This window comes from Aneurinibacillus aneurinilyticus ATCC 12856 (assembly GCF_000466385.1).
In the GTDB taxonomy this organism is placed as follows: domain Bacteria; phylum Bacillota; class Bacilli; order Aneurinibacillales; family Aneurinibacillaceae; genus Aneurinibacillus; species Aneurinibacillus aneurinilyticus.
This window is the reverse complement of the sequence record NZ_KE952759.1, coordinates 1-50100: the sequence shown is the minus strand read 5'-3', so window position 1 is coordinate 50100 and position 50100 is coordinate 1. Positions and strand designations below refer to the sequence as shown.

At 43.1% G+C, this 50100-nt stretch carries 52 protein-coding genes, 1 CRISPR repeat array and 2 riboswitches; of the genes, 22 read left to right on the top strand and 30 right to left on the bottom strand.

Annotated elements, in window-relative coordinates; genetic code table 11:
* Nucleotides 1–42: 42 nt before the first annotated feature.
* Nucleotides 43–996: a CRISPR direct-repeat array (repeat unit 29 nt; unit sequence CTTTATATCCCACTACGTTCAGATAAAAC).
* Between the two features lie 485 nt (nucleotides 997–1481).
* The 4 genes from HMPREF0083_RS09750 to HMPREF0083_RS09740 form a co-directional block, all read right to left on the bottom strand.
* Complete coding sequence (locus tag HMPREF0083_RS09750; RefSeq protein ID WP_021621112.1) at nucleotides 1482–1904, bottom strand: hypothetical protein; 423 nt, start codon at nucleotides 1902–1904, stop codon at nucleotides 1482–1484.
* A 139-nt stretch (nucleotides 1905–2043) separates the two neighbouring features.
* Nucleotides 2044–2184: a sporulation histidine kinase inhibitor Sda gene (gene sda, locus HMPREF0083_RS27115; protein ID WP_021621111.1), complete on the bottom strand. Its 141-nt coding sequence runs from the start codon at nucleotides 2182–2184 to the stop codon at nucleotides 2044–2046.
* Between the two features lie 346 nt (nucleotides 2185–2530).
* Nucleotides 2531–3019: a DUF456 domain-containing protein gene (locus tag HMPREF0083_RS09745; protein ID WP_021621110.1), complete on the bottom strand. Its 489-nt coding sequence runs from the start codon at nucleotides 3017–3019 to the stop codon at nucleotides 2531–2533.
* A gap of 83 nt (nucleotides 3020–3102) precedes the next feature.
* Nucleotides 3103–4236 (bottom strand): conserved virulence factor C family protein, encoded by a 1134-nt coding sequence (locus HMPREF0083_RS09740; protein ID WP_040302268.1) that lies wholly within the window; start codon nucleotides 4234–4236, stop codon nucleotides 3103–3105.
* A gap of 159 nt (nucleotides 4237–4395) precedes the next feature.
* Nucleotides 4396–4502: riboswitch (SAM riboswitch) on the top strand.
* A 68-nt stretch (nucleotides 4503–4570) separates the two neighbouring features.
* Between HMPREF0083_RS09740 and HMPREF0083_RS09735 the strand changes: the two genes are divergently transcribed.
* The 3 genes from HMPREF0083_RS09735 to HMPREF0083_RS09725 all read left to right on the top strand — a co-directional run bounded on the left by HMPREF0083_RS09735 (nucleotide 4571) and on the right by HMPREF0083_RS09725 (nucleotide 7095).
* Nucleotides 4571–5395: an alpha/beta hydrolase gene (locus HMPREF0083_RS09735; RefSeq protein WP_021621108.1), complete on the top strand. Its 825-nt coding sequence runs from the start codon at nucleotides 4571–4573 to the stop codon at nucleotides 5393–5395.
* 258 nt (nucleotides 5396–5653) lie between these two features.
* Nucleotides 5654–6298, top strand: a complete 645-nt coding sequence (gene phoU, locus HMPREF0083_RS09730) for a phosphate signaling complex protein PhoU (RefSeq protein ID WP_040302267.1) — start codon at nucleotides 5654–5656, stop codon at nucleotides 6296–6298.
* A 254-nt stretch (nucleotides 6299–6552) separates the two neighbouring features.
* Entirely contained in the window at nucleotides 6553–7095 is a 543-nt protein-coding gene (locus HMPREF0083_RS09725) for a copper resistance CopC family protein (RefSeq protein WP_040302266.1), read from the top strand.
* 51 nt (nucleotides 7096–7146) lie between these two features.
* Here HMPREF0083_RS09725 and hutG read toward each other — a convergent pair whose 3' ends face one another.
* Complete coding sequence (hutG, locus tag HMPREF0083_RS09720; protein WP_040302265.1) at nucleotides 7147–8127, bottom strand: formimidoylglutamase; 981 nt, start codon at nucleotides 8125–8127, stop codon at nucleotides 7147–7149.
* 536 nt (nucleotides 8128–8663) lie between these two features.
* Between hutG and HMPREF0083_RS09715 the strand changes: the two genes are divergently transcribed.
* Nucleotides 8664–8903 (top strand): DUF1450 domain-containing protein, encoded by a 240-nt coding sequence (locus HMPREF0083_RS09715; protein ID WP_021621101.1) that lies wholly within the window; start codon nucleotides 8664–8666, stop codon nucleotides 8901–8903.
* 223 nt (nucleotides 8904–9126) lie between these two features.
* Here the strand turns inward: HMPREF0083_RS09715 and HMPREF0083_RS09710 are convergent, their stop codons facing one another.
* The gene (locus tag HMPREF0083_RS09710; protein WP_021621099.1) at nucleotides 9127–9813 is read right to left on the bottom strand and encodes a GntR family transcriptional regulator; all 687 of its coding nucleotides are present in this window, start codon (nucleotides 9811–9813) and stop codon (nucleotides 9127–9129) included.
* Nucleotides 9814–10088: 275 nt separating this feature from the next.
* On the opposite strand from HMPREF0083_RS09710, the gene HMPREF0083_RS09705 reads away from it, so the two are divergent.
* Entirely contained in the window at nucleotides 10089–10694 is a 606-nt protein-coding gene (locus HMPREF0083_RS09705; RefSeq protein WP_021621098.1) for a YpmS family protein, read from the top strand.
* 92 nt (nucleotides 10695–10786) lie between these two features.
* Here HMPREF0083_RS09705 and HMPREF0083_RS09700 read toward each other — a convergent pair whose 3' ends face one another.
* Nucleotides 10787–11965: a MalY/PatB family protein gene (locus HMPREF0083_RS09700; RefSeq protein WP_021621097.1), complete on the bottom strand. Its 1179-nt coding sequence runs from the start codon at nucleotides 11963–11965 to the stop codon at nucleotides 10787–10789.
* Between the two features lie 424 nt (nucleotides 11966–12389).
* Here HMPREF0083_RS09700 and HMPREF0083_RS09695 point away from each other — a divergent pair, with 424 nt between their 5' ends.
* Together HMPREF0083_RS09695 and HMPREF0083_RS09690 are read left to right on the top strand one after the other, a co-directional pair.
* Nucleotides 12390–12701: an ArsR/SmtB family transcription factor gene (locus HMPREF0083_RS09695; RefSeq protein ID WP_040302279.1), complete on the top strand. Its 312-nt coding sequence runs from the start codon at nucleotides 12390–12392 to the stop codon at nucleotides 12699–12701.
* 72 nt (nucleotides 12702–12773) lie between these two features.
* Nucleotides 12774–13919 (top strand): MFS transporter, encoded by a 1146-nt coding sequence (locus HMPREF0083_RS09690; protein WP_040302263.1) that lies wholly within the window; start codon nucleotides 12774–12776, stop codon nucleotides 13917–13919.
* A gap of 293 nt (nucleotides 13920–14212) precedes the next feature.
* On the opposite strand, the gene gdh is transcribed toward HMPREF0083_RS09690, so the two are convergent.
* The 3 genes from gdh to wrbA form a co-directional block, all read right to left on the bottom strand.
* Entirely contained in the window at nucleotides 14213–14998 is a 786-nt protein-coding gene (gdh, locus tag HMPREF0083_RS09685) for a glucose 1-dehydrogenase (protein WP_021621092.1), read from the bottom strand.
* A gap of 16 nt (nucleotides 14999–15014) precedes the next feature.
* On the bottom strand, nucleotides 15015–15872 hold the full coding sequence (locus HMPREF0083_RS09680) for a RhaT/GlcU family sugar-proton symporter (RefSeq protein WP_021621091.1): 858 nt from the start codon (nucleotides 15870–15872) through the stop codon (nucleotides 15015–15017).
* A gap of 156 nt (nucleotides 15873–16028) precedes the next feature.
* A complete protein-coding gene (wrbA, locus tag HMPREF0083_RS09675) occupies nucleotides 16029–16658 on the bottom strand; it encodes an NAD(P)H:quinone oxidoreductase type IV (RefSeq protein WP_040302262.1) in 630 nt (209 codons plus the stop codon).
* A 362-nt stretch (nucleotides 16659–17020) separates the two neighbouring features.
* Here wrbA and HMPREF0083_RS26335 point away from each other — a divergent pair, with 362 nt between their 5' ends.
* Nucleotides 17021–17608: a TetR/AcrR family transcriptional regulator gene (locus HMPREF0083_RS26335; protein ID WP_148315940.1), complete on the top strand. Its 588-nt coding sequence runs from the start codon at nucleotides 17021–17023 to the stop codon at nucleotides 17606–17608.
* Between the two features lie 26 nt (nucleotides 17609–17634).
* Nucleotides 17635–18384: a type I methionyl aminopeptidase gene (map, locus tag HMPREF0083_RS09665; protein ID WP_021621088.1), complete on the top strand. Its 750-nt coding sequence runs from the start codon at nucleotides 17635–17637 to the stop codon at nucleotides 18382–18384.
* Nucleotides 18385–18464: 80 nt separating this feature from the next.
* Here map and HMPREF0083_RS09660 read toward each other — a convergent pair whose 3' ends face one another.
* Nucleotides 18465–19631, bottom strand: a complete 1167-nt coding sequence (locus HMPREF0083_RS09660) for a CapA family protein (protein ID WP_051354605.1) — start codon at nucleotides 19629–19631, stop codon at nucleotides 18465–18467.
* A 320-nt stretch (nucleotides 19632–19951) separates the two neighbouring features.
* Here HMPREF0083_RS09660 and HMPREF0083_RS09655 point away from each other — a divergent pair, with 320 nt between their 5' ends.
* From HMPREF0083_RS09655 to HMPREF0083_RS09645, 3 genes are all read left to right on the top strand, one after another.
* A complete protein-coding gene (locus HMPREF0083_RS09655; RefSeq protein WP_021621085.1) occupies nucleotides 19952–20986 on the top strand; it encodes an anthranilate phosphoribosyltransferase in 1035 nt (344 codons plus the stop codon).
* Nucleotides 20987–21161: 175 nt separating this feature from the next.
* Nucleotides 21162–22760, top strand: coding sequence for a vanadium-dependent haloperoxidase (locus tag HMPREF0083_RS09650; protein ID WP_021621084.1), 1599 nt, complete (start codon nucleotides 21162–21164; stop codon nucleotides 22758–22760).
* A gap of 315 nt (nucleotides 22761–23075) precedes the next feature.
* Nucleotides 23076–23258, top strand: a complete 183-nt coding sequence (locus HMPREF0083_RS09645; protein WP_021621082.1) for a hypothetical protein — start codon at nucleotides 23076–23078, stop codon at nucleotides 23256–23258.
* 52 nt (nucleotides 23259–23310) lie between these two features.
* Here the strand turns inward: HMPREF0083_RS09645 and HMPREF0083_RS09640 are convergent, their stop codons facing one another.
* The 5 genes from HMPREF0083_RS09640 to HMPREF0083_RS09620 are packed head-to-tail and all read right to left on the bottom strand — an operon-like array spanning nucleotide 23311 to nucleotide 27568.
* Nucleotides 23311–24564: an ABC transporter permease gene (locus tag HMPREF0083_RS09640; protein ID WP_021621081.1), complete on the bottom strand. Its 1254-nt coding sequence runs from the start codon at nucleotides 24562–24564 to the stop codon at nucleotides 23311–23313.
* On the bottom strand, nucleotides 24557–25462 hold the full coding sequence (locus HMPREF0083_RS09635; protein WP_021621080.1) for an ABC transporter ATP-binding protein: 906 nt from the start codon (nucleotides 25460–25462) through the stop codon (nucleotides 24557–24559). The genes HMPREF0083_RS09640 and HMPREF0083_RS09635 overlap by 8 nt, the downstream gene beginning before the upstream one ends.
* Nucleotides 25459–26364 carry an ATP-binding cassette domain-containing protein gene (locus HMPREF0083_RS09630; protein WP_040302261.1) on the bottom strand — a complete coding sequence of 302 codons (906 nt, stop codon included), beginning with the start codon at nucleotides 26362–26364 and terminating at the stop codon, nucleotides 25459–25461. The genes HMPREF0083_RS09635 and HMPREF0083_RS09630 overlap by 4 nt, the downstream gene beginning before the upstream one ends.
* Nucleotides 26365–26380: 16 nt before the next feature.
* A complete protein-coding gene (locus tag HMPREF0083_RS09625; RefSeq protein ID WP_040302260.1) occupies nucleotides 26381–26788 on the bottom strand; it encodes a GntR family transcriptional regulator in 408 nt (135 codons plus the stop codon).
* Nucleotides 26789–26839: 51 nt separating this feature from the next.
* Nucleotides 26840–27568, bottom strand: a complete 729-nt coding sequence (locus tag HMPREF0083_RS09620; protein WP_021621077.1) for a hypothetical protein — start codon at nucleotides 27566–27568, stop codon at nucleotides 26840–26842.
* 765 nt (nucleotides 27569–28333) lie between these two features.
* On the opposite strand from HMPREF0083_RS09620, the gene HMPREF0083_RS09615 reads away from it, so the two are divergent.
* Together HMPREF0083_RS09615 and HMPREF0083_RS09610 are read left to right on the top strand one after the other, a co-directional pair.
* Nucleotides 28334–29146, top strand: coding sequence for a DUF2935 domain-containing protein (locus tag HMPREF0083_RS09615; protein WP_040302259.1), 813 nt, complete (start codon nucleotides 28334–28336; stop codon nucleotides 29144–29146).
* Between the two features lie 147 nt (nucleotides 29147–29293).
* Nucleotides 29294–30289, top strand: coding sequence for an MBL fold metallo-hydrolase (locus HMPREF0083_RS09610; protein WP_081696039.1), 996 nt, complete (start codon nucleotides 29294–29296; stop codon nucleotides 30287–30289).
* A 37-nt stretch (nucleotides 30290–30326) separates the two neighbouring features.
* On the opposite strand, the gene HMPREF0083_RS29735 is transcribed toward HMPREF0083_RS09610, so the two are convergent.
* Together HMPREF0083_RS29735 and HMPREF0083_RS09605 are read right to left on the bottom strand one after the other, a co-directional pair.
* Nucleotides 30327–30452, bottom strand: a complete 126-nt coding sequence (locus HMPREF0083_RS29735) for a hypothetical protein (protein WP_021621072.1) — start codon at nucleotides 30450–30452, stop codon at nucleotides 30327–30329.
* 10 nt (nucleotides 30453–30462) lie between these two features.
* Entirely contained in the window at nucleotides 30463–30993 is a 531-nt protein-coding gene (locus tag HMPREF0083_RS09605; RefSeq protein ID WP_021621071.1) for a helix-turn-helix domain-containing protein, read from the bottom strand.
* Nucleotides 30994–31320: 327 nt separating this feature from the next.
* On the opposite strand from HMPREF0083_RS09605, the gene HMPREF0083_RS09600 reads away from it, so the two are divergent.
* Nucleotides 31321–32694: a DUF4910 domain-containing protein gene (locus HMPREF0083_RS09600; protein WP_021621069.1), complete on the top strand. Its 1374-nt coding sequence runs from the start codon at nucleotides 31321–31323 to the stop codon at nucleotides 32692–32694.
* A 55-nt stretch (nucleotides 32695–32749) separates the two neighbouring features.
* Here the strand turns inward: HMPREF0083_RS09600 and HMPREF0083_RS26330 are convergent, their stop codons facing one another.
* Nucleotides 32750–33355, bottom strand: a complete 606-nt coding sequence (locus HMPREF0083_RS26330; protein ID WP_021621068.1) for a hypothetical protein — start codon at nucleotides 33353–33355, stop codon at nucleotides 32750–32752.
* A gap of 293 nt (nucleotides 33356–33648) precedes the next feature.
* Nucleotides 33649–33751, top strand: a riboswitch (TPP riboswitch).
* A 141-nt stretch (nucleotides 33752–33892) separates the two neighbouring features.
* On the opposite strand from HMPREF0083_RS26330, the gene tenA reads away from it, so the two are divergent.
* The 4 genes from tenA to HMPREF0083_RS09575 are packed head-to-tail and all read left to right on the top strand — an operon-like array spanning nucleotide 33893 to nucleotide 37502.
* Entirely contained in the window at nucleotides 33893–34585 is a 693-nt protein-coding gene (tenA, locus tag HMPREF0083_RS09590; RefSeq protein ID WP_040302273.1) for a thiaminase II, read from the top strand.
* Complete coding sequence (locus HMPREF0083_RS09585) at nucleotides 34582–35181, top strand: ECF transporter S component (protein ID WP_021621066.1); 600 nt, start codon at nucleotides 34582–34584, stop codon at nucleotides 35179–35181. Before tenA ends, HMPREF0083_RS09585 begins: the two co-directional genes overlap by 4 nt.
* Nucleotides 35159–36757 (top strand): ABC transporter ATP-binding protein, encoded by a 1599-nt coding sequence (locus HMPREF0083_RS09580; protein WP_021621065.1) that lies wholly within the window; start codon nucleotides 35159–35161, stop codon nucleotides 36755–36757. The genes HMPREF0083_RS09585 and HMPREF0083_RS09580 overlap by 23 nt, the downstream gene beginning before the upstream one ends.
* Nucleotides 36723–37502, top strand: a complete 780-nt coding sequence (locus tag HMPREF0083_RS09575) for an energy-coupling factor transporter transmembrane component T family protein (RefSeq protein ID WP_051354604.1) — start codon at nucleotides 36723–36725, stop codon at nucleotides 37500–37502. Before HMPREF0083_RS09580 ends, HMPREF0083_RS09575 begins: the two co-directional genes overlap by 35 nt.
* 194 nt (nucleotides 37503–37696) lie before the next feature.
* On the opposite strand, the gene HMPREF0083_RS09570 is transcribed toward HMPREF0083_RS09575, so the two are convergent.
* Nucleotides 37697–38341: a hypothetical protein gene (locus HMPREF0083_RS09570; protein WP_040302258.1), complete on the bottom strand. Its 645-nt coding sequence runs from the start codon at nucleotides 38339–38341 to the stop codon at nucleotides 37697–37699.
* A 316-nt stretch (nucleotides 38342–38657) separates the two neighbouring features.
* Between HMPREF0083_RS09570 and HMPREF0083_RS09565 the strand changes: the two genes are divergently transcribed.
* Together HMPREF0083_RS09565 and HMPREF0083_RS09560 are read left to right on the top strand one after the other, a co-directional pair.
* The gene (locus HMPREF0083_RS09565; protein WP_040302257.1) at nucleotides 38658–39218 is read left to right on the top strand and encodes a sigma-70 family RNA polymerase sigma factor; all 561 of its coding nucleotides are present in this window, start codon (nucleotides 38658–38660) and stop codon (nucleotides 39216–39218) included.
* Nucleotides 39196–40536 (top strand): hypothetical protein, encoded by a 1341-nt coding sequence (locus HMPREF0083_RS09560; RefSeq protein ID WP_040302256.1) that lies wholly within the window; start codon nucleotides 39196–39198, stop codon nucleotides 40534–40536. The genes HMPREF0083_RS09565 and HMPREF0083_RS09560 overlap by 23 nt, the downstream gene beginning before the upstream one ends.
* 465 nt (nucleotides 40537–41001) lie before the next feature.
* Here HMPREF0083_RS09560 and HMPREF0083_RS09555 read toward each other — a convergent pair whose 3' ends face one another.
* The 10 genes from HMPREF0083_RS09555 to HMPREF0083_RS09510 all read right to left on the bottom strand — a co-directional run bounded on the left by HMPREF0083_RS09555 (nucleotide 41002) and on the right by HMPREF0083_RS09510 (nucleotide 49582).
* Complete coding sequence (locus HMPREF0083_RS09555) at nucleotides 41002–41874, bottom strand: AraC family transcriptional regulator (protein WP_021621058.1); 873 nt, start codon at nucleotides 41872–41874, stop codon at nucleotides 41002–41004.
* A gap of 392 nt (nucleotides 41875–42266) precedes the next feature.
* The gene (locus HMPREF0083_RS09550) at nucleotides 42267–42632 is read right to left on the bottom strand and encodes a GNAT family N-acetyltransferase (RefSeq protein WP_240961435.1); all 366 of its coding nucleotides are present in this window, start codon (nucleotides 42630–42632) and stop codon (nucleotides 42267–42269) included.
* A gap of 713 nt (nucleotides 42633–43345) precedes the next feature.
* Nucleotides 43346–44257 (bottom strand): sensor histidine kinase, encoded by a 912-nt coding sequence (locus HMPREF0083_RS09545; protein ID WP_021621056.1) that lies wholly within the window; start codon nucleotides 44255–44257, stop codon nucleotides 43346–43348.
* Nucleotides 44258–44262: 5 nt separating this feature from the next.
* Nucleotides 44263–44976 carry a response regulator transcription factor gene (locus HMPREF0083_RS09540; protein ID WP_021621055.1) on the bottom strand — a complete coding sequence of 238 codons (714 nt, stop codon included), beginning with the start codon at nucleotides 44974–44976 and terminating at the stop codon, nucleotides 44263–44265.
* Nucleotides 44976–45740: an ABC transporter permease gene (locus HMPREF0083_RS09535; RefSeq protein WP_021621054.1), complete on the bottom strand. Its 765-nt coding sequence runs from the start codon at nucleotides 45738–45740 to the stop codon at nucleotides 44976–44978. Before HMPREF0083_RS09535 ends, HMPREF0083_RS09540 begins: the two co-directional genes overlap by 1 nt.
* Entirely contained in the window at nucleotides 45734–46651 is a 918-nt protein-coding gene (locus tag HMPREF0083_RS09530; RefSeq protein WP_021621053.1) for an ATP-binding cassette domain-containing protein, read from the bottom strand. Before HMPREF0083_RS09530 ends, HMPREF0083_RS09535 begins: the two co-directional genes overlap by 7 nt.
* Nucleotides 46648–47331: an ABC transporter permease gene (locus tag HMPREF0083_RS09525; protein WP_021621052.1), complete on the bottom strand. Its 684-nt coding sequence runs from the start codon at nucleotides 47329–47331 to the stop codon at nucleotides 46648–46650. The genes HMPREF0083_RS09530 and HMPREF0083_RS09525 overlap by 4 nt, the downstream gene beginning before the upstream one ends.
* On the bottom strand, nucleotides 47332–48090 hold the full coding sequence (locus HMPREF0083_RS09520) for a lantibiotic immunity ABC transporter MutE/EpiE family permease subunit (protein ID WP_021621051.1): 759 nt from the start codon (nucleotides 48088–48090) through the stop codon (nucleotides 47332–47334).
* 2 nt (nucleotides 48091–48092) lie between these two features.
* Complete coding sequence (locus tag HMPREF0083_RS09515) at nucleotides 48093–48854, bottom strand: lantibiotic immunity ABC transporter MutE/EpiE family permease subunit (protein ID WP_021621050.1); 762 nt, start codon at nucleotides 48852–48854, stop codon at nucleotides 48093–48095.
* On the bottom strand, nucleotides 48851–49582 hold the full coding sequence (locus tag HMPREF0083_RS09510) for a lantibiotic protection ABC transporter ATP-binding subunit (RefSeq protein ID WP_021621049.1): 732 nt from the start codon (nucleotides 49580–49582) through the stop codon (nucleotides 48851–48853). Before HMPREF0083_RS09510 ends, HMPREF0083_RS09515 begins: the two co-directional genes overlap by 4 nt.
* 236 nt (nucleotides 49583–49818) lie before the next feature.
* Here HMPREF0083_RS09510 and HMPREF0083_RS27110 point away from each other — a divergent pair, with 236 nt between their 5' ends.
* On the top strand, nucleotides 49819–50088 hold the full coding sequence (locus HMPREF0083_RS27110; protein WP_081696037.1) for a GNAT family N-acetyltransferase: 270 nt from the start codon (nucleotides 49819–49821) through the stop codon (nucleotides 50086–50088).
* Nucleotides 50089–50100 lie beyond the last annotated feature (12 nt).

Below are 50100 nucleotides of genomic sequence, written 5' to 3'. Positions count from 1 at the left end.
TAAAACATGATATTAAAGCGTTGGTCAATGACCAGATTAACACTTTATATCCCACTACGTTCAGATAAAACTCTGGAAGGTTCGCTCTAACCAAGTGCTCTGCAAACGGCTTTATATCCCACTACGTTCATATAAAACAAGAGAAATACGTGTGAGTCGGTCGATATCCATATGTTTCTTTATATCCCACTACGTTCAGATAAAACAAGACCGTCAAAAGGAAGGAATGAAGTTGAATTCTCACTTTATATCCCACTACGTTCAGATAAAACTTTAAAATCAGAGTCAACCATAATTCCGCGATATAGCTTTATATCCCACTACGTTCAGATAAAACCAGAGATACAGATTCTGATGATGCCTATAAGATTCAACTTTATATCCCACTACGTTCAGATAAAACAAGGCGGGCGGAAGAGTATCGCATACAACGAATTCCCTTTATATCCCACTACGTTCAGATAAAACAAATGCACCATCTAAAGCAAATGAAGCTACTGAGAACTCTTTATATCCCACTACGTTCAGATAAAACTAAACAGCAAGCCCACTCGGGCTGCTGCCAGAGCTACTTTATATCCCACTACGTTCAGATAAAACACTATGCAAACTCGGAGTTGGAATTCGCACAAGCTGCTTTATATCCCACTACGTTCAGATAAAACCAAAAAATATCTATTAACAAAAATGACCGTATGATACCGCTTTATATCCCACTACGTTCAGATAAAACTAACCCAATCCGCATTTTTTACTAATGCAAATATAAATGCTTTATATCCCACTACGTTCAGATAAAACCAATGACAGATGGGCCAAGATTGTTGAGCGTTCGTTTCTTTATATCCCACTACGTTCAGATAAAACCTTATTCAACGTAGTGCCCCATCCATCCCTCATGTCTTTATATCCCACTACGTTCAGATAAAACTGCTATCAGATGGCCGTTTTAAAGGGTTTCAAAAAACTTTATATCCCACTACGTTCAGATAAAACCCCTAAACACAAAATGGACAAAAGCCTTCATGTATCAAGGGTTTCACCGATTGAAAAAAAAATCAAAAATCAGCTTTTTGCAGTAAACCAGGAGTTCTATTTTTAACACGGAAGAAAAAATGCCTGAAGTCCTTGTTATATAAGGGCTCATGTCCAGTATACCTAAAATTAGGTTTACTGCAAATTTCATCGAAACCTCCCTATATGAATAAAGCTACTTATATACATCTGATTGGATAAATTGACACATTTTTGTGGTAAGAGGCAAGAAAAGAAGGAAGGGCGGTGGACGAGAGCGGTCGGAAAAAGACACGTTAGCCTTTCTTCTGCCGGAGCGCAGGGCGCATCTATCCCCTTCTTTCGTTAATCTGCTTGTTGACTTACAACATCGTACTATAATAGAGCTATTAAACGTCATTTTGGAAAGTACTTCCGCATAGAACGAACAAAAGCACTTCCCAAAGGAAGTGCTCAGAAGTGGATGCTTACGATTTTTTGATCGCTAAAGCACTGAAAGAAATAGGTCCAACCACGCTAACAGCGGTACCGCTTGTTCGATTTTCCGCAGTCAGCGTATAAGTGTGGGAACCAGAAGGAACATTTTGATCGATGGCCTGAAAAGCTACTGTGTAATTTTGCTCAGAACCAGCGGATTCAATACCCTGTTGTGTGTTAAAGATTTCTTTTCCATCGCGAAAGATGCGGAAGCGAACTTGTGAGATGCCTGTTATTCCCCTGACCCCCACTGTCGCCACCAATTCCACCGTATTTCTTGAAGAATTTCTTGGTATCATTATACGTACACTAGCCAGACGAACCCGACCCGGAGCTAGCGGGATCATGGTCGGCTGTGCAACATTAAAGCTACGTCTAGGTTCTGTTGCCTTATAGTCGAGGATACGTTTCATATACCTCACCTCCTTGTCCTTTGCTACATTATGTTATGCAGATAGGACAAGGATAGCTTGGACATTTTTGTCCTATGTTTTGCCTTATTTTATTATTTATCGCTAATATACGACATAAAAGCCCAAGATCGAGAATAGCTTAAAAACGAATGCCTCTTCTGATTAATTCAGCTTTAATCAGCTTTATAAAATCACCATCTAGGTCAAGGGATATTGCTTCAGTATATATTTTTAATAATTCTTCATTACTTAGTAAGGATAAAGCACTTTTTCTTTTCATTTACCCTCTCCCTTTCTAAAAATCCATAATAAAATAAATATAATTCATTCATTTTAATCTAAATAGTAAGTTTTTTTAACTATTTGTATCAAAATCATACAATAAAACCAATGAACTGATAAAGTCCCATATCTTCAAAATCGTATTCCTTCTCTTACTTTATGTATATCTATATACATCTGATTTGATAAATGGACACATGTTTGTGGTAAGAGGCAAGAAAAAAGGAAGGGCGGTAGACGATGTCTTTAGCTTATCGGTCTGTTTTCCTTGTAAAAAATCCAATAAAAAAGGCACATCACTTTATTTGTGACATACCTTCAAATAATAAAACGTGTAATGGAATTTATATGGCAAAGAAAAACCAAATCACCATAATTAACTGGATAACAATTTTTGCAGCCGCACTGCTCAAAAAGGCAAGCACAGTACCAAAGGCGATGCGTAATGACCTCTCCGCACCGTTGCTTCGCACAAGCTCCACCAGAAAAACACTAAGAAACGGGCCAACTATAATCGCAAGCGGTCCAAGGAATGCACCAAGCACAAGCGGTCCAAGAATAATGCCCGCCACTGCTGCGAGCATCGACCACTTATCTCCGCCATACTTTTTTACGAAATATATGTTCGAGAGCAGATCAGCCCCGATAAGCAACAAAGTAAGAAGGGTCATCGGTACCCAAAAAGTCCAACCAAGCGATGTTGTAGCGAGCGCAAATTGATAAAGTAAAAATCCGATCCATAAAAGTAATGCATCCGGGATTACCGGTACGATTACTCCAATAAAGCTGCCGATAAAAAGCAGACTAATCACAATCCAAATGAAAACTTCCATTTATTACCTTATTCCTCCTTATATTTTGAATCCTTTCTATCCTTCTTATACGTATTCCAAGAGAAAAAGAAGCAGATTTTCTCTTACTTTTCTTTCCGGCTGCGCGTCATCTGTTGCCAGACCGTGCCACTGGCCTGTTCCCCGGCTTCGATACGTTCTAGCGCCATTTTTACTTGAAGACTCACTTCGAACTCCGGGTCATCCTGTGCTTCACGAAGTGCAGGAAGTGCCGTCTCATCTCCTACTTCATACAAGAAACGCGCCGCTCGCCAGCGGACTAGCTTATTTGGATCTTCAAGCGCCTCTGTCATCGGTACGATAGCTGACGGATCGCCTAAATCGGACAATGTGTCTCCCGCTGTACGGCGAACGACTGGCGATTTATCTTTCAAGGCTTCAAACAGTAACGGGAGAACATCCTTATTCTCAATCATTCCTAAATAAACTACCGCCAGCCGACGAATGGATGTTTTCGTATCATGCAACGCTTTATGAAGCACAGGTACATCCTGCTCCGTCGGATTCATTCGTTCCAAAGCTGCGAACCGTTTCTCCCAATCCGGATTATCTAACATACCTTCCACTGCTTCACCTGATAATGATGCCTCCTTCGAATGTCCCCCTTTTTCCTGTGAAAATGCCTGTTCTACAAGCTGTTGCAGACGCTCGTCATCATAAGCGGCCGAAATTTCCTGCACTACTTCTTCTCCGATTTCCTCCATGGTGCCATAGCGTACGCCTCTGTCCTCCCATTTCCGTTCCATAACCAGGTTTGCAGAGGATTTTTGTGCTTCTAATGCTGCCTTCATGAAGCGCTCCGGCAATCCGACACGTTTTTGTTCGCCGCCCGCCTCCAGTTTAACCTGCATCGGTAGTCCGCGGAACATTTGGACAAATACCTGGACTTCACCGTACGCATCATTTGCTGGCGAGGCGATATCTTCTTCGGTGTATTCTTCAGTTGTACCGAGTACGGCCCGTGCCTGTGTTAGAATATCTCGCCAATCCGCTTTTGGATGCCGTTCCAGCGCGATAAAGTCAAGCACCTGGAAAACGCCTGTAACACCCGGAATCTCTAATAATTTTCGGACGTGTTCTGGAGCATTTTCTAATGAGTTACGTGTATAATTATGACTAATGCCCGTTGAAAGCTGCTCATCAAGATTTAGCTTCATAGAATTCGGACTGGGCGTAGGTTCAATCGATACGATTTTCAAAGCAATTCCTCCTTGGTGATGTATACTGCAATTATTGTAACGCAAAATAAACAAAGAACCAAAACCCGACTAAACAAATTAGGATTTATGTATTTGTAATTGACGCTTGTATGCTTACACGCTATACTAAACATTAATAATATCATACTGAATGCAATTTTCTTATCAAGAGCGGCGGAGGGAATAGGCCCGATGAAGCCCGGCAACCGGCGGTATGTCCGCAAGGTGCTACATCCTACAGAACACATGGTTCTGAAAGATAAGGAAGGATATGTACTGAGCCTCCTTTCTTCTCTTCAGAAGAAAGCTTTTTTATTTTAAAGGAGGATGTCTCATGGAACGATCCGTGACTATTCGTTATCAACAACTCAATCTGGCTGCTACGGTGCATTATCCATGCGCCTCAGCCCGCAAGCAAGAAGAAAAACGCTGGCCTGCTGTAATTTTTTGTCACGGCTTTATTGGCAATCGTATTGGAGTAAATCGGCTTTTTGTAAAAGCCGCACGCAGGTTGGCGGAAGAAGGCTATTTCGTGCTTCGTTTCGACTATGCTGGCTGCGGAGAAAGCGAAGGAGAATATGGGACATATGGCATGGATAGCTTCATTGAGCAGACAAGGCGTGCACTTGATTATACATTGAGTATAGACTGCATTGATAATTCCCGCGTTTTCCTGCTCGGCCATAGTTTAGGTGGTGCAGTAGCCCGTCTAACCGCTGAAGAGGACAGCCGTGTCTCATCGCTTATTTTATGGGCTCCAGTCGCCCATCCTCTGACGGATATTACACGTATTGTAAGCCGTCCAGCTTATGAGCAAGCCATGCGTGAAGGCCGCACTGAGTATAGCGGCTATCATTTATCTAATACGTTCTTCTCCTCGCTTGCAGAGACACAGCCGCTTGCGCCGGGTTCTTCCTTACTAAGCGATGTATTGATTTTGCATGGAACACGGGACGAAGATATTCCGGTAGATGCTTGCTATTTATATGAAGGAATGCTGCGCCAGCGGACGACCGGTCAGTGTGAAGCATTTGCACTGGAAGGTGCGGACCATACGTTTTCGTCTGTTCCAGCTTCAGAGGAGCTATTTGATTATACGTCTAACTGGTTGAAAAAATTGGAAAATCGTACGGCGAATTGGAGCGATTGGGTGATATAGCTCCGGCTGCTTCATGCGGCTTTTATCAGAGCTGCCGTATCCTATATTACTTTGCATAACATTCATGCTCGTGTTTTGGCTAGCTTATTTACGACACTAACATAAAATAACAGATATGATAAGCTTATCTTGCTTTTACAGGATAAGCTTTTTCTTTTGTAAAGATACGGTAAACTTTCAGTAAATACTATAGGCTTTTCTTCATTGTTTTCTTATAGTTTTATACGAAAGATGTTAAACGAAAGGTTGGGTTTACAAGTGCAGGATACGATCATCGAAGAATTAAAGGCAGAAATTACTGAATTGGCTCATATGGTACGCGACAATTTTTTGCTGGCCGTCAAGGCATTCGAAGAAAAAGATACGACTGCCGCAGAAAACATCATCATAAAAGATGACAAAGTAAATATACTTACAGAAAAAATCTCTAAGCACAACTTTTCAGCTATCGCGCTGCAAGCGCCAGTCGCAACTGACCTTCGCACACTGGGTGCCTACCTAAAAATCGTTACAGATCTGGAACGTATCGGGGACTTAGCTGTAAATATTGCAAAAGCCGTCATTCGTTTAGAAAAAACAAAGCAAACACTGCCTCTTTTTGATATTATCCATATGTCCAATGAAGTAAACAACATGATGGAGCTTGTCATTCATTCATTCCTATCCGAAGACATCAGTGAACTACGTTCATTGAATGAAAGGGATGATATAATCGACTCCTTGCACCGACAAAATGTAGAAAAAATCGAAGAAGCGCTTGAGGCACAACCGCATAATTTTAAAGAAGCCATTCAATACATTAAAGTACTGCATGCTTTGGAACGTATCGGGGATCATGTTACCAATATCGGAGAATGGACCATATATATGAAAGTGGGCAATATCGTTGAACTGAATCATTAATTCATTAAATTAAAGCAAAGCAGTTCTTCTGAATCATCAGAGGAATTGCTTTTTATTTATCTCGCAAATTCTCGATATCCTGCTTGTCATTGCCGCTGTAGCAAGTGTACAAAAGCCAGAACGAAAAAAAGCCTGAAAGTGTGTAGTGAACATTCGCCCAAAACATTTTCACAATTTCAACACAACCTGTTAGTATAATGAGGATGTACAATCATCAGAACACATCAGATTATAGGAGGAAAGAAGCTATAACTATGAAAAAAATAGTCATCTTTCTAATAGCTGCACTTATGATGATGACCACACAAGTGTCTGCCCATTCCCGCCTGGTAGACAGTTCGCCTAAAAGCGGAGAAATCATCACAAAGCCTGTGCAGGAAATCGCAATAACATTCAGTGCGAACATCGAGAAAGTAGGCAAAATAGAAATTAAAGATGAACAGGGAACCAATATTCCGGTAAGCAAGGTTGATGCTGGCGGCACTACATTAAAAGCGATACTGGATAAACCACTTCCAAATGGAGCCTATACGGTAAACTGGATGAATATCGGGGAAGATGGGCATAGCCTACGAGGTGATTTCTCCTTCCAGGTAAATGCACCGAAGGAAGAACCAAAGGCGGAGAATCCGGGGCAACCGAAAGCTGGCGAACAGTCTGCAACGCAGCCAACCGATTCACAAGCAACAAGCCCAGCGGCTGATGGACAATCAAACACCCCTCTGTTCATCGGCATTATTATCGCTGTCATTCTGCTTGCGGTAATTGTTACTTTCATTATTCGTAAAAAGCGCTGATAAATACACAAAACCCGGAATTCGGCTTTCAGCCGCTCTTCCGGGTTTCTTCTATTCTTCTTCCCTTTGGCACAGGCTCTCGATAACCTCATACAAAAGCGATGCGGCAAGCTTTACTGTACGCCCGTCTTCGTCCAGCTCTGGATTAATTTCAGCAATATCAAAGCTGGTCACTTTCCGATTTTGGATAGCCGCTTTCATTAGGCGTCTCAGTATCTTCGGTTCCAGACCAAATGGCTGCGGTGCACTGACACCAGGTGCCCAGCTCGCATCCAGTACATCACTGCATAGTGTAAGCATAACCGCCTCATTTGCATCCATAAACGCTTGAATTCGCTCTATTATATGTTCCGGACCAAATGAATAAATTTCATCTTCACGAATATATTCGCATCCATACTGTTCCGCCGTTGCAAACAGATGCTTTGTATTGCCGCTTTTTTGAATTCCGACACACATATAGCGGAGCGGTTTATTCTCTGCAGCAAGCTCGTCTCCAATCTGCCGAAACATCGTACCTGAGCTTACGGTTTGGTCATACGGACGCATATCAAAATGCGCATCAAAATTAAGGATTCCGATTGATTTTTGATTTTTCAGGTGTCGCTTCTCACCCACATAATGTCCGTATGCCACCTCGTGTCCACCACCAATAATGATAGGAAATATATTCGCATCCAGCATTTTTTTAACTGCCTCTCCCAATTCATCCTGTGCTGCTTCCAATTCTTTATCATCGCAGCTTACATTTCCAAAATCATACAAAACCACTGAATCGTCAAAATGCCAAGGAAAAGAGGCCAATGCTTCGCGAATCGCATCAGGGGCCTTATACGCACCCACCCTTCCCTTATTTCTGCGCACGCCTTCATCACATCTGAAACCAATAAGTCCAATGGCCATACCTTTGTGCTTTACATTAAATGACAATACATCCTCTATTCTAACAATCTGATGCAGCCTGAACATATTTACTTCCGTCTCACTGTCTATTCTTCCCGTCCAGCATTTTTCGTCTGTTACTGTATACATTCGTATCTCCTCTTTCTTTTGTATATACATCTGATTTGATAAATCAACACATGTTTTTGGTGGAGGCAAGAAAAGAAGGAAGGGCGATGGGCGGTTGGAAAAAGGCACGCTGGTCTTCCTTCTGCTGGAGCGCAGGGCGCATCCATCCCCTTCTTTTTTCCGAATCTTCTCCTTCCAACCACATTCCCCTGTCAAAATATCAAGTGTAATTTATATAGAAGAATATCTTGTTTCTTTTACTGCTGTAAAGCGGTTTTACATTTGCGCACTTTCTTGCGAAGCCCCTTGTATTCACTTTACAATATAAACAATATTCACTCTATCTATAAAGTGAAAATATTATGATTATGTAGGATTTTTCCCTGTCTTGAAGAGGATATCTTGTACGGGTAAGGCAGATAAATCACCTGCCTCACTTTTCTTCATTACTGGCTTATTACCGTGAAAGCAGGCTACGGTTGTAAGCAAAAAGCATTGTACTGGCAAACGACATATCTGAAAGCGCATACTTTAATATTCATAAAGGAGAGGAGCAAATGGAATATATCGCTAAAATTTGTCCTAACAACTGCGAGAAAGAAATCAATCGGGTAAAAGAGAAACTTAGGCAGTTACCTGACATTGAGATCGTTGACGACTTTTGTGTGCTTTATTGTGGTCAATGTCTTGTACAGCCCTTCACCTTACTTAATGGTAAGAACATTGCTGCCGATAATGCGGAAGAGCTTCTAGAAAAAATCGTTACACACATGGAAGAAGCAAAAGCCAAGTGTTAATTCATTATAGCGACCGCACTATTTTCCCCGGTCGCTTATTTATCCATTTTACGTCTCAATGCATGTTGCTTTGAAAAGCTTGTTCCACATTTTCAGCTATTTTCATTTCGTTGTAATTTTGCTCCATCATAAGTACTGGATTGATGGAGCATATACAAATTAATTCGCATAAAAGAATTAGCATTTCTGAATGGTTAAAAGTGGACATATTCCTCCAATCTTCTTACTTATCTTGTTTTACTTGTGCTGTGTACTCCTGAATACGAGAAAAACCATGCTTCCAATTTAATTCAACCGCATTTAGGGCTAATGGCAGATTTTTTTGTTCTAACGCTTCTATCATCTGCGTGTGTTCATCACAGGAAAGATGGACGTCTGTTGCCTTATCAAAATAGTATAGTTCTAATCGTCTTAACTTTTGTTTCACTCCTAGAAGAATTCGCTTAAGCTCTTTATTTCTGGAAAGCTCAATGTACATAGAGTGGAATTCATTATCTGCCTCTAAAGCCTTTAATTTGTCTCCTTCTTCAAGTGCACTCTTAAGTTTTTGATTGATTTCTACCATCATTTGCAGATGCTGACTGTTTATTTGTTCAAAAGCCTGTTCCAAAGCCAGCCTTTCAAGGGACCATGCAATAGAGTAAAGATGGAATGTATCATGAAAATCGATAGGAGATACAGTAGTAGAACGATTAGGCTTGGTTTGCACGAACCCCTCATCTTCTAGCCGTAACAAAGCTTCCCGTATAGGCGTTCGACTTACACCCAATTGTTCTGCCAGCTCCTTGTCACGTAACTGTTGACCAGGCCCAAGCTTCCCCTGTATAATCCAGTCCCGTAAAATGATGTATGCTTCTTCACGAACAAATGTACGTCTGAGTTTTTCATTAGAATGTGAAAGAGTCATCATTAAAGCCTCCTTGACAAAATATCGGTTATGCTATTCATCAGCATGTAATATATCACATATCAGTATGAAATTCTATTTATTTTCTTAGGACGTCTATATAGAAATCACTTGACACAGTAACAAAAGTTCAGGCGGTTGGAAGGAGGAGATTCGGAAAAAAGAAACGGGGGGATACGCTCGTATCATTGATACCACTTTAAAACATACTAAAAACAATGGACAGATTATTGTGGACTGGAATACGAATACAACAAGATTAAAGCAGGGGATGTTGCATGTTTGAAAGTCTGCAAACAAAAAACAAATGGAAACAATTATTCTGGATTGTTGCCGGAGTGAATGCTGGTGTCGTCATAGGAATAGTATGGTTGATTTTTCTTCCTTCTTCTGACATCAATATGCCCCCCATACAAGAGCTAAATGAAAAAAGATCCGAATTCACCGTATCTTCTACTAAACAAAATTTGAATCAGTTAATGAACAGCTACCTTAAGACATTGCCGAAAAATGCGTCTGCTTATACAGTTTCTTTAGGCGAAGACGTCCAATTACAGGGATTTATCGATGCTTTCGGAAAAAAAATCCCCCTTATTGCAACGTTTGAACCCATCGTGCAAAAAAATGGCGATCTTATACTGCGGCAAAAATCAATTATGATCGGCAAACTTCACCTGCCAAAAAGAGCCGTGCTTGAATATATACGGGACAATTACCACATGCCTGAGTGGATTCGCGTGAATGTGGATCGAGAAAATATATACATAGCTGTTACGAAGATGAAAACAAAAAGCGACTTTAAAATAAAAGTAAAAGAATTTGACTTCAAACAAAATAAATTAACCTTTATCATCCTAGTTCCAAATAAAACGTTCGGTTTTTAAGCATATTAATGCAACTATGTATAGAAATATTTTCGGGTTGTGGGAACTTCCATTTTTCCGCAACCCGTTTGATATACGATGATAACTTCGCTTTACATTCTCCGTTCATATACTGCTTTCTCTAATCGAAGCATTGCCTCTTCCAGCACGGCTCGTGAGCAGCCAAAATTAATCCGTTGGAAACCTTCTCCTCCTGTGCCAAACGAAGCTCCATCGTTGAATCCGAGGCGAGCCTCTTCCACTATGAATCGTTTCAATTCGCCTGCGGAAAAACCAAACTCGCGAAAATCTAACCATCCAAGATATGTTGCTTCTGGGATTCGCATCTGTATTTGGGGTAACCTCTCTTGTAAGAATCGTTCTATATATGTTGCATTTCCTTTCAAATACACAAGCACTTCTTCAAGCCATTCCTCTCCTCCCTTATAGGCAGCAATACATGCTTCAATGCCAAAAAGATTAATATGATCAGTTCCGGCTTTCCTAACCGAGGCTTTTAACCTTTTCAGCAACCCGGTATGCTCAGTGAATGCAATCGAGGTAAACAGTCCCGCTACGTTGAACGTCTTGCTCGGAGAAAGGAAAGTAATGCATCTTTTGGATGCCTCTGGACCGAGTGAGGCAAAAGGAGTATGTGTATTTTTTTCATATACAAGGTCCGCATGAATTTCATCCGTCAGAATGATGATGTCATGTTCGACACAAATTGCCGCTACATGTGCAAGCTCTTCTTTTGTCCATACCCTTCCTACAGGATTATGAGGACTGCATAAAATCAGCAGCTTCGTCCTATCATCGATTTTACTTCGCAAATCTTCGAAATCCATCACATAGTATCCATTCTGTTCACGCAATGGATTCTCGATAACATAACGGCCACGGCTTAACGCAACTTTGAAAAAGGGCGGGTATACAGGTGGTTGTACAATGATTTTATCTCCGGGCCGAGTGAATGCTTCTACCGCTGCATGCAAGCCCGATATAACACCCGAGACAGCCGTCATCCACTCAGGTTGAACCTGTATGTTGAAGCGGTGTGCCATCCATTGGGAAGCTGCCTCGAAAAGTGCTTGTGGCGTCCCCGGATAGCCATATACCGGATGCTTGGCACGTGCAACTAATGCTTCTACTACACATGGCGGAGAAGCGAAATCCATATCGGCCACCCATAACGGCAAAACATCTTCCGTACCGAATATACTTTCAAGATAATCCCATTTAGCGGAATTTGTATCCGTACGGCTGATTGCTGCATCAAAATCATATTTCATGGATAATGTACCTCCTCCATCTTTTAATAATCTATATTGTTGTATTTTCCAGCAAGATATGCAATATCCTTGTTTGAGGAATACTTTTTTTATTATTTATACGTAGTATTTTTATACTATATTATTCGTAAATTACAGTCGCATTGAACAGCATCGACTCAAGGGTGTTGATTATCCAGTATGATCCAGAGTAGATCGTCATCACACCGTGCCCCAAACGGGCGTCGGTTCGTCTCCCGCACCGTAATACCCAGATGTTTTGCCGGTCCGGCCCTGGCGCCACAAAGCGGCCGTGTCTCTTCCTCGTGAGAAAGACGAGGGAACACGCCGACGCGTGCACCTTCTTTCTTCCACCTTATGGATAATCAACAGATATGATATTGCTCATCTTTACAAATCTATAAAAGTAGATATAATGATGGGTATGGAACCTTTATTGATTTATAAAGCCTTGTCTAATGAGACGCGTTGCCAAATTATGCAATGGTTAAAAAATCCAGAGAATTTTTTTGATGAACAGCCCTATTTACAACAGGGGCTGAATTTTCGCATTGGTGTATGCGTAGGAGATATTCAGTCAAAATCGGGGCTTGCACAGTCTGTTATCTCAAGTTATTTGTCAACCATGCAAAAAGCTGGTTTATTGGAATCAGAGCGAATTGGAAAATGGACGTACTATCGTCGAAACGAAAAGACAATCCAGCAATTTGCCGAATACGTCCAAAATAAACTATAGACAGAAAGGAGTTTTTTTCGCTTTACATATCTACAATTCTGTATATGAATATAAATGGAGGTATACATTTTAATGAAAAAGGTTCATTCTTCACTTATTATTTTTTTGGCTTTAGGTGTGTTTGGCATTATTACAACGGAAATGGGTATTATAGGTGTTCTCCCCCAGATCACTCAAAAATTTCATATATCGACCTCACAGGCCGGGTATCTTGTAAGTATATTTGCTTTGATCGTTGCCATTTCAGGCCCGTTCCTGACATTACTTGCTTCCGGCATTAATCGTAAAGTCATTCTATTAACCGCTGTTCTTATGTTTGCAATATCAAATATTGTTTATGCCTATACAACCAAGTTCGAAGTGATGCTAGCATTTCGGATTCTCCCTGCTATTTTTCATCCTGTCTTTTTTTCAATTGCCCTTGTGACCGCTGCCCAACTCGTTCCCCCGGAAAAAAGCAGCAAAGCGATTACAAAGGTTTTCGCCGGAATAACCGTTGGATTTGCTTTTGGCGTGCCTTTGACATCTTATCTCGCGGAAAAAATTTCGCTAGAAGCTGCTTTCCTGTTTGGAGCCGCTGTGAGTATGATTGCCTTCATAGGGATCCTTGCCTGGCTTCCTTCCATGCCTGTTAAGGAAAAAATGTCTTTTAGCAAGCAGCTTGGCATATTGCGCAAACCTGAATTGTGGTTAACCATCATAGCCGTTATTTTCATCTTTGCAGCTATGTTTTCTGTGTACAGCTACTTTGCCGAGTATCTTGGACAAGTAGCTCATATGAACGGATCATGGATTAGTATTATGCTGATGGCCTTTGGTATCACTATGATTGTTGGGAATTTTTTATTCGGAGGCTTTTTGCACAAAAGCATGACAAAGACCGTTCTCATATTTCCTCTGCTATATGCGGCCGTTTACTTATTTACTTATTATCTGGGGTCTTATGTCTTTCCGATGGCGGTCATCGTATTCATTTGGGGGGCCGTGCATTCCGGGGGGCTTATTGTCAGTCAAGCCTTGTTGATGACTGAGGCGAAAGAAGCTCCTGAATTCGGCAACAGCTTGTTTGTCTCATTTTCCAATGTTGGCATTACTGTAGGGGCTTCTATCGGTGGTTGGTTTATTTCTTACTTGGGCATACATCAACTCATCTGGAGTGGCATTATGTTTACATTACTTGCTTTCTTATTGATCATAATAAAAATGAAAATTTCCTAATCAAATAGGAAGAAAGTAAATGTACGCTGAAAAAAGGATTCCTGCACCTAGAGGATATGGAGTCCCGGAGAGGCAAGCTGCGCGTTTAGTCATTCAAGAATCCTGTTGCTTTAGCTGTGAGAGTGTAAATAACCGTATAAATCCTCGAATTCAGCCAAATTACCCCGTTTTCGGGGATTTTTCTTTTTGGGAAGATGTTCAGCCGCACACCCATCAAGCCAAGTTAATCCCATATCATAAAGTGAAAAAATTAGCTATTCTTTCTATAAATAGCCAGCCTTTCATGCAACTGCTTATCCACGTCCAGCTTGAAAAGAAGGATATAAAGTCATTCCGCCATCAGCAAATAACGTAATCCCAGTTACATAGCTAGCTTGTGAGGAAGCAAGCCACGCTGCAACAGCGGCAATCTCTTCTGGTTTCCCGATATATCCCATTGGAATCATACTTTCAACATCAGCACGTTTTTCTGGATCTGCAAATTTTTCAGCATTAATTGGGGTGTTAATAGCACCTGGCCCAATATTGTTTACGCGGATTCCTTTTGGCGCATATTCCAATGCTAATGTTTCTGTCATTAACTTAATGCCACCTTTACTAGAAGCATAGTGCACAAACAATGGCCATGGAATTTTCTCGTGAACACTGGACATGTTAATAACTGTTCCTTTAATATCATGCTCTACAAAATACTTAATTGCTTCACGGCTTCCTAAAAAAGCACCTGTTAAATTCGTATTGATTACTTTATTCCAATCACTTAACGGCATTTCATGTGATGCTACCGGATTTTCTATACCTGCATTATTAATCATAACATCCAATGTGCCAAACTCCTTCACAGCTGACTGAATTAGATTTATCACGTCAGCTTCAACTGTGACATCACCTTTTACAGTAATGGCTTCTCCACCTGCTTTTTTAATCTCTTCTACTACAGCGTTTGCCTCTGTTTCGTTTGAGCGATGATTAACCACAACTTTCGCTTTTTCCTTCCCAAAGCGAATTCCCATCGCTTTCCCGAGTCCTGTTGCCGCACCTGTAATAACAACAACTTTTCCTTCTAAATCTGGATACATAACTTAGTCCTCCTTCTTATCCTTTTGCAATTCCTAACATAATTCCAGCTGCGATAATCAAAATAATCCCAATTATAATCGCGATAAATTGACGTTTTGTTTTTTTCTCACCTAATATAAAAATTCCACCTAGGGTCGAGATCACAATTCCCATTTGTGAAAGAGAAAAACTTGTTGCTACACCTACGCGTGGCTGTGAGATAAATAAAAACATATTTCCGGCTGCCCATATTAGACCTGGGATAATATTTCGAATTGCATATTTATTAAATGGCTTATGCTTAATTGTTAGCAGAATACCACCTAATACCATTCCAATTGCCTGCGGGAATAAAGCAGACCATCCATTTATGTTAAATAAGCGTATCACCACTACGTATACTAAATAACCAAAGGTTGAAATCAGTAAAATTAAAATTCCTTTTTTTAAATTTCCTGCTTGTTCTTTCTGTTTTTCTTCTTGATTTTGAAGTGATGTAAGAATGATTCCAACAATGATACAAATAAGTGCAAGAACACCTAATATAACAGACATTGTTGTCGACCATTCATGAAACACAATAACTCCAAATAAAGCAGTTGAAACTAGTTGCAGCCCTGTCGAAATGGGCATTGTTTTTGAAACTCCCATTAGATCAATACTTTTTAATTGATTCGCCTGTCCCAGTGCCCAAAATAAACCTGATACAATTCCCACACCGATAATTACAGGCGTTAACACAGGCTTTACAAAAATATAAATACCTATGGAGAAAATAAGTGCGCCCAAGGTTGTCCCAAGTGTTTGACTATAAGGTCCACCACCAAGCTTGACATTAAACAGCACAATACTTCCCCAAAACAGAGATGGTAAAATCGCTAAGATGATATCCATTTTTTAACCTTTCTGTATTAAAGTTCATAATCATCTGTGTTTCTTATTATTCTCCATACTCTCCCGAAAGGGATGCGAGCATGATTTCAGTACAAGAATCAAAATCATGCCGCTTTATTTTTCTATCCAAATAAAGATGCCAGAATTTTTTTCACTTCAATAGCTTTGTTCATTTCCTTTCTTTACCCATTCAGCTACTGTGACAACACGTTTAGCTTGATGTTTCACTGCATTTTGATAAGCTTCTTTATCCCCAACAATTTGATTGTTTTGATCAACAGATACACTTGTGCCATAAGGATTTCCCCCAGCAGCAAACAAAGAAGCATCCGTATATCCTGGAGCAACCACGATAGCCCCCCAATGGTACATGGTGGTGTATAAATTGAGGATGGTTGCCTCTTGGCCACCATGAGCGTTTTGAGCGGAAGTCATCGCGCTCACCACTTTATTTACTGTTTTTCCATGGAACCAAATACCACCTGTCGTATCTAAAAATTGCTTCATTTGGGCAGCGACATTTCCAAATCGAGTGGGCGTACTGAATATAATCGCGTCGGCTTCAACGATATCATCGGGCGTAACAACCGGAATATTTTTAGTGGCTTCCACATGGGCTTTCCAGGCCGGATTGCCATCAATGACAGCTTGTGGAGCGAGCTCCTGAACCTTATAGATCTTCACTTCGGCTCCGACTTCCTTTGCTCCGTTCGCAGCCCATTGAGCTAACTCATAATTCGTTCCGGTGGAGCTATAATACACAATTGCAAGTTTGACGGACATGATAAGCCCTCCTTAAATAGTTGGTCATATGAACACTCCCTGCGTTTTCGCTCATGTGCCAGCTATTGATGTTTTTCACCATCCATAATTGACCGTGAAACGCGATTCTGCTGTATATACGTGAAACTGCTTTTTATTTATTATTACCTATGCACAGTGTTTTTTAACCCTATAACAAGGCATCAATAGAATCAGAACCGTTCCAACGAGAGCCACTCCGAAGTGAACAAGCTGTAATGCTATCTTCAAATCCAAGTTACCTACATTCTTCCCCAATTAAACACTTATTTGAACCGTCGATTCTCAAAAATGAAATAGCATAGTTAAATTCAATTTAAAAAATGTGAAAGGAACAAAATGAAGCCATTCGAAGACAGCGAATTTATCAAATTCGTAATACGGCCGCGGAGATTTATTTAGAAAAAGGCATGAATATGGAGATGGGTGATATTGCCAGGAAGGCTGGATTAGGCCGGGGAACCGTATATCACTATTACAACAACAAAATAAGTCTGATTGAGGATTTACTAATTGAGGCGTTTGAAGAAGCACAAAAAATTACAATGGAGACATTGAACACAAATGAATCACCGTTAATTCGATTGGAACAATACGCAAAATGCCAGCTTAGAAGTTGGATTAAACAACCATTTGTATTTATTTTGTTTAAGAATTTGTTTCAATCTGAGCCCATTCCTATCCAAAATTATGATGAACTGCTAAATAATTTCCAGACCCACTTGTATAGTCCTGTTACCCAGGCAATAGAAGAAGGGATTCATTCCGGCCAGTTCGTGTCCATTCAATCCGAAACGCTTGTAAAGCTATTCTTTGGAACTTTGATTGGAACTGCGACCTCTTATATTGGAAAAAATAATGATTTGGATGAAGCGGACCGTCCTAACTGGATTGATGACGTTATTACCGTACTATTTAAAGGATTGAAAGCTTAAATGCAAACCAAAGGAGAAGCCCCAGCATGATTACGATAAAAAGTGGACGAGAAATCAATATGATGCTTGAAGCAGGAAAGATTGTAGCCGCCTGTCACAAAGAAATTGCAAAAAGAATCAAGCCAGGTATGACTACACTAGAAATTGATAGTTTTGTTGAAAAATATTTAGCTAAATTTGGCGCAACGCCTGAACAAAAAGGGTTTAATGGCTATCAATATGCTACCTGTGCCTCCGTTAATGATGAGATTTGTCATGGGTTTCCCACCCATAAGCCACTTAAAGACGGCGATATTGTAACTATTGATTTTGTCGCCAACTTACATGGCGGTTTGGCTGATTCAGCCTGGACCCATACAGTAGGTACTATTTCTAACGATGCGAGCCGTTTATTAAAAATCACAAAAGAATCGATGTATAAAGGTATCGAGCAAGCACTAATTGGAAATCGCATAGGAGATATTGGTCATGCGATACAAACATATGTGGAAGCCGAAGGTTTTTCTATTGTAAGAGATTTTACCGGACATGGCATAGGAAAAACCATACATGAGGACCCTCCTGTTCCCCATTACGGTAAACCGGGTAAAGGGCCTAGGTTGAAAGAGGGAATGGTAATAACCGTAGAGCCAATGGTTAATCTAGGTTCATGGCATTCAAAAATGGATGCAAACGGATGGACGGCAAGAACAATCGACGGGAAGCTTTCCGCACAATATGAACATACAATTGCCATTACGAAGAACGGACCACTAATTTTGACAAAGCAGGAGTGATGTAAGAAAGAATTTTATTGAATGTATTTAACCATAAACCGGGAACCCCAAATAAAGGCTCCCGGTCATACACGAAGCATTTATAACGATTGCTGTATAAAATTCCAGTCTATTTGAAGATGTTCGCTGTATTTCTTCAGGCGGGAAAGCACACGCTCAGCCTCCTGCCCCCTAAGCGGGGTAGGCTGATAATTATTCCGTTCTTTAACGGAGGAAATTGATGTTGGAATGACTTTGCATTCCTTTTTTTCAGTAATTTTCCCATTTTTAATATGAAACGTTTGCTGAAATATAAACGTATCTTTATCGGTCGGATTTCGATTTCCTCCGAATATGAAATTACCGAGACTATAGACAATATATTTGCCCTTATATTCTTCTATTCCCTGAATAACATGCGGATGATGACCCAGCACCAAATCAGCACCGCTATCTATCGCATGCCGGCCAAGCGCCATTTGTGTAGCGTTTGGATAATTGCTGCGTTCCACTCCCCAATGAAAACTGACGATCACAATTTGTGTTCCTTTAGCACGAAGCTGTGCAATATCATTATCAATTCGAGTGCGCAAGGCAACTGTATTGTCCCATCCTTCATATCCTAAAGCCCCGACCTTAACGCCTTTAATATTAGTCATATACGTATGCTCATAGCCAAAAAAACCTATGTTATGCTTCTTCAAATTGTTGATGGTATCCTCATACCCCCGCTGCAAATAATCATGTATGTGATTGTTTGCAATATTCACTGCCTCAATGCTCCCCATACGTAATATTTGGGCATTTTCCGGAGCACCTTTGAAACGAAATTGCTTTGCTGCCTTCACCTTTGCTTCGGTAAGCGTAGTCTCCAGGTTTACAATTGTAAGGTCATCTTGGTTAAAGATATCTTTTACATTTTGCGGAAAGAAAAGATGCCCGTTTTTTTTCAATTCATGATTGAAGCTATTAGGGTATGGGAAGCTTTCATCAGTTCCAATCGTTACATCCCCAGCAGCGCTAACCGTAATTGTTTTTGCTTCTTCGCTTAGTGAATTATTTTCAGGTAAAAGGGTATTCGGCTTTTGTTCCGACTCCACTTTATCCGATTTCGGTAAAGCACTGTACGCCTCCCTTGTCTTACCTGAGGGCTTCGCTGCCTCTGCCTCATTATCTTTTTTATAACTTAGCAGCATGGCACATGTCACAGCTCCGCACAAAGATATCGATAAAATTATTTGTACACACAATAATTGCAGGCGATTCAAATTCGTTCTCCCCCATTTTTATACTTTCTCCTCGTTTGATTTGTTTTCTCTATTCCTTTTTTATGTTTATTCCGTACTGAAAAACACACATAAATTATAGGCAACAAGACGATAGCATACAAGAAAATGTTTCCATCCTATTTCAATACAATATTCTCCGTCTATATGTTCATCGTGCTTATGTCTACAATCATATTGCTTGCAACAACAAATAAAAGGCTCTCTTTTTCCTATTAAACCGGTAGACAAACTTAATATATTGATGGTATAGTACATGACAATATAATATCTATAGTGGGAAAGAAAGGGGTTCATGTTTGATGAGAGAATTATTGAAAGAAGTGGCCCGTGGAAAGAAAGGGGCTAAAAATCTATCCTATGAACAATCTTTACAAGGGGCTAAAATGATTCTATCTGGAGAGGCTACTCCGGCACAGACTGCTGCATTTTTTGTAGCAGAACGTATTAAAATGGAGACCGCAGACGAACTACTGGCGTTCGTTGAAGCATTGAGGGAACATAGTCTAAAACACGCTGTACCACAAAGCATAGATTGTGCGGGACCGTACGACGGCAGGAAAAAATCGTTTTTTGCTAACTTTCCGGCCGCATTCGTAACGGCTGCATGCGGCGTGCCGGTTACTCTGCACAGCGGCGATCCTTTACCTCCCAAGTGGGGAATTACCCTCTCCGATATTCTCAATGCCCTTAGTATACAAGCACGGGGACACGAACAAGCCTTCGTTGAAGCATCGCATGAAAGCGGTGTACTATACGTTCATGCCGAGACCTGGAATGATGGCTTGGCGCGTTTACGTCCGCTGCGCGAAGAACTAGGCTTTCGAACAATGCTGAACACGGTCGAGAAATTACTGCGTTACTCCAATGCTCCCTATATGGCGGCCGGAGTCTTTCATGGTACGGTATTTGAAAAAATGGCCGAAATGATGACACGGTTAGGCGTGGCACGTGGTATCGTTGTTCAAGGAATGGAAGGATCAGAGGATGTACCCGTGCACCAACGTACCCGTACCCTGTTAGTAAGCAAAGATTCACATGAATTGTTCATCATCGATCCGGAAGCATTAGGCCTGCAAACTGAGACACCTGAATTGGAATGGTCTCCAAGGTCGCAAGCAGCTATCGCTCTTGACGTTCTAAAAAATGAAGCACCCCTGCCTTTCTTTAATCTCGTATTGCTGAACAGCGCTATCCGCCTGTGGGTGGCAGAAAAGGTTCCTTCAATCGAGGCTGGAATTAAAGCCGCGAAAGCTTCCTTGACAGAAGGACACGCGCTAGAAAAATTTGAAGCTTGGAGAAGCATTGTGCAACAGCATCAAACTCTAACCTCCTAAATTAAATATCGATCTTCTAAGACCTTCTTTCTGGAAGGTCTTTTTATTTTTAACCTATCCGAAACACGAGCTTTAGCATTCTTTATAGGTAAAAAAGGGCAATAAATGTACGAGCATAATCCATGCCAATAAAGTAAATATGAATATACTAAAATGAATCGAAAGGAGGGATAAAATGAAAGAAAAGCAATTCACTAGGACTAAGGTCAATCAAGGAAAGAAGAAAAACATACATGTAAAATGCAAAAATCCTTGTGAAATCGGACCGCTAACTGTACAGGAGCGTCGTAAAAAGGCCTATCATGTTCGTCAGAAAGCAGCCTATTCACAAAAGAACCGTCCTCATGCGGATCACCCCTGTAATGGCGATGAAAGTTTATTCTCAAATAAAATTGGTAATTATTCTAAGGGATTGCCACACAACCATTTAGGTGAGGTTAATCTTAAAGCCTATAAAGCCTTAATTCACTCGTTAAGGACAGGGAAGCCGGGTGATTTTGAATCCATACCTCTAGGAGGTGTTGTCAAGTTCTCTAATCCGCAAGCCGCTTATGCATTCGATTTGGTCGGACCTGATAGTCATCATTTAGGGATTATGGCACCACCGCCCTTCAGCAGTTCCTGGGAAGCGAGTGAGATGGCCGAACTTTACTGGCAAGCACTTACCCGCGATGTTCCTTTCACAGACTACAACACCAATCCACTTACTGTAATGGCCGCATCTGATTTATCCACATTTTCAAAATTCAAGGGGCCTAAAGTTAATCAGGTAGTCACTACCGATACCTTGTTCCGTGGAAATACACCCGGCGACCTAATAGGACCATATATCTCTCAATTTCTATGGAAGGACATTCCTTTCGGAGCCACAACGATTGTCCAGCGATATCGCACGACGGTGGCGAATGATGACCATATGACCTCATATGAAGAATGGTTAAACATTCAGAATGGTTTGCCTCCAGCCGCAAAGAACACATTTGATTCTACACCCCGTTATATTCGTAACAGTCGTGATTTGAGCGGATGGGTTCATAAGGATTTTACCTACCAAGGTTTTCTTGCCGCCTGTTTAATTCTACTCAGTTTTGGAGGAGCAGCTCTTGATCGAGCCAATCCCTACTTGCTTTCACGAACCCAGGACGGATTTATCACTTTCGGTGCCCCGCATATTCTGGATTTAGTAGCTAAAGCAGCACGAACAGCGTTAGAAGCCGCCTGGTTCCAAAAATTTCTAATCCATCGTCGCCTGCGCCCCGAAGAGTTTGGAGGTCGTGTACACAACCATTTGACGGGCGCTGCCAGCTATCCAATCAACACAGAATTGCTTTCCTCACAAGCGATTTCCCAGGTTGTCAACAAATTTGGTACCTATCTTTTGCCCATGGCCTATCCAGAAGGATGCCCCACTCATCCAGCCTATCCTGCTGGTCATGCCTGTATTGCAGGCGCGGCAGCCACTGTGCTAAAAGCTTTTTTCAATGAATCGTTCGTTATTCCCAATCCAGTTATAGTTAGCTCTGATGGCCTCTCCTTGCTCCCTTATCCGGAGTCTTCTTTAACAATAGGTGGAGAATTAAACAAACTTGCTGCTAATATCGCGCTTGGTCGAAATGCTGCTGGTGTCCACTGGCGCTCGGACGGAAGCGAGGGTCTAAAGCTAGGGGAAACAGTCGCCATCGGAATCCTTAAGGATTACAAGGCGACCTTTAATGAAAATTTTAACGGCTTCTCTCTTACCAAATTTAACGGCACTACAATAAAAATTAAATAGGTTCATAATGCAAGCTTCGAGATAAATAAAGGTAGACTAACAATATGGATTATCCATCATTATCCTTGCTTTTAGTTTACCATAATGTTTTTTTGTTAATTAAGCTTTGTTGCCGATATGTTAGCCTGCAAAATTTTAAAATGTGCGGAATCTATGAAAATTGGACGTCGGTTTATACCATGATACAGATGCTCGCATAATGTAATAAAAAGGAGAGGACAGGCATAGAGAAGCGTTGTATAGTCACTACCGTCCACAAACAGGTATCTTGACTTGTCTTTCCCTACCTTTTCCTGTGAGAAAGGGGGAAATGCTATGAATTTCCTGAAAAGCAGGAAGTTTCTCATCACCATTCTATCTATAGTGCTAGTCGCATTCAACGATCAATTCAATTTACACCTTTCCGCTGATCAAGTTACCGCTATTGCCAGCATTATCGTTAGCTATCTGCTTGGGCAGTCATATATTGATTCACGGAATGGAAGCAGTAATTCCTAAGCAAACAAGTCCGGATGCATTGATTTGCATCCGGACTTGTTCTATTAATCTTTTAAATTTTGTATGCCCTCATTGCTTTGCGAATTTCCTTCAATGACGGACGCTTACCGTACATCAGTACGCCAGTACGATAAATCTTCGCTGATAACCAACCGAAAAATACAATGGATACAAGCATGATAAGCCCCCCGATCCAGAACTCCCACCATGCCGGATTGCCTGCTCCGATTCGTAGCAGCATCGTTGTTGGCGTAAAGAATGGAATATATGAAGATACTTTCACCAGCATCGAATTCGGGGTGGAAACACTGAAGATTGCAATATAGAAAGCAGCCATCGACAGCATTGTAATCGGCATAATCGCCTGCGACAAATCCTCGGTCCGGCTCACAATGGAACCAACGGCAGCAGACAGCGTCGCATAGAGAAAATATCCTAGTACGTACAATATCAACCCACCGCCGACAACCGACCAATCGATCATAGAAAAGTCGAAGTTCAGCGACTTCAATGGCAGCGTATTATGTGGTAACAGTAAATTCACGATAATGACAGCAAGAAAAACTGCAATCTGGAATAGTCCGAGCAGGAACATACCGATAATCTTGCCAAACATCTGAGCAAGTGGTGACACACTTGTAATAAGAATTTCCATAATACGCGAACTCTTCTCCTGCGTTACCTCCGCTGCAATCATATTGCTGGTCATCATATTTGACATAAAAAACAGAATGATGAGAACCATAACGACAATGATAGAGACCGGGTTCTTTTCTTTCGTCTCTCCCGCTTTTGCAATGAGCTTTGAATCTACAGATACTGGCTGGCTTAACTCGGCCATTTGCTCTGCTGTAAGCGAATCTTTAACAAGCCACTCCGTTTTAATCAGTGTAAAGGCATTGGTCAGTGCCGCTTCTTCTCCCATGCCGAGTTCTTCTTTCCCATGGTATACAATCTTCGGAAACGCCCCGACCTTCTCTTCTTCCAACGTCAAATAGCCATCAAGCTTGCCAGCTTCCACTTCCTTGTTCAGCTCGACTTCAGAAGCATTGGGATACGGAACAATTTTAAAATCCGTTTTCTCCTGCTTCATAAAATGTTGCTCCAGTGACTTCTCAATGCTCGTAAACTTTCCTGGCACAAGACCGATAGACGCCGATTCATTATTGGAAAACAATGATATGATATAAGGCAAATTTACACCTAAACTAATAATAAGCGCTAAAATAATCGTCGTTACGATGAACGACTTTGTCATCATCTTTGTGCGTAGTGTAAACCTTACAACCGTCCATACATTATGCATTCGACTCACCCCCAACCGCCTTAATAAAGATTTCGTTCAATGTCGGCTCCTTCAACTCGAACTGCTGTACACTCGTCTGTGTCATTGCCACATGCAAAATGGTCTGGGCAACCGATTCATCCGTGATGCGTAACCGATAACCGTCATCCGTACGTTTCACATCACTAACACCGGTTATGTTCTGAAGTCCTTCCACTGGTCCACCCGTACGCAGGATGATATGTTCACGCGGATAATGCGACTTCAGTTCTCGTAACGATCCTTGCAGGACAGCGTTCCCCTTTTGCAAAATGGTAAGGTTGCGGCACAATTCCTCAACATGCTCCATTCGATGTGTAGAGAACAGGATACTTGTGCCCTGGTCACGCAGCTCCTTGACTGTCTCCTTTAGCAATTCTACATTCACGGGGTCAAGCCCACTAAATGCTTCATCCAGAATGAGCAGCTTCGGTTTATGAACAATAGAGGCGATAAAGCCAACTTTCTGCTGATTTCCTTTGGACAGCTCCTCAATCTTCTTATTATAATTCTCCGGTACATTGAATCGCTCCAGCCAATACTTCAGGTTGCTATCAGCTTCTTTGCGTGACATCCCCCGCAACTGGGCTAGATAGACAACCTGTTCGCTTACTTTAATCTTCGGATACATCCCTCTTTCTTCCGGTAAATAACCAAGAATACGGGACAAGCCTTCGTGGAACGGCTTACCATTATAACGGATGCTTCCCCCATCAGGATAGATAAGCCCAAGCACCATCCGCATCGTCGTTGTCTTCCCGGCACCATTTGCACCAAGCAGTCCGTAAATTTCTCCTTCATCCACTTCCAAACTCAAACTATTAACAGCGGTCTTATCACCGTACTGCTTTACGACTTCCTTTAACTGTAATGGCTTCATCGTTGTATGTTTCTCCCTTCGTCATTCAGCTCAATCAAATAAGCTAATATATCATCTAACTCCATACTTTTCGTCTGCAATGCTGGAATTTCATTCTTTTGCAAAAAAGCCTCCAGCTTTTCTGCATTATTGGAAATAAGACGTACGCCGTATCGCTCCTGAATCGCTTTTACAAGCCCAGGTACGCGGTCATAATCGTCTGCTTTACCGTCGATGAAAAACTCCTTCCAGGCATCAAACATCGCATCCTTCTCGACCATCTGCAACACCTGTCCTTTGTACATAAACAGGATGTAGTCGGCAAGACGCTTCACTTCTTCAATGCTATGTGTGGCAATGACAACCGAACGCTTGCCGTCCTGCAAATATGTGTGCATGTCATCAATCATCATTCGCCACGCCAAAGGATCTAAACCTGACGACGGCTCATCGAGCAGCAGCAATTCAGGCTGTGGACTCATGGCAATAATCAAATCCAGCTTTCTACGCATTCCCTTGGATAATTTATGAAGTTTCTTCTTTGGTGGTATTCCATATTTTGTCACATGGTGCTGATAGAACTGCCAATCCCATTTCGGGTACCATTGCGCCGTAAATGCCGCAAGCTGATCTGCTGTCCAATCGTTGTCATCTGAATTTGGATGTTCCCCGACGAACCCGATACGTGCTTTTAATGCAGCATCGCGATCCGATTGAATTTGCTCTTGAAAGATAGAAATTACTCCTCGATCAGGGTGAACGAAGCCCATACACATACTAAGTAATGTTGTCTTCCCTGAACCATTCGTTCCGACTATCGCCGTGACACAACCTTGCGGAATTTGAATGTTTAATGGACCGACTTGTATATTTTCACGAGTCTTTACGACATCTTGGAACAAAATAACATTGCTCTCTTTCATTACCGTCTCCCCCTCCTTACTCCGATTTCGCTTGCTCTGCATTCCACTTCCGATGAATCACATCTTGCAGGAGCTGCTCTAGTTCCCCTCTCGATATGTTGACCCGAATGGCTGCATCAACGGCTTCTTCTAAAGCTCGCTCCACCGCATGTCGTCGATAGCGATCCCGTTCCTCAACATGAACATGTGCAACAAATGTACCAGTCCCTTGCTTTGTTCGAAGCAATCCATCGTTCTCCAAATCTTGATACACCCTTCTTACCGTTATCACACTGCATTGCAATTGATTGGCAAATTCACGTATGGACGGAAGAAGCATTCCTCCTTCAAGATGGCCGCTTAAAATAAGCGCACGAAGCTGGTGTTTGATTTGGGCATACAGCGGTTCCGAACTGTTTTCATTAATCTGAATAGGCATAAACACCGCTACTAACCACCTCCTGCTCTGTGGATCCATGCTCTTTTCTAAAGCATTCTATACGATATCTCGTTTACGAATTCTATTTCTTGCTCCGGTGATACCAAGCATCAATGCACAAGCAATAACGCCTAAAGCCAGTATGGCGCTCAACCAAGGGTAATACTTGGCAACATGAATGACGGTTAACACGAGACTCCCTCCCGACAAGGCAATGAAAATCGAGATTACCGTGATTATACCGAGTGTAATGAAGATGCTTTTCATGTATTTCCTGCCGTTATAGCTTAGCTCCATCATGATATAAATTAAATTGATCATTATGGCAAGTGCAGTGAGCATGAGGGTGTAAGCGGCTATGGAAACCGGGGATAACTCCGCCCGAAGCTCGGTACTGAAGGTAGCCTGGATAAGAATGAAAATAAACATATTAAGCGCAAAGGCGACAGTCATCAGCATAATTCGCGACAGTGCAATCGTATGAATAGTAATCGGCAAGGTACGCAATTTCATCATCCATTTTGTATAAGAATCTTCTTGTAGATAACGCATCGATCTACGCGAGAAGAAAAAACCAAAATTCGGCAGTGTGACTAGATATATGAAATCCAGCAACCCGCTAAGGAATCGCAGCTTCTCCTCGTTTTCATTCAATAAGTGGTTGGTTAACAACAAACTCGTGGCACTCATATATACACTAAATAGTAAGGTAAAAACCACTCCCCATTTAAAGCGTATGAGGTCCGTTCTGACGAGCGCCCATGCTTCTTTATATTGCTTGCTCAATGTTCATCCTTCTTTCTGCGCCGGATTTATGATTTCTTATCGGTCGATATTCAGTGCAATCTATATACATCTGATTTGATAAATCAACACATTTTGGTTTATCAAGGGTGTTGATTATCCAGTACGATCCAGAGTGAATCGTCACCACACCGTGCTCCAAACGGGCGATAGCATACTATATGGCCATAAGCACTGTGCTTACTGTATATATCTTTATACACAGTATAATCACTGTGTTCATTTATTGTCAATGCTTAACTAAGATTCCAACACAAATCCATCGAGTTAAGGCTATATAATACTCCAAAATAGAAATAAGCTATTCTCTATGTACCCATCCACAAAGAGAATAGCTTATTTTTATCGTCACATAAGGGAGACTCCTCCAGCTGCCTTAGTAATACCCTGGCTTCCTCAATGTTGCCAAATACGACAGATCTGTCCATTAAAGTATTCAAACTCTCCTCTTCTATATACATCTGGTTTGATAAATCGACAAACTTTTGTGGTAAGAGGTAAGAAAAGAAGGAAGGGCGGTGGGTGGGCACGGTCGAAAAAGTTACGAATAAACTCGACCTGATCAATGGAAGAGCAAATTTTAACCTCCTCCTTTCCGTGGCTACCATTATCCATACATATATGCGCCCTATACACTGGGACAAGAGCTTAGCTTAAACAGACACCATTTTAGGCCCACACCCATACAATGATGAAGTGAACCTTCCCTCTTTATTCGGTAAAGAGGGCCAAAATGGAGGGCTACGAATGAAAAAATATAAGGAATCGGCGCTGTTTGAGCACCGTTTCTGGCTGCAAGTTCTTGGTGATCACGCCCGGTTTATCCACATGTCGCTCTCGGTAAGTGAGCAGCAGGAAATCAAGATGGCTACCGTGTTTATCCAGAGTTTCGATACGCTGTTGGAATATGCACGTAAAAAAGATATATCGCGAGTGGAGCTTATTACTCTAACCCGGCAGGCATCCGAATGGACGGGGCGGTTACGCGAATATAAGCTTCATCTTTTACGCAGACATATAGCTGGAAGCATTGCTCTTCATCTCTCTCCTACATTTTTGAATCATATGGTGAATGAACTTGATGAATATGTACGCATCCTTTCCTATCTCATACAGGAGCAATGTCCTCCGGTATGCCATCCCGTGCATCACCATCTCTTATGGCTACAGGATGCAGTAGGGCATGCGGCAACAATTACATGTGAGGTAGACCAGGTGGAACGGGATATTAAGGAACGAAGTAAAACTTTTACTAAACATTTTGAGGATTTATATAGCAAAGCGGTGGAATTCGCCGGATATTTGCGGGCCCGTCTTCCCCAATTTCCGGCCCTTGAACGCTTCAATAAACAAGTAGAGCTGGAGATGTTTGTATTTCTTCAGTTTCTGAAAGAGATTGAAGAAATGGATATTCATGTGTCATTGCTAGGAACGCTTTCTCCGCTTATACCAGATCATATGATGCGAGAGGAATGCTACTATTTGACCAAACTGGCAGAAATATCAAACGTAAAACAACCCGACTGCCGTCCGGATAAACCAAGAATCAAATACAAATAATCAAAAAAGCAACCTTTCTCTAGCAGTCAGACCGAAAGCGGAATGGCTGCTTATTTGTAGATTTCTTTAAAAAAACATGATATAGTTCGAATATATAAAATATTCGAGCGAGCGTTTGCTCATTATAGGATAGGAGCTGCATGCTATATGTCTATTTCTCCCATTCATTTTTTCCAGCGTTCTTTTCCCAGTGCTAACATGGTATTACTGCAAGGTAGACAACCCATTCTTGTTGATACAGGATTCGGTAGCGACATATCTGAAACCGAAGAGCTGTTGAGAGAAACTGGGGTCGCACCGGAAAATCTCTCGCTTATCGTCAATACGCATTATCATAGCGACCATGTCGGCGGCAACTACACCCTTCAGACAAACTATCGGATTCCTATTGCTGCGCACCGCTGGGAAGGTGAAATGATTAACTCACGCGATTGGGAGGCATGCAGCGCGGAATGGCTGCAGCAGCCAGTTGAACCGTACATGGTAAACCGCATGCTTTCTGATGGAGATGAGCTTGATGCCGGCGGTGTACCTATACAGGTTATACATACACCTGGACACACGCTGGGGCATATTTCCTTGTATGCTCCAGATCAGCAAATCTTGATCGCTGGCGATCTTTTTCATCAAAACGATGTAGGATGGATTAATGTTTTTCGCGAAGGAAGCGGAGCGATGCAGCGTAGCCTTATAAGCCTTGACCGTTTGGCAACTCTTCCGATTCGCCGCGCTTATTCAGGACATGGCCCGGCGATAGAAGCCCCCTCTGTATCAATTGATAACGCAAGAAGACGGCTGGAGAAATGGTTACAGACACCCGAAAAAGTTGCCTGGCACGGCTGTAAGCGCATTTTTGCATACACGCTGATGATAGTAGACGGTATATACGAAGAAGAGATATCCGAATACCTAATGGCTTGTGACTGGTTTCACGATTTCAGCCGCCACGCCTTTAAAACCGAGCCACATCACTTTGTCACACCGCTTCTTGAGGAAATGCTCCGTTCCGGTGCTGCCGTCCGAACAGATGATGGTCGATATGTCGCCGGTGCACCGTATACTTCTCCCAGGGCAGAATGGTCTCCCACACTGCCTTTACCAAGACAATGGCCCGATGTAGAAAAAATCTCCCCTCAGCTGTAATGGAAGATAAAGCCCCCCACCAAAATGTGTCGATTTATCAAATCAGATGTATATAGATAGGAAATCCGTGCTCATTGCGAGCACGGGCAGCAACGCTTTGTATACAGGCGGCTTTGACAGGCATATCGTGAAGCGATCCGACAAATTCTTCTTTTGTCGCCATATCCGCTTCATCACTCCTTCAATAACTGATATTGTCTAATTTTGTTGTACAATGTCGCAAGAGATATGCCCAGCGTACGTGCCGCCTGCTTTTTCCCGTTTACGGTTGTACCGAAACGCTGCAATGCTTTTTCGATCATCTTGCGTTCCACTACCCGTAATGAAGCTAGTTCCGGCTCGACTGCTACAGAGAGTTCTGCTTCTTTTTCCAGAAATGCTTCCAGCAGTGCAAAAGCATTCTGCTCCAGCACCATACCATGTCGATCCCTCAACAGATAGCGTGCTCGCCCGGCATCCTCCCAGCCATGGCCATAAATGACATACTCACAGCCAAGAACTTGTACAGCCGCTTCTAATGCAAGTCCTTTCTCCGGGAGCAGAGTAATGCTTGCCTTCTCGCACAGAACGCGCTCTTCCTCTAACATCTTCGGGTTCCAAACCGCCGCTATTTGTACCCATTTTTGCTCCGCAAGACGAAGGGACCTGCGCAGACACAATGAGTCTACCCCTAATAAAATAAGTTGCGGAATTTGATAGCTCACTTTACAATACCCCCTTTATCATAAAAAAATAAGTTTTCGAATAATAATGACTTTTATTCGACATCCTTCTTGTTATTCCCTTGCATACAGATACATTCTGTTATAGATAGATGATAAATAATGATTCATAAAATTTCTTCTATTGTACCCGGACACAAAATTCCCCTTGTTATCTTTTTCATATGAATGAATGGTTAATACATCTGAAATCTCCTTTTCCTTTCCTAACATAATACCAACTGATTACCCTTGGATTTATTTGGAATATCCTGCATAATTTATAATTATTGAAACTTTTAAAATAAAATAAATGGGAGGGAGTACGTAATGCGCAGATCACTTCTGTCCACTCTGCTTGCAGCCACCCTGCTTGCGGGCAGCGCATCCGTCTATGCTGCACCACCGGTACAAGTAGAAAAATCCGAACACGGGCAATCTCAAAAGGCATTTGATCAGCAGATCGTAAAGCAAACGGATGCTGAAAGGATGTACCGCACAATTCAGCAGTTGTCTAAAACTCCACGCGTAGCTGGCTCACCTGAAGAATTGAAAGCTGTACGCTATATCGAACAGCAGTTCAAATCATTCGGCTATCAAACGGAGGTGCGGCCATTTCAATTCGAAGGGTATACCGCACCATCTGAGGTAGCGGTAAAAACAGGAAATGCAGCCGTCACAGCAGAAGCTTTCACTTATTCCCCGAACGGAGAAGTAACAGCAGACCTGGTCTATGTCGGACTTGGTACGGAAACAGATATAAAAGGCAAGGATTTGACAGGTAAAATTGCGCTCATCCAGCGCGGTGAAATCTCATTCGGCGACAAAGTTCGTAATGCCGCCAGACAGGGGGCAAAAGCCGTCATAATTTATAATAACACCGATGGAAAACTGAACGGCACATTAGGCGGTGCAGACAAATCCTTTGTTGCTGCAGTCGGTATTGCAAAACAGGACGGGGAAGCACTGGCGGCCAAACTGAAGAACGGAGAAATTGTAACCACAAGCATAAAAGTGGCTGGAGCAAAAGTGGAAACATTAACATCACATAACGTCATTGCTACAAAAAAACCAAATGCAAATAAGAAAAACACCGATGACATTATTATTGTCGGTGCACACCATGACTCGGTACAAGACGCACCAGGCGCCAACGATGACGCCTCAGGTGTTGCCGTTACACTGGAGTTGGCACGTATTATGGCTAAAATGAAAACCGACACCGAGTTGCGCTTCGTTACGTTTGGTGCTGAGGAAAATGGCCTCATCGGCTCTGAAAAATATGCGGCATCGCTAAGCGAAGACGAAATCAAACGCACGATCGGCATGTTCCAAATGGATATGGTGGGCAGCAAGGATGCGGGAGAGCTGATTATGTACACCATTGACGGGCAGAAAAACAGAGTGACCGATTTGGGCGCTGCAGCGAGTTCCCGCCTCACCGGGGTGATCCCTTACGGTCAGGAAGGGCGAAGCGACCATGAATCGTTCCATGCACTCGGCATACCTGCCGCATTATTTATCCACGCTCCAGTCGAGCCCTGGTATCATACAAAGGATGACACTCTCGATAAAATCAGCAAGGAAAAATTGAATAATGTAGCTGATATTGTCGGGTCAGCGATATATCAGGCGGCCCGTCCTGGCGAACTAATTATCGAACGGGTTGATTATCCGAAAAAAGAGGTCGAACTAGAAAATTAGGAACGCATAAAAAACAAAGCGCTCGCGTATATATTCATATCGGAGCGCTTTGTTCTTATGGTCGAACAATGGTTACTTTTCCATTTTCTAAATAAACAAACTGGTATGCCGGGTATACCCATTGCTCCACCACTCCTTTTTCCGTTTTTGTTTGATTAATATATTTCGGCTCTCCCCAACTCGATTTTCGTACCTCTTCTGCCGTCATGCCGACTTTTGGCATCTGTCGCTTTGCCTGTTCGGCTTGCAATTGTTTCGATCGGGCTTGCCATGCCTGTCTTATTTCACGCTTCAGCACCATAATGTCCTGATGCAGATCACCCTGATATGTATCAGGAACATCGTTTAATTCACTAAGAGCTGCTGCGTACCTATTGATGTCCGACTCCCCCGCTCTTGCGGCAGCCAATTCACGTTGGGCTTTTACATACTTAAGCAGCATATGTGCATCCTCTGTGTCATCCGCATCCTGAAGATGCTGCTGTGCCTTGACCCAATCCCGTTCTTTGATGCTTCTGATCGCCTGCTCATATGCCGTTTTTTCCGTATAGCTCTCAACATGGCCGGATGCATATACAAGTAAGAAAATAATTCCGACACCTAGCAGAAGCCAGCGCATCCCTTTCCACTTTCCAGTTTGCGCCTCCTGTTGCTCTCTCATATTGTCTCGTCTCCGTTCATTTCTGCATTTACTCGGCCTTCGACAGTAGATTATAAAACGCAGCAAACAGCACGCTCGCTACTCCTATAGAAAGAAGCGACCATCCCATATTCATGCCCTCCTTATGTTCTCAATTTTATTTCATATTCACTATCATTATAGATGCAACTAGCTATGAAAAAGTTGCAAAAAAGTTAAGCCCTTCGGTTCTGAATTCAATTAAAAAAAGTTTGGACCGATAAAAAGTTTGACAGCAGTACAAGATCCTGATATTCTACGGGTAATTTCATAAGAAAGTCCACTAGGGGTGCCAATATGGCTGAGATAAGGTATAACCTTAATCCCTTTGAACCTGATCTGGATTATACCAGCGTAGGGAAGTGGTATCATTGACCTGTCATCGGCTTATAAACGGATGACATTATATTCCTGGTCTCAGATGCCGCTCTGCTAATAGAGCGGCTTTTTTATTCGGGGTATACTCCTGGTGGAAATCTTTCTTTCTGAAAAAATAATTTTTAGGAGGAATTTGTTATGTTGACATTTACCGAACAACTTCGCCAGGAGGCTGCTCCGATTTTCGAGGCAATTTTCACTCATCCGTTCGTACAGGGAATCGCGAACGGCGATCTGGATAAAGAAGCGATTATTCATTATGTAAAACAAGATTTTGAATACCTCAATGCATTTGCGCGCATCTATGGCATCGCTATTTCTAAATGCGAGGATCGCGATGATATGGGCATGTTCGCCGAGCAGGTTTCGTTCGTGCTGCACGGTGAAGCCCATCCCCACAACAACTTGTGCCGCGTAGCTGGAGTTCGCTACGAAGATGTACAGGGTTACCCGCTCGCCCCAAATGCAAGCCACTACATCCGTCACATGCTGACCGTAGCGCATGAAGGTACGCTCGGTGAGATTCTGGCCGTACTCCTGCCATGCCCGTGGACCTACCTTGAAATCGGACAGAAGCTTGTAGACGAAGTCAAACCAAACCCTTCCCACCCCTTCTATGAATGGATTACGTTCTACGGCGAGGCGTCCATGAATGATCTCACCGGTCGCTTCCGCGCCCGTCTCGACCGCTGGGCCGAAGGGGCAAATGAATCTGAAAAAGAAAAAATGAAACAACACTTCCTTACAAGCTGCCAGTTGGAATACATGTTCTGGGATATGGCTTATACGAAACAAACATGGCCAGTGGTTTTAGAGCAGGTGACGGCACAATGAATTGGAAAATGCGGGAAGTCGTATTAACTGTAGCGTTATCGCTTGCCTGCGGTGTCCTGTATCTCGGCTGGTCCACACTCTGGCTCCCAATCTCGGCCCTTGTAGGGCCGGTTGGAGCTGAAATTATGTTCGGAATCTGGGTATTGGCAAGCCCGCTTATCGCCTTTATTATTCGTAAGCCTGGGGCTGCACTTATCGCCGAAGTGTCCGCTGCCGCGGTTGAAGTGTTCACCGGCAGTCATTTCGGCCTCTCTTCCCTGCTCATCGGCTTCTGTCAGGGACTCGGTGCAGAGCTTGCATTCTTCTTATTCCGTTATAAAAAATATTCATTGTCCACCCTCATGCTCTCAGGTGCATTTGCGGCAATAGGTAGCATGGTGTATAGTTTACTGGCCAACGGATTCGGCTATTTTACCCCGGGCGTGCTAGGCGCCACATTTGCGTTACGCATCATAAGCGGTGCTATTCTAGGTGGACTGCTTGCAAAGCTAATTGCCGAATCGCTTGCGAAAACCGGCACGCTTCAGCAATACGAACTCATGCGGCAACGCAGAGAACAGCAAGGTGATACGTATGGCTCAACATCTGGCATGTAACGATGTATCCGTCCGTTTCTACGGAACATCCTCTCTTACATTACGGAATGTGAGCATCTCGGTACAGCCGGGAGAAAAAGTATTGCTGCTCGGTCCAAGCGGCTGCGGTAAATCAACGCTCTTATCCGTATTATCCGGTATTATTCCCGGCACCATTGAAGCGGAAGTCACCGGCAGTATCATTCGGCCCGCCTCCGTCGGCGTCATGTTTCAAGATCCGGACGCCCAGTTCTGCATGCTTACCGTCGGAGATGAAATTGCCTTTAGCCTGGAAAATCGCGCCATCCCACAGCATGAGATGGATGCGCGTATTGATACGGCAATGAAGCAAGCGGGCCTTTTCGTGCCAAAGGATACGCTTATCGAGACACTATCCGGCGGCATGAAGCAACGTCTGGCGCTTGCCTGTCTGCTGGCACTTGAGGCGGACGTATTATTCCTTGATGAACCGACAGCACAGCTCGATCCACAAGGACGTCATGATATATTTTCCTTGCTCAAATCAATTGCTGCATCCAATATGACCATGATATTCGTTGAGCATGTGCTGGACGGTCTTATCGACTGGATGGATCGGGTCATTCTTCTGGATGCTACGGGAAGCATTATCGGGGAAGGCACACCGCAGGATGTATTAAGACAATATGCCAAAGAAATCGAGGCTGCCGGCATCTGGCGGCCCCGCCTGTTCCCATACACGATGGACAAAGTAAGCGCGGACCCCTCCCACCCGCTTCAAATTGCCTGGCGCGATTCACTCGAACAAAGTAAAAAGCGCGCTCAGGCACCCAAACAAAAGCGACTGGACATCTGCAATGTACGCGACCTTACTATTAGCTACGGTAAAACGAATGTGCTGGAGCACATCTCATTTGACATTACAGAGGGGGAATGGACAGCTATTGTCGGGGAGAACGGCGCAGGCAAAAGCACCCTGTTAAAAGCGCTGGCCGGACTGGAAAAAGGACGACAGGGTAACATCTATATCCAGAACCGCCCCATCCGTAAATGGCCGACCGCAAAACTGTATGAGCAGGTCGGATTTGTATTTCAGAATCCTGAACTCCAATTCGTTACGGATCGGGTATATGATGAAGTAGCCTTTGGCGGGCGTATCCGCAAATTCGACGAATCGAAACTTAGCGAGAAGACACATCGTCTGCTGCAGGAATTTTCTTTAGATGCACACCGGGATGCACATCCATTCACCTTGAGTCAGGGACAGAAGCGGCGTTTAAGCGTAGCGACCATGCTTCTGTTCGAACAAAAACTCCTGCTGCTTGATGAACCGACCTTCGGGCAGGATGAAGCCACATCCACTCAGTTGCTTGCACGTCTTATGCAACGCAAGGAACAAGGTACGGCCATCGTTATGGTGACCCATGATATGGATATCGTGGACCGGTATGCAGATCGTGTACTCTGGATCTCAGACGGTGCCATCCGTTTTGACGGAGCTCCTTATCGCCTGTTCTCTTCCGAAGAGTCTATTCCCGGCCTTACCCGTCCCCTATCATACGAATGGGAAAGGAGGGTGCGTAATGGTCAACACAAGTGTCCGATTGGCACAAATTAATCCGGCTGTAAAACTAACAGCTCACCTGATGGTTATGCTGTTTTTAATGATGATTGCCGACCCTGCCACCTCCGCCTTGCTATGGGTACTCTCCATCGTCATAGGCATCCTTTTCGGAGGCTGGAATATACAGTATATCATCAAGCGCATTGTGCCTTACTTTGCTTTTTTTCTGCTTGTGTTCTGGATGTTAGCCGCCTTTGGTAAAGGTGAGCATATTGTAGGAGAATTCGCGTGGTTCCGTATTACAGAGGAAGGCATATATAACGGATTGACCATCGCATTCCGCATGCTTGGATTCGTCACATACGGCCTGCTGTTTACATCTACTACGGATACGACCCAGCTTGTGATGAGCATGATTCACCAATATCGCCTTTCGCCGAAATGGGGATACGGATTGCTCGCAGGATTACGATTCATCCCCCTGTTTCAAAGCGAGCTGTCTCAGATGAAAGCTGCGCACAAAATCCGCGGATTCCATGCACAAGGAAAACTAAAATCATTCGCCCGCTATACACTGCCCTTATTCACTCAGGGTATCCGCAAAGCAGAGCGCGTAGCGATCGCAATGGAAGCCCGCGGATTCGATGGTGCCAAGCCCCGTACGTATTATCATGTGCCCACCATCAGGAGGATAGACTGGATGTATTGTGCTTTTCTGTTTATGGCAGTCCTTAGTCTCACCGCATTATCCTTCTCATTCGGCTGGCTTCATTGGACCTGGAACGGAAGCAGTGCATAGCCTTGCAACAAGTGATACGAGCGGAAAAAAGCAAGAACCCCTTTTGTTATGTACTAGGCAGATGACCTCGATGTGGATTCGAGGTCATCTGTTTCCGCTAAGAGTGACGCGTGCACCTTCTTTTTTCCATCTTATGGATAATCAATAGATGTGGTTCTTTAGGTATTGTTTTATTGTCACCGGTCACTTTTGTATTAACAATTATGCGTAACTTCCAGCTCATTATTGGCATATATTGTTCCGTAAGTAGCACAAAGTAACATGCCACCACAAACCTCGCTACTCACTTGAAAGCTTATGTTATCTTCATACGTATCTATGCTATCAGCTCTAATTGTATCTACAAGTTTTTTAAAATTAAGAACTGGTAAATATTTTGCTATCATTTCATAGCTTGATAAATTATCTTTATTCGTATATGCATTATATTCCTGGATTTCTTTATAAATCGGACTTGGATTATACGGGTCATGGTTCAATTGTCCATTTTCATCTTCGAATTTTTTTATTTCTTCTTTAACTATATAATCTGGATAATCTTCACTGCCTTTATCTTCATCACCAAATTCCCAAAATGGATATTCTATATCACATAAGTGCGTTATAATCCACATTAGAAATTGCTCATTTATAAAACCCACATTTGCTTCTAGCTCCTTGAATCTATTACCATAATATTTTGTAGCTTTTTCTATCTTCTCTTCTTGGGACATATCATCCGTTGCCCCTGTTATATCGCATCCATCTAAATTTATAAAAATGCTATTGAACTTACCTAAAACACCCAAATCAACGGTTTCACTCCAGTAGGCTTCACCATCTCTATCGATTTTTATCATAATATCCTCCATTCTGCTGCTATCGCCTTACACTCACATTTCAATTATATCTGATTGGATAAGAATCCACTTTGATCAAACTTTATTTCCAAGCAACATATAACGAAAAGGGACGAACTAGATTAATTGATTTGCTGGGACTGTATAACTCCTACATTCCCCTGACAGACTCAAGCCGTAGAAATACGGCTTTTTTTGATCGTAATGAATGCATACAGCTTATTTACTCACCCTGTTTTCCTCGTTCATCCGGAATTTACGCTTAAGAGAAAAGTGATATTTGGCGCGTAGTAATATATGAAGGGGGGTGAATATTTTGGAATACTCGCAACAGGCGCTTGTAGAAGGAATTAAAAACCAAGACACACTTGCTTATGAGTATATGATAAGCAAGTATACAAAAACAATTTATTGCCTAGCCTATACAATTTTATTCCCGGCATGTAGTAAGGAAGATGTTGAGGAATGTGTATCTGATGTTTTTCTAGATGCCTGGCTTAAAATTGATGAGTTTGACCAGGAAAGAGGAAATTTTAGAACATGGCTCTTGATTAAGACAAAATATAAAGCACTTACATACAAACGTAGAAAAACAGTGACAAATGTTGTTGATATTGAAAAATTTGAAATCAAAGATGATTATAGCCTGGAAAAAGAGTTTTTTTTAAGGCAAGACCAGGAAAAGGTCATAGAAATAATTAATTCTTTTAATGAAGTGGACAAAAAAATATTTTTCAGAAGGTACTTTTTTGATGAAAAAATAAGCGATCTGGCAAAAGCTTTTAATTTATCAAGGTCTGCTGTAGATAATCGGCTTTTAAGGGGCAGAAGAATGATAAAGGAGGCATTAAATTGTGAACGAAAGAAAAATGTTTGAATTATTGAATAATATGGATGATGATTTGCTTGAAAAAGAAATTGATAAATTATTAGAAGGAGTGGAAATAGATATGGATGCTATAAATAAAAAAGCGCATCAAAAACTTACCGACAATAACAAAAAGAGGAAACGCAGAAAAAGATACTCATATGTTGCTGCTGCTTGCGTATGTTTACTGGGTGTAACTACTGTATATGCCAGTGATATTTCTGAAACAATAAAGTCATTTATTAACAAAACGCCAATATATTCAACCATTGTTGATGGAGATGCGTATTATTTAAAAGAAAGACATGTTTTAAATAATGAGATTGCAATAGAAAACATAATGGTTTCAGAAGGAAACCTAGAGATGGAAATAACCGCTAATCCAAGTTTATCTGAGCTTGGTGAGATAAACATTATCCCACAAAATGATGCTAGTACCGTGTATCATCCAGGTGGTTACTCTGAGGAAGGGAAGAAATACTATTTTAGCTTTATGAATAAAACAGAAAACAATTATAATATTAAACCCTTTAAAGATTTTAAACTTGTAATTGGAAGAAACTCCTATAATGTCTCCTTAGAAAAAGCTAAAAGCCTGGATTTAAACGGCAAAATTTATACCCCTAATGCTGGGGAAAGCAATATAAAAGGTGTAGATATTGGGGCTAAAGTTATTGATGAAAATGGAAAATCAAACATTCAATTTGTTACATCATTTGAAGATAAGAGCTTGAAATTAGTAGGTTTAGGCAAACCAATTGAAGCAAAAGTAGTATCTACATTTGAAAAACGGGATAAAGGTATGTTTTCATCTTCTACAAGTAGTAAAGCCGAGGAGCTTTATGCGTTTGATGAAATGAATACGAAATACAAACTTCAAATTCCAGAAAATGCAAAAGGTCGCCCAGTAACAGTATTTGAAACAAACGCTCCAAAAGACAAAAATCTAACACTAAAATTGCCTGCTCTCGTTGCCTCATTTGACAAAACTATCACCTCCCTTCCACTTAGCATTCCTAAGGAGGGAGAAGCAACGTTAAACAAAGAAATTGATTTTACGATTCAAAAAGCGGTTGTTAAAAACGTTAAAAGAGTATCACCAGCCTCTGCTCAGATAGAATTTGAATTAAATACAGGTGGGAATAAAAATATTGATATAAGGTCATTTAGCCTTAATAGTCCTGATATAAAAAAGATGTCAGCTGAATTTAATGGTAATAAAGCTATCATGACTTTGGAGTTCGATAAAAATCTTACTACCACTAATATTCAAATATCATACCCGCAATTTGTAATGACCGGAAATTGGTCAATTGATATAAAATAGAGACAAAATAAAAAGTGAAAGTACTATAGAAAACGCAAAGAAAAATCCTTGTCAAATGATGAGGATTTTTCTTTTTCTAATTCTCTTTTTTGATGTTCATGTTGGATCTGGAAAGCAAAGTGATTTGAGTTATAGTACGGACAAAATAGAAACAATACGAGAAAAAGAATTGTACATTCGCGACTTAGGCTATTTTCGTTTAAAGAACTTCGGAACCATGCAAAGTAAAGAAGCATATTGGTAAACAAAGTTCTGGATTTTGTTAAAGAAAAACAAAATAGGAGGTACATAATTTTATTAATCTTAATAATTCTGATAACATTCTTTGATTTATATCTTAATTTTACTTATTCGGAGCAATTCTTAGCTGGTCTTGCTTATTATGGAGTACAAATACATACGAAAGTCGTTTAAATCTAAATGTTATTCCATTAAAGCACCTGATTCTGGAACAAGGACCTATCATTACCTTTTTAAAATCGGTATCCATATTTCACTTTTGAACGTTGGTGAGGTTACATCCTTATTCTCATTCCACAGAATTTCTGGACCTTCGATTTGTTCATAGTTTGAGGAGGGGAACCATTCAGAATAAATACGTCCCCAAACATCTTGCAGCGTGCTAGGAAATGGCCCGATTGCCTCGAATACAGCCCATGTTAAGGCAGGAACTTCAAGCTGCGAGAGGTTATCCGGGCAGCCCTTCGTTGTTGCTACGCCAATATAGTGATCAAGCTCTCCTTTTTCCTCCATTCTTCCTTCAGAAAAATTCGTGGATGCACTAAGCAGCCCCATCGGCTCGACATTAGAAAGTTTTTTTAGTTTTTCAATCGTTTCACCATCTAAACTTTCCCACATAGAAGCAATTTCTGGATTAACCCCGTTGAAAATAATCGAAACTCTTTTCTTAATACCAACGATGCGAAATGCCTCTTTTTCTTCAATACGATAATTCATTTCACTTCCCCCTTTGATTGATAACTGGAAGGTCATTCGTGGATAAGCTTTAAGTGAATGGCCATTATTTCTAGCTTCTGAGGGCGTTATTCCATGCAAATTTTGAAAAGCTCGTGCAAAAGAATCTGGTGAGCTATATCCGTATTTTATTGCAATGTCAATGACCTTTACACTGCTATCTTTAAGCTCAAATGCTGCAAGGGTAAGCCGTCTGCGACGGATGTATTCCGATAGTGAAATACCTGCAAGGAAGGAAAACATCCTTTTAAAATGATATTCGGAACAGAAAGCCAGCCTTGCTACTTCTTTAAAGTCAATATCATTAGTAAGATTTTCTTCAATATACTTTAATGCTTCATTCATGTTTTTAAGCAAATCCATTATGTGACCTCCTTTATCAAAAGAATAACAGGGGTTGAATGTACCCGTCCGACATTTCGTGCACAATTATGTAGGGTTAACTCATAAGTAATAAAGCATGTTATTCTATCAAAAACAGGACAAGGTAGCCTGATAAGGCACTAGTATCTAAAGACAAATTAACAACAATGGCTTGACTACCGATAACCGTCTAAACTTGTCTGCTGTGGGACACAAAAAAACAACCGGTGTTTTATTACGCTAAGAGGCGTGCTTGTTTCCATATTAATTGTAAGTATAGTTTAATAAAGTAACTTCTTTGGGCTGATTGCCCAGTGTAAACTCAAACTCTCCTTCCGCCTCATTTCAGATCCGCCCTAAAGTAGTAAATCCCTGTATAGCCTACGATTATGTTATGTGCTGGTTCCACCTTCCTTAAATTTGCTTACATATTCTCTTTCCAAAATCCCCATGATGATTAATGATTCATATCGATCATCAGTTCGTATACATTCCCTTAACTTTCCTTCAACCTGAAAACCAGTGGATTCATAGACATGTATCGCTCTTAGATTATGGTCTTTAACATCAAGCCAAAGGTGATGCGCTTTGAGTTGCGAAAATACAAACTCCTGAATTAAACCAATAGCTTCTTTCCCGTATCCTTTTCCCTTGTCTGTGATTACAATCCTCATTAGTTCAATATTCCCGTGTCTGTTCTCTATTCCGAATAGGATAACAAATCCAATGGGTTGCTTATTTCTATTTTCCAGAATCATATGAATACAGTCCGTATTCAACAATGACGTTGCATGCTGTTCCCTATTCCAAGGAGTAATATAGCCCCTGTTCAGCTTCAAGCACAAAATGCAAGTCATCATTGTTAGTATGTCTAATAAACATTCTTTGGGAATTTATTAGATAATTTAGATGCATGTCCTACACCTCCTGATAATTTTATGATATACCCCAAAACATTCACAGAGAACCAATTCCGGTTTTTTTGATTGTTTGTCGTACAAATCAGCATAATGTGAGTTAATTATGTAATCTTTATCCTCTAAGTTGAACGAACGCATCATATGTAGTGAACATTGAGGTTTTTAAACAAACACGTGAGTCGATTTGAGGAGTTAAAAAGAGCGTCATTTTGTAGAACAAAAGGAAAATGTTATATTGAGGGTGTCGAACGGGGCAGGCCAACTCCGCCACTACCCGTAAACAACGGCTCTCCCGTTTTGGAAGCTAAAGTGCTTACTTTATAAACCTATAGTATTGTTGTTTCTCGGAACCGATATATGTGTTGAGAACTCGGGGGCTAGCCGTTCCCTGCTACTCGATTCAAGCGATTACTCTCTTAGTTTTTTCCATATTTACCCTTTTAGTTCTATTTCATCAAGCGTCAGCTTGTTGCCTCCTCGATCCGATTTCCGTACATCGGATGTCGCACAAACATGTACGAGCTCTTTATACCCATCACCTGAACGCGTATCTATATCCCAAAAATAAACGAAGTCCTCTCATACGGCACGCTGCGCACAAAGATTTCGCCTTGATGCTTGTCGATCAGCTTCTTCGTAATACTCAGTCCTAACCCGCTTCCTCCATCGTACCGGCCTGAACGGCCCCCTTTGTACAACCTGTCAAAAATAAAAGGAAGATGCTCCGGTTCGATCCCCCGGCCGCAATCCCATACTTCCACCCATACTCTCCCGCGTTTTTTCCACAGCTTGATGCCATGCTTGCCTCCCTCGCCGCCGTACTTAAGCGAGTTCGAGATGAGGTTATGCAATATTCTATCGATGCTGGCCGGATCCGCCCATACCGAAAGCCGTTCCTTAGGCAATTCGAGTATCGGCTGTACGCCCGCTTGCTCGAATTGTTGCAGAAACGACAGCATTGCTTCCTCGACCTTCTTCGTCATATCCACCTTTTGAAACTGCAAGGGCATATCGTTTGATTCCAGCCGGGCCCATTCAAAAAAGTTCCGTATAATTTCTGTCAGCTTCCGGGACTTTTGAATGATGATGTCCGCATACTTTTCCATCTCCGTTCCTTTAGCCAGTTGTTGGCTTTTCAAGAGCTCTGCATAACCCGACAACGAGGTGAGCGGCGTACGCAAATCATGCGCAATGTGGGTCATCACCTGCCGCTGGATATTTTCCAATTGCTCGGTCCGCTTGCCTACAGACAGGAGATGATCCCTCAGGAAATTGACTTGCTCTGCAAGCTCATTTAATGCAGGACTGCCTGTCCTTATATGCAATAAAGGAAGCTCCCGGTCGGAACGAAGCGCGGCAAGAACCTTGGTTATCTCCCTGATGTGTCTAGCCTGTACGATACGATGAATCCACAGCCATGCACAAATGATGCCAAGCGCACTAATAAGCGACAGCTCAAGCATGAAGCTCAATCCTCCCCTCCCAGCCTGTAGCCGATTCCCCATATGGTTTGGATATATTGCGGTCGCGATGCATCGGCTTCAATCTTTTGGCGCAGTCTCCTGATATGAACCATAACTGTGTTCTCGTCTACTTCCGAGGAGTACGTTTCGCCCCATACCCGTTCAAATATTTGGGACTTCGTAAAAACTCGCCGCGGCTCGGAGAGCAGCAGCTTCAAGATTTCAAATTCCTTTGCCGTTAGCGGCCTGGAAGTGCCATCCACCTTGACTTCGTAAGTATTGGGATTAAGCTCTAACTGGCGGTAAGCAATTACGGCCGGAGAAGCCTCTGATGCCGCGGATTGATAATATAAATATCTGCGAAGCTGTGCCTTCACGCGGGCTAACAGCTCCCCGAGCAGGAAGGGCTTGGTTAAATAATCGTCAGCACCGCCTCCGAGGCCAAGAATTTTGTCTACCTCCCCATCCTTCGCAGACAAGAGCAGGACCGGCACCCGCTCCTTCTCCCGGATTCTGCGCAGCACCTCCAAGCCGTCAATTCCAGGAAGCATAATATCTAAAATGACGAGATCAAAGCTTGCGCCCTCCCATGCCTGAATGGCAGACTGTCCGTCATGCACAAAGGTAACCCGGTATCCGTCCCTTCGAAGCGCTTCCACAACAAACCCGCATATTTCCAAATCATCTTCCACGACCAGAATATGGGCTGCATTCATCATTATGATTCCACCTTTTTTACTGAGCTACGGATAGAAAATGATCTCCCGTCATCAGACGGGTCCTTCATGACATACAGATACCAGCTAAGCATGAGGGACAGCAGCATGATGCTTAAGGCGACCCACAATCCTGTCTCTGACACGTGAAGAGCCTCATTTTGGCCGGAATCATGCATGGTCAAATAGGGCGATAGCCATGGATACCAACTGAAGTAACCCGGAAATAAAGCTACCAAGGGAAATTCCAGGACTACTACGCCTATAGCGGCCACGGCAAGCCGCAGAGCGGTTACAGTAACGATTCCCATTAATGCGCCTAGCGGCAGCAAGCCAAGGTAGAGACACCAGGAAAAGAGCAGCGTCTGCCCTTGATTGGCAAGAATTGGCCATGTAAGCGGCTCAGCGAGAAACAGCGTGCCAACCACAATATCGAGCAAACCGGATAGGACAAGGACCGCGCCTGTCAGGGCGCAGGCAACCAGCATTTTGGCGATAAACCACTCGCTGCGGCGGAATGGATATGTAAAACAAAGGCTTTGCATTCGCCCTTCATAATCCATAACAAAGAGATAGCCGGCCAAAAAAGTAAAGACGACGGGACGTATCCAGAGATCCATATAGACAGCCTGCAAAAAAACGTCCCACTCTCCGCTGCCCGTTTTCGATAAATCCGCGATCAGATGCACCGCCAGCACAAACACAAGCACCCATCCGACCAGCGAGCGCTTCAGCTTCATAAATTCTACCTTCCATAATGTCAGCACTCTGTTACCTCCATCAGCTTATGCATGCTCCTTTCCGTCGTCCCGAAGCTAAGTTCGTATACATCTACATTACCGAGCATCAGCACGCGGTTGATCTCCGCAGACCGATGAAGCTGCTCATAGACTGAAATCAAACCCGCCCCGGCGACAGTGTAGTCATGGATTCGAAGCTCCTGCTCCAGCAGCACGCTCGCCTTTGACGTATCACTCACTTTAATATCCAACCGGTCCCTGAAATGATCAAGAATCTCGGATGCACCGAATTCCTTGATCACGCTGCCATTTGCCATCAACCCGATCCGGGAAGCCGTATACTGAATCTCGTCCAGCTTGCGGCCTGTACATACAATCGTTGCCTGACGAGACTGGGCTAAATCGCGGAACAGCCTTAGCAGATCTTGCCTGGTGTCCCCTTCCAGACCGTGCAGGGGTTCATCCAGCACTAGCAGTTCGGGACGGTGCAGCAGCGCTCGGGCCAGGGCCAGCCTTCTTCGCATATCGAGAGGAAGCTCTGCTGCGCGCAAATGTCTGCATTCCGACAGGGAAAGCGTTCTAAGAGCCTCTTCTATGCATTGCTTGCCTGGAATCCCCATCAGCTTGCGGTGCATTTCCAAATGCTCGACTACCGTCATATGGGGCAGCAGCCCGCTGTCGCCGTGAAGGTACCCGATTCGCTCCATCATCTTCCGATCTGTATGTTTGTGCTTGGCACCGAACAGCTCCACTACACCGTCAGTCGGCTTCATTAATCCGAGCAGCAGACGCAACAGCGTCGTTTTGCCCGATCCCGGCTCCCCCAGTAAAGCATAGATTTCTCCCCTTCTAATATGAAGGTCGACAGCATCAACCGCCGTAATTGACTTGAAGCGTTTCGTCAATGAATAAGTCCGAATGACCGTTATGCCTTTCATCCTGTTCTTTCCTTTCTATGGAACCATGCTGCGCCTGCAGCGAACAACATTACGCAGAGCAAAACCAAGCTGGCCAAATGAAACGTCAATACCGCCGTGGGAATCCCGGGATATGCAACTCCTGTCAGCGATCTCCAACACAGCATGAGGAAAATAGAAATAAAGCCGAAACCGGCAGCCGCCGCGCGTCCCCAAGCTACAGCGATCCATAGTGAAATGAACAGCTGTGCAAGTGCGGCTGCATACTGCACGAGCCAAATATAGCCCCAAATCCACAACGCATTGCCGAAAGCTTCAGGAAACGGCATCGCGGCTACAGCAAGCACCGCATATAGAACGGCGGTGCTTAAGCCCAGACACAGAGCGAGCCAAAGCTGCTTGGAGGCGTACAGGCCTCTTCGCGATACACCGCGGGCGATCATTCCCTTCCAATCTCCCGCTGCCGCTTCGATCTGCGCTGCGTATCCCGCTACTAGTCCGCCTGCAGCCGGCAACAGCAGCCCGAACCAATACAGGCTGGCCGCTCTCATGGCCTCCTCCCAGTCGACCTGCTTCGTAAGCGGATCGTACTGCCCAGCTAAAGCTAGCATTGCGGGCAATAACGGCGCAATAAAGCACAAAGCGGGCATAAAGATACGGCGGTATTTCACAGCTTCCGAACGGAGCATGCGACGCAACATTCATCGAACCTCCCGCTTGCCGAACCAATACGAAGAAAGCGCCGAGATGGCGGCAAAGATGAGAAGCACTGCAGCAAACCGCAGTCCGACGGATGCATATGAAAATTCACTGTTTGCCGGGTCGATAACCAGTTGATACACCGTGTAGGAAAAACGTACCGGCCAGGTCCAGGGGAGCAGCATCCATATTTCATTGCCCAGACTCGTTACGCCGATCACAGCGGCTATAATAATGCCCGTAAAGCCGAAGCCGGTCGCGATCGGCCATCCGAAAGCTTCCGCGAGCCATAATGATATTGCCAGTAGCGGCAATGAAGCGAGCCAGCCGGCCGCGATTGCGGCGAGCGTTCCTGCCCATAGATGGGGCGAATCCGTCACACCCAGCAGCTTGGCGCTAATGATGAGCAGCATAATGAGCAGCAACGTGCTGATTGCAGTATGCATGACGATGACGAGTAGCTTGGAGATATACAATCTTCCCGGCCTCACGCCGCGGCAGCGCAGCAACGACCACCGGCCTGATCCCGCTTCCAGTTGAGCTGCGAGCGCCGGCAAAAGCCCCCAAAAAAAGCAAAGCAATGCCCCATACCATATTGCCCCAACCTTATCAAATAATTGGGTTAGCGTCCAGCTTGCACCGCGGCCCCCACGTCCGTACATCATGATGATCCCGCAAATGCCGAGCGGAACGAGTGCAATGATCCACGGAACCGCCGAACGCTTATATTTGATCCATTCTGATCCTATTTCTCTTCTCATTGCTACCGCACCTCTTTACAGTGGAACCACCATGCCCCGATAGCCGTTAACACAACACATCCAAGCAAACTCCACAAAGAGCCTGTAACCATAAGGCTGGGATCGAGCAGCGGACTGGATGGTTCTTGCGGCAAGCCATTCGTCTGAAAACCGAAGAGAGCCCCAAGCGCGCGAATCGGCCACTGCCAAGGTACGGGCACCCATACCACAGATAAATTGCCCGTCACAATGCCGAGGAAAATACCCGCCAAGCCGGTCATAACCGTCCAGCCAAATCCAAGCAAATGAGCGGCAAGCAGCATGAATGCAACAAGCGCTAACGAGGTCAGCCAGGCTACCGCAAAGCCTTGCAGCAGTTCGGACCAGGGCATCGCCCCCGTAACGGTGAAACTGCAGAGTACGGCAATAAAAATGGTAAACAACAAGCAAGCAGCTAATGTCTGTGCGACGAGGACGATTAGCTTGGCCATGTACAACCGCATGGCTTGAAGCGGATACGTGCGAAGCACTCTCCACGCGCCTGATCTTCGCTCGTACGCGACCGATAAGGTTGTCAGCAGCGTAATGCCAAAGGGCAAGCCGAATACGGCCCACCAGTTGTATACATTCATTAGCGCATGGCTCCAGTCCACCCCTCCGGGCATCAGCAGCCCGAACAGCATTTGCATGAGGGCGAATGTAAAGGGGCCGCCCATGATGAGCCACAAGGACAGCGTGCGGCGGTATTTCAAGCTCTCCGAAGAAATAGCGGCTGTTATTGTCATCGGTACAACGCCTCCTCGGAAGCAGTTGCATACCGCATAAACAGCTCCTCCAAATTTTCTTTGCCATCCCCTTCGGCAAGCAGACGGTCTAGCGAACCCTGGAAGCGAAGCCGTCCTCCGCTGACAATTCCAACCTCCTGAACAATCTGAGCCACCTCGCTCAGAATATGGCTGGACAAAATGACGGTCATCCCCTGCTCGGTGAAGGAAGCGATCAGGGCTCTCATTTCGCGAATGCCCATCGGATCAAGCCCGTTCGTAGGCTCATCGAGTATAAGCAGCTGCGGCTTATTGAGCAGAGCAATGGCAATTCCAAGCCGCTGCTTCATGCCCAGCGAATAGGCAGAGGCCCGCTTCTTACGGCTCGTCTGATAGAGTCCGACAATCTCAAGCACTTCGTCAATCCGTTTCTCCGGCAGCCCGAGCAAGCGCTGATGGACCTGTAGATTTTCATATCCGCTCAAATGCCCGTAAATCGCCGGCGTCTCGATCAGCGCTCCGATTTTGACAAGCGAATGGCGGCTCCATGGCTCTCCGAACAGGCGAATGCTTCCTCCCGTAGGCTTAAGCAGGCCGACAAGCAGCTTGAGCAGCGTTGTCTTGCCCGCTCCGTTGGCACCTAACAGACCGTAAACCTTTCCTTGCGTGACCTCAAGATCTACACCGTCAATAGCCTTTTGCGACTTGAATTTTTTAGTTAACTGCATCGTTTCAACTACATACGTCATGGGTTACTCACTCCTTTTCTGTTCGCTTTCATGCCTACTATACAGAAAAGATCTTACTCCCCCTTGAAATAACTCTTACAAATTTCTTAAATTACGGGCTAGAATCATCGAATTTTTCACAAAAAATATAGTCTGAATTTTACGTTCTGATAGATTTCATTTCCCATTCCACCCAATATCCAAATCACAGTTCGCCCTTCTTGGATCCTAATTAGCTAGTACTCTATACAACGAATATTACTAAAACAATTGAAACTTCCCTTTGTTTTTTGGTTTATCACAATGATATGCAGATTGGATTTGCGAGGGTTGTAAGTGATTATGCTGTTTATAGTTTAATATTAGACGTAGTCATTGATGAAAAATATAGAGGTAAGGGCTTGGGAAAGAAGCTAATTGAATTTATAAATAATCATCCAAGTATAAAAAATACAACCAAAGTTCTTTGGACAAAATATGCTCAAGAATTATATTTAAAGTGTGGATGTGAACTACCCACCACTTAAAACCTGACGATT

What these genes read in the sequence shown, in the direction of transcription:
- HMPREF0083_RS09650 (WP_021621084.1), top strand. Translation starts at nt 21,162, where the DNA reads ATGAAAGAAAAGCAATTCACTAGGACTAAGGTCAATCAAGGAAAGAAG.
- HMPREF0083_RS09700 (WP_021621097.1), bottom strand. Translation starts at nt 11,965, where the DNA reads ATGAAATATGATTTTGATGCAGCAATCAGCCGTACGGATACAAATTCC.
- HMPREF0083_RS09580 (WP_021621065.1), top strand. Translation starts at nt 35,159, where the DNA reads ATGGCTCAACATCTGGCATGTAACGATGTATCCGTCCGTTTCTACGGA.
- HMPREF0083_RS09525 (WP_021621052.1), bottom strand. Translation starts at nt 47,331, where the DNA reads ATGTTGCGTCGCATGCTCCGTTCGGAAGCTGTGAAATACCGCCGTATC.
- gdh (WP_021621092.1), bottom strand. Translation starts at nt 14,998, where the DNA reads ATGTATCCAGATTTAGAAGGAAAAGTTGTTGTTATTACAGGTGCGGCA.
- HMPREF0083_RS09600 (WP_021621069.1), top strand. Translation starts at nt 31,321, where the DNA reads ATGCGCAGATCACTTCTGTCCACTCTGCTTGCAGCCACCCTGCTTGCG.
- hutG (WP_040302265.1), bottom strand. Translation starts at nt 8,127, where the DNA reads ATGTATACAGTAACAGACGAAAAATGCTGGACGGGAAGAATAGACAGT.
- HMPREF0083_RS09520 (WP_021621051.1), bottom strand. Translation starts at nt 48,090, where the DNA reads ATGAGAAGAGAAATAGGATCAGAATGGATCAAATATAAGCGTTCGGCG.
- HMPREF0083_RS09655 (WP_021621085.1), top strand. Translation starts at nt 19,952, where the DNA reads ATGAGAGAATTATTGAAAGAAGTGGCCCGTGGAAAGAAAGGGGCTAAA.
- sda (WP_021621111.1), bottom strand. Translation starts at nt 2,184, where the DNA reads ATGAAAAGAAAAAGTGCTTTATCCTTACTAAGTAATGAAGAATTATTA.
- HMPREF0083_RS09680 (WP_021621091.1), bottom strand. Translation starts at nt 15,872, where the DNA reads ATGGATATCATCTTAGCGATTTTACCATCTCTGTTTTGGGGAAGTATT.
- HMPREF0083_RS09735 (WP_021621108.1), top strand. Translation starts at nt 4,571, where the DNA reads ATGGAACGATCCGTGACTATTCGTTATCAACAACTCAATCTGGCTGCT.
- HMPREF0083_RS09750 (WP_021621112.1), bottom strand. Translation starts at nt 1,904, where the DNA reads ATGAAACGTATCCTCGACTATAAGGCAACAGAACCTAGACGTAGCTTT.
- HMPREF0083_RS26330 (WP_021621068.1), bottom strand. Translation starts at nt 33,355, where the DNA reads ATGAGAGAGCAACAGGAGGCGCAAACTGGAAAGTGGAAAGGGATGCGC.
- HMPREF0083_RS09635 (WP_021621080.1), bottom strand. Translation starts at nt 25,462, where the DNA reads ATGAAGCCATTACAGTTAAAGGAAGTCGTAAAGCAGTACGGTGATAAG.
- HMPREF0083_RS09555 (WP_021621058.1), bottom strand. Translation starts at nt 41,874, where the DNA reads ATGGATTTGCTTAAAAACATGAATGAAGCATTAAAGTATATTGAAGAA.
- HMPREF0083_RS09715 (WP_021621101.1), top strand. Translation starts at nt 8,664, where the DNA reads ATGGAATATATCGCTAAAATTTGTCCTAACAACTGCGAGAAAGAAATC.
- HMPREF0083_RS09640 (WP_021621081.1), bottom strand. Translation starts at nt 24,564, where the DNA reads ATGCATAATGTATGGACGGTTGTAAGGTTTACACTACGCACAAAGATG.
- HMPREF0083_RS09630 (WP_040302261.1), bottom strand. Translation starts at nt 26,364, where the DNA reads ATGAAAGAGAGCAATGTTATTTTGTTCCAAGATGTCGTAAAGACTCGT.
- HMPREF0083_RS09510 (WP_021621049.1), bottom strand. Translation starts at nt 49,582, where the DNA reads ATGACGTATGTAGTTGAAACGATGCAGTTAACTAAAAAATTCAAGTCG.
- HMPREF0083_RS09540 (WP_021621055.1), bottom strand. Translation starts at nt 44,976, where the DNA reads ATGATGAATGCAGCCCATATTCTGGTCGTGGAAGATGATTTGGAAATA.
- HMPREF0083_RS09645 (WP_021621082.1), top strand. Translation starts at nt 23,076, where the DNA reads ATGAATTTCCTGAAAAGCAGGAAGTTTCTCATCACCATTCTATCTATA.
- HMPREF0083_RS09570 (WP_040302258.1), bottom strand. Translation starts at nt 38,341, where the DNA reads ATGATAAAAATCGATAGAGATGGTGAAGCCTACTGGAGTGAAACCGTT.
- HMPREF0083_RS09725 (WP_040302266.1), top strand. Translation starts at nt 6,553, where the DNA reads ATGAAAAAAATAGTCATCTTTCTAATAGCTGCACTTATGATGATGACC.
- map (WP_021621088.1), top strand. Translation starts at nt 17,635, where the DNA reads ATGATTACGATAAAAAGTGGACGAGAAATCAATATGATGCTTGAAGCA.
- HMPREF0083_RS09615 (WP_040302259.1), top strand. Translation starts at nt 28,334, where the DNA reads ATGAAAAAATATAAGGAATCGGCGCTGTTTGAGCACCGTTTCTGGCTG.
- HMPREF0083_RS09515 (WP_021621050.1), bottom strand. Translation starts at nt 48,854, where the DNA reads ATGACAATAACAGCCGCTATTTCTTCGGAGAGCTTGAAATACCGCCGC.
- HMPREF0083_RS09575 (WP_051354604.1), top strand. Translation starts at nt 36,723, where the DNA reads ATGGTCAACACAAGTGTCCGATTGGCACAAATTAATCCGGCTGTAAAA.
- HMPREF0083_RS09695 (WP_040302279.1), top strand. Translation starts at nt 12,390, where the DNA reads ATGGAACCTTTATTGATTTATAAAGCCTTGTCTAATGAGACGCGTTGC.
- HMPREF0083_RS09545 (WP_021621056.1), bottom strand. Translation starts at nt 44,257, where the DNA reads ATGCTTGAGCTGTCGCTTATTAGTGCGCTTGGCATCATTTGTGCATGG.
- HMPREF0083_RS09530 (WP_021621053.1), bottom strand. Translation starts at nt 46,651, where the DNA reads ATGAAAGGCATAACGGTCATTCGGACTTATTCATTGACGAAACGCTTC.
- HMPREF0083_RS09745 (WP_021621110.1), bottom strand. Translation starts at nt 3,019, where the DNA reads ATGGAAGTTTTCATTTGGATTGTGATTAGTCTGCTTTTTATCGGCAGC.
- HMPREF0083_RS09585 (WP_021621066.1), top strand. Translation starts at nt 34,582, where the DNA reads ATGAATTGGAAAATGCGGGAAGTCGTATTAACTGTAGCGTTATCGCTT.
- HMPREF0083_RS09610 (WP_081696039.1), top strand. Translation starts at nt 29,294, where the DNA reads ATGTCTATTTCTCCCATTCATTTTTTCCAGCGTTCTTTTCCCAGTGCT.
- HMPREF0083_RS09690 (WP_040302263.1), top strand. Translation starts at nt 12,774, where the DNA reads ATGAAAAAGGTTCATTCTTCACTTATTATTTTTTTGGCTTTAGGTGTG.
- HMPREF0083_RS09705 (WP_021621098.1), top strand. Translation starts at nt 10,089, where the DNA reads ATGTTTGAAAGTCTGCAAACAAAAAACAAATGGAAACAATTATTCTGG.
- HMPREF0083_RS09710 (WP_021621099.1), bottom strand. Translation starts at nt 9,813, where the DNA reads ATGATGACTCTTTCACATTCTAATGAAAAACTCAGACGTACATTTGTT.
- HMPREF0083_RS29735 (WP_021621072.1), bottom strand. Translation starts at nt 30,452, where the DNA reads ATGGCGACAAAAGAAGAATTTGTCGGATCGCTTCACGATATGCCTGTC.
- HMPREF0083_RS09550 (WP_240961435.1), bottom strand. Translation starts at nt 42,632, where the DNA reads ATGATTCTGGAAAATAGAAATAAGCAACCCATTGGATTTGTTATCCTA.